Raw genomic sequence first — 56,526 nt, 5'->3', positions numbered from 1 at the left:
TACGGTAGCCCCACATCGCGTCGAGCGTGTTCGCGAGCCGGAACAGCACGGCGCCCGCTCCGCCCGCCAGCAGGAACCAGAACAGGGTGCCGAATACCGCATCGTTGCCGTTCTCCAGCAGCGACTCGGCCCCGGCCTTGGCCAGGTCGGCTTCCTGGGCTTGGCCGGTATCGCGGCTGACGATCCACGAGGTGCGCGTGCGCGCCGTGGCCAGGTCTCCCGCGCGCAATGCGTCGACGATCGGCATCGTATGGTCGCGCAGGCTGCGCAGGCCGATGCAGGCATATAGCAGTACCGCATGCAGCCAGAGGCCGGCGTATTCCGTAGCCAGCCAGGCCAAGGCGGTGAGGGGCAGCACGGCGAGGGTCCAGGCCAGCAGACCACGCGGAAAGCGCAGCTTGCCGCGGTTCAGCCGATGCTCGAGGGCGTTCGCCAGCCGCCCGAAGCCCACCAGCGGATGCCAGCAGCGCGGTTCGCCCAGCAGCAGGTCAAGCACGACGCCCGCGACCAGCAGGACGGCGAGCTGCGCCAGCGACAGTCCGCTCAGCATGCGGCCCCTTTCAGCACGAGTGGCAGGCCGGCGGCCACGAATACGGCGCGCTGCGCGCGCGCCGCCACCCCCTGGTTCAGCCGGCCCGCCTCGTCGGCGAAGCAGCGCGACACCGCGCCCCAGGGTACGATGCCCATGCCGACTTCATTCGAGACGAACACGATCTCGCCTTCGACACCGGCGTCGAGCAGGTCGAGCAGGGCCGCGCGCTCCTGGTGGAAGCGCTCCGGCAGCGCTACCTCGCCCACGTCCGGCCAGCTGCGGCCGTCGCAAAACATCAGGTTGCTGAGCCACAGGGTCAGGCAATCGACCAGCACCAGCCGCTGGGGCGCGCAGTGTGTGCGCAGCGCCGCGGCCAGGGCCAGTTCTTCTTCGACGGTTTTCCATGCGGCTGGGCGGCGGTCGCGATGGTGCGCAATGCGCGCCGCCATCTCCGCATCGCCCGCGCGCGAGGTGGCGACGTACACGACCTCCTTGCCGGATTCTGTCGCCAGCCGCTCGGCATAGGCGCTCTTGCCCGAGCGCGCGCCGCCCAGCACCAGGGTGGCGCTCACGGCGCGTCTCCGCCGAACGCGGCGGCGATGGCTGGCGGGTTGGAGGGAAAGTAGGCGTGGAAGTAGGAGGCGGTGAGCGATCCGATGCGGTACACGGCTTCGCCCTGGGCGCCGTTGCCGGTCTTGATGGTGTGGGACTCGGCCGGCACCGGCGTATCCAGCAGCGAGTAGTGAAAGGTGTGGCCGCGTACCGGCCCCTGTTCTGTCGGCCGGGCATGGGCGCCGAGGCCGGCCAGGCGCGCCTGCATGCGCACTTCGCCCGGCAGCAGCCCGGCCATCGGCCAGCGCTGGCCCTCCTTGTCGGTCAGGCCATCGGCGATCGCCATCATGCCGCCGCATTCGGCCAGGATCGGTACGCCGCGCGCATGCGCCTCACGGATCGAGGCTTGCCACTGGCCGGCTTTACTCAAGGCCGCGCAGTGCAGCTCCGGATACCCGCCGGGCAGGAACACGCCGTCCGCGTCATGCGGCACCGGCTCGTCTGCCAGCGGCGAAAAGTAGCGCAGGCTTACGCCCATCTTCTGCAGCAGGTCGAGGTTGGCCGGGTAGAGGAAGCAGAAGGCGGCGTCGCGGGCGATGGCGATGGTGCGGCCGTCGAGCAGGCGGTCGACTTCCTGCCATTCGGGCGCCGACTGGGGCATCAGGGGCAAGGCATTCCAGGCATCCTCGTTGAAGTGCAGCCCGTCCGCCAGCCGGTCGAGCAGCGCCTCCAGGCCGTCCACTTCGCCGGGCAGGACCAGGCCAAGATGCCGCTCCGGCAGCGGCCTGTCCTGGCGCGCCAGCCAGCCGACCAGCGGGATATCGCGCAGCGAAGACGCCACCATGGCGGCATGGCCCTCGCTCGCGATGCGGTTGGCCACCACACCGGCCAGCTGTACGGGGCCGTAGTCGCGCAATCCGCGCGCCACCGCGCCGACGGTCTGTGCCATCGCCGAGGCGTCGATCACCGCCAGCACCGGCACGCCGAACTCGCGCGCCAGGTCGGCGGTCGAGGGTGTGCCGTCGTACAGGCCCATCACGCCCTCGATCAGGATCGCATCGCATTCACGCGCGGCGTCATGCAGGCGCCGCCGGCATTCCTCGACGCCGACCATCCACAGGTCGAGTGTATGGACCGGCGCGCCGGAGGCACGTTCGAGCAGCATCGGGTCGATGAAGTCCGGCCCGCACTTGAATACCCGCACGCGCAGGCCCTGGCGCAGCAGTTTGCGCGCCAGCGCGGCGGTGACGCTGGTCTTGCCCTGGCTTGACGCCATCGCCGCCACCAGCACGGCGCGCGCACCCGCATCGCGGTTCATCACCACTCCGTCCCGGCCTGGGCCACGATGCCCGCCTTGAAGGCGTGCTTGACCACGTTCATTTCGGTGACCGTGTCGGCCACCGCCACCAGTTCCGGCGGCGCCGCGCGTCCGGTGACCACCACGTGCTGCATGACCGGGCGGTCGAGCAGGTCGGCGATCACGGTGTGCACGTCCAGGTAGCGGTATTTGAGGGCGATGTTCAGTTCGTCCAGCACCACCATGCTGTAGCTCGGGTCGTTCAGGAAGCGTCTGGCCTGCTCCCAGGCTTCGCTGGCCTTGGCGATGTCGCGCTCGCGGTCCTGGGTCTCCCAGGTATAGCCTTCGCCCATCGCATGGAAGCTGACCTCCTCCGGAAAGCGGCGCAGGAATTTTTCCTCGCCGGTGGACATGGCGCCTTTGATGAACTGGACCACGCCCACCTTCATGCCGTGGCCGAGGGCGCGCATCACCATCCCGAAGGCGCTCGAGCTCTTGCCCTTGCCGTTGCCGGTATTGACGATGATGATGCCGATCTGCTTGTCGGCGGCCGCGATCTTGGCGTCGATGACGGCCTTCTTGCGTTCCATGCGCTGGCGGTGGCGCTCGTTCAATGCCTCGATGTCGTCCTGGTTCATGGTGTGGCCTCGAAGGGTAGGAAAATGCGGCGGCCGCCGTGCTCGATCATGTCGATCGGGTGGCCGAGGTAGTCGCCCAGCAGCGCCGGCTGCATGGTGTCCTCGACTGGGCCGGCCTGCCAGCGGCCGTCGCCATTCAAGAGCAGCGCGTGGGTCGAGATGCGGTAAGCCAGGTTCAGGTCGTGGCCGATCATGACCACGGTCTTGCCCTGCTCGCGGCACAGTTTGGCCAGCAGGGCCATGACGCTGACCTGGTGCGCCAGGTCGAGCGCATTGGCCGGTTCGTCCAGCAGCAGGAGCTGGGTTTCCTGGGCCAGCAGCGCGGCGATCGCCACGCGCTGGCGCTCGCCGCCGGAGAGCGTGCGGACGTCCCGGCCGGCCAGCTCGCTCACCTCCATGTCCGCCAGCGCGCGCATCGCCACCTGGTGGTCGTCGCTGCCTTCCCAGTAACGCTCGGCGTGGTAGGGATGGCGCGCCGACAGCACGGTTTCGATCACGCTGTACGAAAACGCATCGTGGCGCGACTGGGCCAGGAAGGCCCGCTGGCGCGCCAGCTCTTCCGGCGCCCAGGCATCTAAGGGGCGGCCGCCGACCAGCACGGCGCCACCGTCGGGACGGTGCAGGCCGGCCAGGGTACGCAGCAGCGTGCTCTTGCCGGCGCCGTTGCGGCCGATGATGCTCCAGCATTCGCCGGGACGGGCGGCCCAGTCGAGCTGGCGCACCAGGGTGCGGCTGCCGACTTTCAGGTCGAGGAATTCGGTCCGGATCATCTCATTTCCTCAGGCGGTGCAGCTGGTAGAGGAACACCGGCGCGCCGATGATCGCAGTGATCGCGCCGACCGGCAGCTGCTGGGGCGCGATGATGGTGCGCGCGAGCGTATCGCACAGCACCAGGAAGCTGCCGCCGGCCAGCACCGCCGCCGGGATCAGGACCCGGTGGTCCGGGCCGAAGGCAAAGCGGCAGGCATGCGGCACGATCAGCCCGACGAAACCGACCGAGCCGGCGCTGGTGACGGCGCTGGCGGTCAGTACGCCGGACACGAAGAACAGGCCCTTGCGCAGCCGGCCGACGCGCACGCCCAGTGTGGCGGCGGCCTCCGCGTGCAGCGCGACCACGTTCATGGCGCGCGCGCTGCGCAGGGCGTACAGCAGGGCCGCGCCGAGCACCACCCAGGGCGCCAGGCGCAGCGGGGCGCCGGCGAGGTCGCCAATCATCCAGAAGATCATGCTGCGCAGGCGCCCTTCCGGCGCGATCGACAGCATCAGGGTCACCAGGGCCATGCAGGCCGAGGACAGGATCACGCCGGTCAGCAGCAGCATCGAGGTGCCGCTTTCAAGCGCGAGCCCGCCGCGCAGGTCGCGCCGCGCCAGCAGGTAGAGCAGCATCGACACCCCGACCGCGCCGGCCAGCGCGGCGAGGTCGACCACGACCGCGGTTGCCATCAGGAGCAGGGCGAGGAGGGCGCCGACCGAGGCCCCCGCCGAGATGCCGAGCACGTAGGGATCGGCCAGCGGGTTGCGCAGCAGCGCCTGCATCATCACGCCCGCCAGAGCCAGTGCGCCGCCGGTGACGAAAGCCGTCAGCGCGCGGCTGGCGCGCAGCTCGAGCAGCGAGGCGGCCAGCGTGCCGGCTTCGCCGTGCGCCAGCTGGCGCAGCGCGTCCGGCATCTCGGCCAGCGGCACGGCGATCGAGCCCGTCATGCCGGCGAACAGCAGGCTGGCGACGGCGCACAGCAGCAGCACGCCGATGACGAGCGTGGCGCGCTGGCGCTGCGGGTGAAGTGGGTGATGCATGCGTCTCCTCGTAGGCTTCAGCGGATGCCGTAGCGCAGGGCGGCGAACCAGGTGCGTCCGCTGGTGCCGTAATTACGCGCCAGCTCGTACCGCTTGTCCGCGACGTTGTCGAGGCGGAGCAGCACCGACACATCTGGCGTCAGCTGCCAGGTAGTGTACAGGTTGAGCAGGCCGTAGCCACCCAGGCGGTTACGGTTGGCGGCGTCGTCGAAGCGCTCGCCCGACAACTGCAGTTCGGCGCCGGCCTTGAGCCTGCCCCAGCTGCTGTCGGCGTTGAAGCTGGCGTGCTTCTTCGCGCGGCGCGCCAGCTGCTTGCCGGTGGTCTCGTCGGTCGGATCCTGCCAGTCCAGGCTGCCGCGCAGGTTGACGCCGGCGACGCGCGCCTGAGCCGCCAGCGTGAGGCCTTCCAGCTTGGCTTCGTTGACGTTGTAGGCGCAGCTGCCGGCGCGGCCCGGGCATGGGGTGGCGGAGACAATCATGTCGGTCAGGCGGTTGCGGAAGTACGTGGCGTCGAACTGGACGCTGCCGGCGTCGTAGCGCAGGCCGGCTTCGACGTTGCGGCCTTTTTCCGGGCGGTTGGTCGGCAGGCCGTAGCCGGGGTAGTACAGCTCGTTGAAGGTCGGTGCGCGGAAGCTCGAGCCGATGCTGGCGGTAGCGCGCAGCCCGTTGCCGAAGTTGTAGCCATAACCGGCGGCGCCGGTGTTCCTGTTGCCGTAGACCGAGCGGTCGTGTCGCGCGCTGACATCGAACAGGTGGCTGTCGCGCTTGGCCGAATAGCTGGCCGCGTAGGAATTGGTGCTGCGGCTGCGCGACAGGTCGGCGGTGGAGCTGGATTCGACTTCTTCCTTGCGGTGGCTGTAGAGCAGCTGCAGGGTGTCGGGGCCGAGCGCGATGCTGTTCTGCCAGGTCAGCTCATCCTGCTGCGTGTCGATCTGGCTGGCGCCGGATGCCGCGGCGCTGGTGAAGCTGCCCAGCTTGTCGTCGGAACGCGCAAACTGCAGGGTAGAGCGCCAGTTGGCCGTGAATTGGCTGGCCACGTAGACCGCCGCGGTGTTCAGGTCCTGCTTGTTGTTGACATCGTAGGGCCCGCTGCCGCTGTCGTACTGCGCGCGCAGGTCGCTGTGCAGGAATTGCACGCCGATTTCGTGTTTAGCGGTCAGCGCATACGACAGCTGCCCGTTGGCGTTGCGACGGCGGTAGCCGTCTTCGTCCGGATTGAAACCGAAGGCGCCCGGGCGAGTGGCCGAGAAGCCGTCCGACTCTTCGTGGCCGGCGCTGAAGGCGTAGCGCAAGGCATTGGCCGCGCCATGCACGCTGGCGTCAAGCTGGCGCGTGGCGTTGCTGCCCACGCCCGCCGAGCCGCTGACGACCGGTGCGCCTTCGCCCTTGCGGGTGAAGATCTGGATCACGCCGCCGATCGCGTCGGCGCCATACAGGGTGCTGAGCGGGCCGTAGACGACTTCGATGCGCTCGATGGCGCCGAGCGGCACCGCGTTCCACGAGGCGACACCGCTGGTGGAGGAGCCGATGCGCACGCCGTCGAGCAGCACCACGACCTGGTTGCTGTTGGCGCCGCGCAGGAACACGCTGGTGGAGGCGCCGGCGCTGCCGTTGCGGGTGATCTCGATGCCGCGCTGGCGGCGCAGCACGTCGGCGACGGAGCCGGCGCCGGAACGCGCGATCTCGTCGGCGTGGATGACGGTGGTATCGGCGATCACGTCGACCGCGCGCTGCGGCATGCGGTTGGCGGTGACGACCACGGTGTCGGCGGTCTGGGCGAAGGCAGGGGTAGCGAAAGCCAGTGCGAGCGCGGATGCGAGCGAGCGCGCGGCCGCTTGCCGTGTTACAGGAAAGTTCATGAATAGTTCACATCAAAGACAACCAGCCGACGTCCCCGTAGGCCAGATTGAACAGAAGCGCGCGAATGGCACGCTTCCACCTTTTGGCCGGTATCCGGGCTGGCAAGTTTGGCCGTCCGACCTTCCCATGCGTTCGCACAGTGGTCATGGAAGACGGTTTGCCGCGCTTGAGCGATCATGCGCGGTACTTGCTTACCGTTGCGGGGGCAGCACACGTTGGCCTTGTTGAAGGGCTTCGTGTTTCCCGTTTAACTGCGGTCGTGAACACGACCGCGAGCACCAAAACGCCGCCATTATACGCACGGACGTCGCGTGTTGTCAGTCTTTCAGCACGATGACTTCGCCGTAGGCGATGCGGTGGGCGCTGGAGGCGGCGCGTAACGCGGCCTGTTCGATGCTGCCGCCTTTGCCCAGTGCGGACAGCAGGCGGATGGTGCCGGCGTGGCAGATGACGAGGGCCGCAGGCTGCTGCAGCTCCTGGCGGAATGCGGCGACGCGGCGCGCCACCTCGAGCACGTTCTCGCCTCCGCCGGGACGGTAGTGCAGCAGGTCGGCAGCCCAGGCGTCGATTTCGGCGCGCGGGATCGCATCCCATGACTGCATCTCCCAGGCGCCGAAGTCCATCTCGGCCAGGCGCGCGTCGAAGGTGACCGGGACATCGAGTGCGGCCGCCAGCAGCGCGCAGCGTGCGAGCGGACTGGCGTAGACAGGCAGGCTGCCGGGCAGGCCGGCAGCGCGCAGGCTGGCGGCGACCCGGTCGATCGCTTCGATAGATGTCGAAACGTCGGTCCTGCCGTAGCAGATGCCGGGCGCGATGTCCGGTTGCGGGTGGCGCACAAGAGCCAGTTCCATTGGTTCAAGCCATGGCGCCATGGCCGAGCGTGGCCAGCACGGCGAGGTAGATCACGGCTTCGGCCAGCTGCTGCACGGCGCCGAGGCAATCGCCGGTATAGCCGCCGATGCGGCGGGCGAATTTGCGGGCCAGCCACCAGGTGGCGAAGGCACTCGCGAGAAGGGCCGCCAGCACCGCGCGCAGGTCAAGCACGCCCCAGGCCAGCAGGATGATCGCAGTGATCGCGACAGTGAACGACGCGATGCCAAATTCCGCCGTCGTCATGCGCTCCGCCAGTGGTTTGGCCTTGCCTTCCGCGCGCGCGTATTCCATGCGCCAGATGAGCGAGGTCGCGGCCAGCCGCGACAGCGGATGGGCGAGCAGCAGCGCGCCGATGGCACTTTGGGGCGGCAGCATCGCCAGCGTCGTGCACTTCGCGGCCAGGATACCCACGACGCCGATCGCGCCATAGGCGCCGACACGCGAATCCTTCATGATCTCGAGCACCCGCTCGCGCGTCATGCCGCCGCCGAGTCCATCGCAGGTGTCGGCGAAGCCGTCTTCGTGGAAGGCGCCGGTGGCGTAGATGGTCGCTGCGGTCGAGAGCACTGCCGCGACCGCGGCGGGGAAGACGAGTGCCGCCGCAGCATACACGCCGGCGCCGATCGCGCCGACCACGAGGCCGACCAGCGGGAAGTAGCGCGAGGCGTGGTGCAGCCACTCCTGCTCGAAGCCGACCCAGCGCGGGATCGGCAGGCGCGTGAAGAACTGGACCGCAATGAAGAACAGGCGCAGCTGTTGCATCGTCTTATTGCGCGCTGGTGCTGACCTGCGCGGAGGCGAAGGTCGCCATCTCGTTCAGGAAGTTAGCGGCCGCATGGAGAAGGGGCAGGGCAAGGGCGCTGCCGGTGCCTTCGCCGAGGCGCAAGCCGAGCTGCAGCAGCGGCTCGGCGCCGAGCGCTTCCAGCATCAGGCGGTGGCCGTTTTCGTTGGAGCAGTGGGCGAACACGCAGTAGTCGAGAATGGCCGGCTGCAGGCGCGCGGCAACGAGCAAGGCGCTGGTCACGATGAAGCCGTCGATCAGCAGCACCTTGCGCAGTTCCGCGGCCTTCAGCATGGCGCCGGCCATCATGGCGATCTCGAAGCCGCCGAAGGTCGCCAGCACGTCGAGCGGATCCGTGATGTCGGTGTGGCGGGCGACGGCGGCTGCGATGACCTGCTGCTTGCGCTGGATGCCTTCCGCGGAGAGGCCGGTGCCGGCGCCGACGCATTCCGACAGCGGCAGCCCGGTGAGCTTGTGCATGATCGCCGCGGCGGCGGTCGTGTTACCGATGCCCATTTCGCCGAAACCGACCACGGTGCCGGGCAGGTCGCGCACCAGGGCCATGCCCTGTTCGAGCGCTGTCTCCAGCTGGGCGCGGGTCATCGCGGCTTCGACAGCGAAGTTGCGCGTGCCCGGCGCCACCTTGCGGTCGAGCAGTCCGGGGCGCTCGCCGAAGACGTGATTCACGCCCGCATCGACGACGTGCAGCGCGCAGCCGTTCTGGCGTGCGAACACATTGATGGCGGCGCCGTCGGCGAGGAAGTTCTCCACCATCTGCCAGGTCACGTCCTGCGGATAGGCCGATACGCCCTCCGCGACCACGCCGTGATCACCCGCGAATACCAGGATGGCAGGATCCGCGATCCGGACCCGCGTCGTGCGCTGGATCAGGCCGAGCTGGGCCGCAAGTGTCTCCAGGCGGCCCAGGCTACCCAAGGGCTTCGTCTTGTTATTGATAGCGTCGAGCAGGGCCTGCGACAGAACCGCGTCAGCGGTCGGTGCAATGTAAGGGAGGTGCATTGCCGGAAAGATAAGGTGGAAAAAACGCGACGATAGCATAGTCGCAGGCGTTGTAAGTCGCGCCGGCGTTTGCTATAGTCTCGTTCCTCCGACGCCGACGCAGCTGATACAGCAGCGACAGCGAAGGAAAAGAGGGGCTTGACGATGAACGCAGAACACCGCATAATCTCGCTTCTCTGCTGCTGACGAACACAACGCTTCGCAGCGATAGTAAGAGACAGAATACGAAGTTCTTTAACAATCAACAGTCGATAAGTGTGGGCGTTTGATGAAGGTGCCACTGGCTTCGGTCAGTGATTACTTAAATTATCAAATGTTCACAAAAGTATTAAGCGTTGTCTCAGCAATGGGATGACGGTCAGTATCTTGAGTGAGCGACTCGGTAGCNTACTTCTTCCGGATTGGTGAAGTTTGACCGTGTGGTCAAGTTTCATGACAAGTCAAAGCCTGATGACCATAGCAAGTCGGTCCCACCCCTTCCCATCCCGAACAGGACCGTGAAACGACTTTGCGCCGATGATAGTGCTGCAACCAGTGTGAAAGTAGGTTATCGTCAGGCTAGTTATAAGAAAAACCCCACCGGTGAACCGGTGGGGTTTTTTGCTTTGGGCGCCAGATTTGTTATTTGCTCGAGAGCTCGACCATATAAGCTGCTGCCAGGCGCGCGAATTTCAATGCGTGAGCAGTTTGTGCGCCGGAGTTCTCCAAGGTGTCTTTCGCTGTGTGGATGTGCGGGTTGTCGCGCGCCAGCGTTGATTCGAAAGGCAGCGATGCGGGATAGCCCTGCGCATCCCAGCTGGCGTGGTCCGAGCAGGCGTAGCCGCACTTTTCGTAAGCGACTTTCAGCCCAGGGAGGTAGGCGGCTGCCAACTGGGCAAGGAACGCGTTCTGCTGGCTGTTCGTGTAGTCACTGATCAGGTAGATGTCATTGGCTGTGCCTTTGTAGTTGGTCATGTCGAGCTGGAGCACCCCCGCCACCTTCTGGCCCGCCTGCCTGAACTGGCGTGCGATCTCCTGCGATCCGCGCAATCCAACTTCTTCCGCTGCATAGGCGACCAGGTAGATGGTCCGGCGCGGCCGGTAGCCGCTCGCGATCAGGGCGCGCAGCGCTTCTGTTATGCTCGCGACGCCGGACGCATCATCGTCGGCGCCGGGCGCACGCGCCGTGTTGCTCATGCGAAAGCTAAGGATGGAATCGAGGTGGGCGCCGACCACGAGCTTTTCATCGGCCAGGTCGGTGCCGGCGATCGTCACGGTGACGGAGGGTTGCGGGTAGTCCTTGTGCACGACCTGCGCGACCGTGATGTTATCGCGACCCGCAGCCAGTTCGCGCCAGGTCGACGTCAGCCAGTTCGCTGCGTCCACGCCGGTCTGGCTCGCGTAGTAGCGGTTCGTGAATGCACTCAAGGCCAGGATCGTCGACTCGATGTTTGTTTCCTGCATACCGGCGAGCATCGGCTCGACCACCTCACGCTGGTCGATCGCGTAGGCCGGCGTTGACACGCTCGCGCGGCGCAGCGTCAAGGCGCTGCGCGCCTCCGCTTCACTGGCGTGGTACATGAAGCCGCCGCATTGTCCGAGGCGTTCGTGGATCGCACCCGAGACCGCGGGGAGCCGGCTTTCATCGATGACGACGGCGTGCACTTTTTCCGCGGCGCCGGCCGTGCGCACTTCGCGGCTGGCGATGGACACCGCGCCGGGAGCCGCGGTCTGTACCTGCCGGAAGGCGGCGTCGCCCACCGTGATCCAGGCCCGGCGTTTGGCCGGCGCGCCCGTCGTGTCGGCAAGGCTGAGACATAGGGTGAACAGCAGACAGAACTGAAGCAGACGGGATCTCATCATCGTTCCTTTTGGCAATGCGAGCAAAAATGCTAGCGCTGACACCGGACCTTCACTTGCAGTTTCTCAATGTTCCAGCATCCAAGGAACTCCTTCCTTAGCTGAACGGTAATCGTACGGTGATTCCTACGCTGGCTCGGAGTCTCCTCCTATACAGCGTCATTGTTTCGGCGCGCATGATCGGTCCATTGGTTCAGCGAAGCGAAGGAGGAATCATGAAATCGAAGGAAAAAAGCTTGGGTGGCGACAACCGTTCGGGCGGCATCCACAAGCCGAAAGGCGTGCCGGTTGCCGAGGGCAGCAGGCAGACACGGGCGCCCGGCGCCGTGATGCGCGGCGGCCCCGAATCACCTTTCCCGATGGCTAACACCGGGTCGCAACAATCGGATCTCGGCAGCAACCAGCGCGGCGGGATCGGCGGTTCGCAAGGCGGAGGATGGAGTGCACGCCAGCGCGGCCAGCGCATGCAGGCACAGGCCGAACAGGATCGCCTGGGCGAAGTCCAGCAGTCCGGCCAGGGCGGCATCGAGCAATACCAGCACTCCGGTTCCCAGCAATCGGATTCTGGCCACGGCGGCGCCAAGGGCTTGCAGGGACGGCCGGACCTGCCCGCTTCGGACTTCGGCAGCAAACGCAACAAGAAGAACCCCGGCAGCTGAACGCCGGCGCATGACATCGCAGCCCGGGTCTCCCGGGTTTTTTTACGCCTGCTGAGGGCCGCGACAAGCGCAGCTACCGTCTCCTGTCCGAATCTGGGGCACAATGCAGCTGTCGGCATTGCCATTTCAACCATGACAGGAGAAGCATGAACGAACAGGTCGCACGCAACGTCGTGCTTGTGCGCGCCATCGAATCCGCCGATGCGAATCATGAGGTGTTGAGCGACGACGATCGCAAGTATGCAAGCCGCAGCGCGAAGGAACTCGCGGCCTGGCAGGCTGCCGACAGCAAGACCGCCGTCACCCAGCATCACTTCCTGCAGCAGCGCTCCGAACAGATCATCAAGCGCCTCGGCGAGCGTTCGCCGGCTTTCGCCGCTTTCGCCAAACGCAGGCTGGGACTGGGCGCTGTGTGGCTGGCCCTGCCCTTCCTGGCCTTCGTCTCGGGCGCCGTCATCGACCGCATCGCCGATCCGCACCGTGTCGACCTGCTGTCCGCTCCCTTCCTCCTGATCATCGGCTGGAACCTGCTGGTTTACCTGGGCATGCTGGTGTGGGCGCTGGTGCCTGGCAAGCGCCACGGCTGGGCGGGCCCGAACCTGCTGCGCCGCCTGAGCGTCGGCAAGGCCGTGGTGCCGCGCAAGCTGCCGGCACCGATGGCCAAGGGCCTGACCGCCTTCATGGCCGAATGGGCCGCGTTGAGCGAACCCCTGACCCGCGCGCGCCTGAGTCGCACGATCCACCTCGCCGCCGCCTGCTTTGCGCTGGGCGCCATCGCGTCGCTGTACGCGCGCGGCCTGCTGAACCAGTACGTGGTCGGCTGGGAGAGCACCTTCCTCGACGGCCGCCAGGTCCACACCCTGCTGTCCTGGCTGTTCATGCCTGCGATGAACGCCTTCCCGTTTTTGCAGGGTTTCTCGCTGGCCGAGATCGAACAGCTGCGCTACGGCCGCACCGTCACCGCCGCGAGCGGCGCGCGCTGGGTGCACCTGTACGGCGCGACGCTGCTGCTGCTCGTGGTGCTGCCGCGCCTCGTGCTCGCCGGCCTTGCCACGTTGCGCGCGCGCCGCCTGGCGCGCCGCTTCCCCCTCGACCTCGACCAGCCCTATTACCGCAAGCTGGCCGACAGCATCGGCGCCGGCACGCCTGCGCTGCTGCGCGTGCTCCCCTACAGCTACACGCTCGACGAAGCGCGCGACCGTGGCCTGTGGGCGATCGCGGCCAGTGCGCTCGGCACGCAGGCGCGTGTCCAGCTGCGCCCGACGGCTCCCTATGGCATCGAGCCCAAGGAAGTCCTGCACGATACGGCGCTCGACGAGCCGGGCGTCACGGTCACCGCGGTCCTGTTCAGCCTAGCCGCCACGCCCGAGAAGGAAAACCATGGCGCCTTCCTCGACTACCTCGGAAAGCGCGTGCGCCGCGGCGTCGCGGTGCTGGTGGACGAGTCGCCGCTGGTCGAACGCATCGGCGAACAGCAGGGCAATGCCGCGCGCGTGGCCGAACGCACTGCGCTGTGGCGCCAGTTCTGCAGCTTCCACGGCACCTCGGCCACCTTCGTCAACCTGCTCCAGCCCGACAAGTATCCGATCGAACTCGGCGCCGGACTCACCCTGCCGGAGCTGCGATGAAGGAGGATGCAGTCAAGATCCAGTTCGCCCTGGTCTCGCACACCAACAACGGCAAGACCACGCTGGCGCGCACCCTGGTGGGCATGGACGTCGGCGAGGTGCGCGACGCCGCCCACGTGACGCAGTTCGCCGAAGCGCACCTGCTGCAGTCGAGCGAAGCGGGAGATACCCTCGTGCTGTGGGATACGCCAGGCTTCGGCGATTCGGTGCGGCTCCTCAAGCGCCTGGCGATGTCGGGCAATCCGATCGGCTGGTTCCTGCGCGAGGTGTTCGATCGCTACCGCGACCGCCCGTTCTGGCTCAGCCAGCAGGCGCTGCGCGCGGCCAAGGAAGAGGCGGACGTCATCCTCTACCTGGTCAACTCGTCCGAGTCGCCGCAGGACGCCGGCTACCTGCCGTCGGAGATGAAGATCCTCGAGTGGCTGGGCAAACCGGTGGCCGTACTGCTCAACCAGATGGGCCCACCGCGCCCGGGCAGCGAGGAATCGCAGGAACAGCAGCGCTGGCGCCAGCACCTGGCCCGGTTCCCGGTGGTGAAGGACGTGCTGCCGCTGGATGCCTTCGCCCGCTGCTGGGTGCATGAACACGTGTTCTACGAAGCGATCGGGCGCCTGATCGACGAGGACAAGCGGCCCGGCTATGCGCGCCTGCTGGAATCCTGGTCGGCTGCCAACCGCCAGCGTTACGCCAGCGCCCTGCGGGTCTCGGCCGAACAGCTGGCCGCCGCCGCGCGCGACGAGGAGCCGATCGCGGAAGAAGGGCGCAGCATGCTGCGCAGCGCGCTCAAGGCGGTTGGCCTGGGCAAGGACGAACAGCGCAGGCAGGAGCTCGCGATGGCGGCGCTGGTCGAGCGCCTGAATGCCCGCATCAACGGCGCCACCGCGCGCATGCTGGCCCTGTACCGGGTCGACCCGGGCGAGGCGCTGGCGATCAATGCGCGCGTACGCGACCACTTCGCGGTGCGCGCACCGGTGGACAAGGCGCAGGCCGGCCTGCTCGGGGCGGTGGTGTCGGGTGCGGCGACCGGACTGTCGGCCGACCTGATGGCGGGCGGCCTGACCATGGGAGCGGGCGCGCTGCTCGGCGCCCTGGTCGGCGGGCTGACGATGGCCGGTGCGGCCTGGGGCTTCAACCAGCGGCTGGATCGCAGCAAGCCGAGCGTGCAGTTCGCCGATCCCTTCCTCGAGTCGCTCCTGAGCAGCGCGGTGCTGCGCTACCTGGCGGTGGCGCACTTCGGCCGCGGGCGCGGCAACTGGGTGGAAGGCGAAGCGCCGGCTTTCTGGCAGGCGGAGGTGGAAAAGTCGCTGGCAGAACGCGCCGCCGCGCACGCGCAGCTGTGGCAGGCGGTGCGCGCCGCACCGGACGACGCCGCCGCTGCGAAGCTGGTGGAAGCGGTGCTCGTGCCTGTTACCGATGCCACGCTGGCCAGGCTGTATCCGGGCGTCGCGCTCGCCGTGCCCTCGCCTGTGCCACCACCGTCCAGGTGAACAAGACATGATGTGACACCTGTTCCATTCTGGAACAGCACAAGCCGTCCGGCCCCGTGCCAGGCGGTGGCATGCCAATTGCTCCTGCTGGAGTACAAGATTCATAACCAGCAGGAGACAACATGAAATACCCGATCCGCGTTCTTCTGGGCGCAGCTGCATTGTCCATCGCTTCCTTGTCCGCCGTCGCCCATGGCCCGGTCACGCCACAGGCGGTCGATACCCGCAGCCTGCCCCCGCTGGGCGACAAGTGGCGCGACGAGAACCCCTACCGCGGCCATCCGCAGGCTTTGAAAGTCGGCACCTCCGCATACAACCAGAACTGCGCGCGCTGCCATGGCCTGGAAGCCGTCTCGGGCGGCATTGCGCCGGACCTGCGCCAGCTCGACAAAGACTGCGTCACCCAGAAGAATGCGGCCAAAAAGGCTGCCTGCTTCAAGGAGATGGACGAATACTATCTCGCCAGCGTCCGTAAGGGCAAAGTGCGCAACGGCGCGGTGTACATGCCGCCCTTCGAGGGCGTGTTCAACCAGGAAGCGATGTGGGCCATCAAGACCTACCTCGACTCGCGCCGCGAAGCCAATTGATTCGGGAGGACCGGCATGAACCGACGTCGCTTTGTGCTGGCTTGCGCCGCCCTTGGCCTGTCCATGGCCGCCCCCGTATGGGCGGACTGGGACAAGCTGCGCGAGACCGGTACCCTCAAGGTGGCTGTGTACAACGAATTTGCGCCGTTCTCGGACAAGGGCGCCGGCATCGACGTCGACCTGGCGCAGGCGCTGGCAGCGAAGCTGGGCCTGAAGCTCAGCCTGATGCCCTTCCCGGCCGACGAGGAAGTCGCCGACGACCTGCGCAACATGGTCTGGAAGGGGCATTACCTCGGCTACGGGCCGGCCGACCTGATGATGCACGTCCCGGTCGACAACCGGCTCATGAACGATAATCCGCAAGTGCGCATCTTCGCACCCTACTACGTGGAGACCCTGCGGCTGGTGCGCAGCGCGCAGAGCATCCCGCAGTTCGAGGGGCTCGGCTCCCTGGGCGGCAAGCGCATCGGTGTCGAGAAGGTGTCGATCTCCGGCATGCTGATGCTGGGGGAAGGGGAGGGGCGTTTCCGTGACCATGTCCACATCTACCCGAGCGCCGGGGAGGCGCTGGCGGCGCTCAAGGAAGGCAAGCTGGATGCGGTGCTGGCCAAGCGGTCCGAGATCGAGGCTGCCATGCGTGGCGACCCGGCCTTCCCGCTAGAGGACCTGAACTTCCAGCGCATGCCGCGCGCCGGCTGGGCGGTGGGGATGGCGGTGCGCAAGAGTGACGAAGAACTGGCGCGCCGCCTGCAGGCTGCGCTGAACGAGATGTCGGCCAGCGGAGAGCTGTCGGTCCTGTTCGCAAAGCACGGCGTCCAGGTAGCGAAGCCGTGAAGGGGGGCCGCAACCGCTGGGTCGGCGCGGCTGGCCTGCTGCTGGCGGCCCAGGGCGCGGCGGTGCCGCTTGATGAGGGCGCGCCGGCAAAGGTCGAGATCGTCGGCGTGTCGCCCTTTTCGGACGCCGCCATCGCGGCTGACCGGCTGCCGTATGCGCTGCAGGTGCTCGACCGCGAGGCGCTGCGCGATGCGAAGGGCGGCAACCTGGTCGAGACCATGAAGCGCAAGCTGAACGGCGTGACCGTCAACGAGATCAACGGCAGTCCCTTCCAGGTCGACTTGAACTACCGCGGCTCTCGCGCCTCGCCCCTGCTCGGCACCTCGCAGGGCCTGTCGGTCTACCTGGACGGCGTGCGAATTAATGAAAGCTTCGGCGACGTGGTCAACTGGGACATGGTGCCCGAGGCGGCGCTGGCAAGGGTGGCGCTGGTGCCCGGCTCGAATCCCCTGTACGGCCTGAATACGCTGGGCGGCGCAATCGCGCTCGAAACCCGCTCCGGCTTGGAGGATCCCGGTTCCGAGCTGGCCCTCAACGTCGGCTCGCATGGACGCCGCCGTCTCGACCTAGCCCATGGCGCGCATGAAAATGGCTGGCATCGCTTCGTCGCCGCGACCCTGTTCGAGGAAGACGGCTGGCGCCGCCATTCGGCCGGCCACCTGACCAACGCCCTGGTCAAGCTCGGTCGCAAGGGCGTGGCCACCGACTGGAGCGCCACCCTGACCGGCGGCCGCAGCCGTCTGCTCGGCAACGGCCTGGTCCCGGAAGCTTTGCTCGCGGAAGACCGCCGCGCGGTCTATACCCATCCGGACCGCAGCGCCAACCAGGTAGTGCAGGCGGCGCTGCGGCTGACCCATCGCCCGCGGCCGGACACCGAACTCCAGGCCTCGGCCTACCTGCGCGACAGCCGGCGCGACACCGTGGGCGGCGATGTCGCCGACGTCTACGCGGACTACGTCGAAGACTGCGCGGGGAACGCCGACGACGACGAATGCGCGGGCGGGCGGCAGCTGCATCCGGCCAGCCTGAACACCACCTCGACCCGCCAGCGCGGCAGCGGCGCCAGCCTGAACCTGCACCGGAAGATCGAGTCACATGCCTTCGATGTCGGCCTCACCGCCGACCGCAGCCGCGTGCATTTCGCCCAGTTCGAGCAGGAAGCGTTGTTCACGTCCTCGCGTGGGGTCGAAGCCGACCCAGGCGAGGAAACGGAGCCGGCATCCTCGGTCAGCGGCAGCGCGCGCGCCGCCAGTGCCTATGCGGCGGCCATGCTGCGCATCGGGCGCGGCACCGACCTGACCATGTCGGCACGCTTCAACCGCGCGCGCATCGCCAACACGCTGGTGACCGAGGACGGCCCGAAGCCGCACGAATCCTTCACCTATACGCGCCTGAATCCCGCGCTGGGCATCGCCCATGCGCGCGGCGGCCTGACCTGGTTCGCCAACGCTGCGCAGAGCAACCGCGTGCCGACCGTGATCGAACTCGGTTGCGCCGACCCGGCCGAACCATGCCGCCTGCCGGTGGGCCTGCAGTCCGATCCCTATCTGAGGCAGGTGGTGTCGCGCACCGTGGAAGCGGGCGTGCGGGGCAAGGGTGTCGGCGCCACCGTGTTCCATACCGTGAACCGCGACGACATCCTGTTCGGCCGCGCCGGCGCCACCCGGGCCGGGTATTTTTCGAATTTCGCACGTACCGTGCACCGCGGCGCGGAGCTGAACTGGAGCTTCCGCAAGGGCGGGTTGTTCATGAAGGCCGACTACAGCTTTCTCGACGCCCGCTACGGCGCGGCTGGCGTGCTGTTCACGGGCGCCCGTTCGGTCCGGGTCGACGACGGCACCCGCATCGCGGGGCTGCCGCGCCATACCCTGAAACTGAACCTCGACTGGGAAGCACATCCGAACCTGGTGCTGGGCGCCGAGTTGCGGGCGCTGTCACGCATCGCGAGCCAGGGCAACGAGGATGGGCTGATCGACGATGACGGCGATGCGTTCGCCGACTGGGGCGTCGCCGGGCACGGGTTGCTCGACCTGCACGCCAGCTGGACCCCGGCGCCCGGCTGGCAGCTGTTCGCCCGCATCGGAAACGCCCTGGACCGGCGCCATGCGAGCTTCGGCGCGCTGGCGGTCGACCTGTTCCCCGGCGGCCGCCTGCTGCAGCCGCACCTGGCGCTCGCCGAGCCGGCGATCACGCGCTTCGTGGCGCCCGGCGCGCCGCGTACCGTGGCGGCCGGGCTCCGATACCGGTTTTAAAAGCGCGCTTCTAGAACTGATATTGGGCGCTGACGCCCAGTATCCAGTTGCGGCCCGGCGCCGCCTCGTAAAAGCGGCGGTTGGTGTCGCCCACGATCACCGAACCGACATAGGTGCGGTCGAACAGGTTGTTCAGGCGCGCGAACTGCTTCAAGCGCCATCCGCCCAGCTGCTGGCTGGCCTGCACCCGCGCATTGACGATCGCATAGCCCGGTGCCGGAATTGCCGTGTTGGCATCGTCCGCATACACGCGGCCGTTGGCGACCGTCTCCAGCGCCGCGCCATAGCGACCCGAGGTTTCCTTCCAGCCGAATTCACCGTACAGGCTGGTCTTCGGGATGCCCGGCAGGCGGCTGCCTTCCGCCACCGTGCCGAAACCTTCGTCATAGATGGCGCGCAGCACGCTCAGCGCCAGCTTCGCATTCCAGCCGCCGCCGAACTCGGCGTCGAGCGACAGTTCGCCGCCCTGGCGCAGGGTGGCGCTGGCATTGCGGTAGCTGGTGCGTCCGCCGGCGGAACTGTCCACCACCAGCTCGTCACTGGTCCGGACCTGGAACAGCGCGGCGTTCATGCGGACACCGGGGGCGAGCATGGCCTTCACGCCCGCCTCCAGGTGGGTGCCGATCGCCGGCGACAGGCGGAAGTTGAAACCGGCGCCGGTGCCGGAGTAGAACAGTTCGTTCAGGGTCGGCGTCTCGAAGCCGCGCGCCGCGCTGGCATACAGGTTCAGCGAAGGCGACACCTTGTATAGCACCCCCACCAGCGGCGTCGTGTGGCGGTAGTCGACGCTGCCGCTGTCGTTGCCGTTGGCGAGATAGTGGTCGGTGACGTCGAAGCTCACCCGGCTGCGGCGCAGGCCGCCGGCAAGCACCCATTGGCCGCGCTCCCACTCCAGCTGGGCATAGGGGTCGGCGCTGCGCACCTCGTCCTGCTCGTCGCGGCGCAGCCTGCCCTTCAGGCCGAAATCGTTGCCGACGAAATTCTCGAAACCCTGGCGCGCGTCAACCGAGCGCGCCAGCTCGAAACCGACGGTGGCGCGCAGGCTACCGCCGGCGAGGTCGCGCACCATGCGCCAGTTGGCGTCGATGCCGTGGAAATCGCGGTCGAAGTCGACCACGCCGCCCGAATGCGTCGGCGGGGCCTGGAAGGCGCGCGAGAAAGCCTGGTACTGGATCACGCGGCGGTTGCCGCCCCAGGCGGTCAGCTGCAGCCGGTCCGGTCCGAAGCGGCCTTCCCAGCTGACGCCGAGCTGCTGGTGGTCGATGCTCTTGCGGGTGTTGTAGCGCTCGGCCAGGGTGCGCGGGGGCGACTGGGTGTCGGTGGTGTCGATCTCGCCGGCACGCGGGTCGCGCTGGTAGGTCGCCCAGGTGACGCCGAGCGGATCCTGGGTATCGTCCTGGCGCAGGCCGCTGGCCGTGATCACCAGGCGGCTGGTGGCCGAGGTGTCGACCGTCAGCTTGGCATAGGCCTGGTCGCGGGTGGCGGCGCTGTGGTCGCGGTAGCCGTCGGTCTCGAAGCGCGAGGCGTCCAGCAGGTAGCCGAAGGCGCCGCTGCGGCCCTGGGCGTTGACGTCGAGCTTGCGCAGGCCGTCGCTGCCGGCCGCGAAGCCGCTCTCCACCGCCGGCGGACCTTTCGGGTTGCGCGTAAACAGCTGGACCACGCCGCCCGAGTGGTTGCCGTACAGGGCGGAGAAGGGGCCGCGCAGCACTTCGATGCGCTCGGCCATGTCGAGGTTGAAGGTGGCGGCCTGTCCCTGGCCGTCGGGCATGGTAGCCGGAATGCCGTCCGCCACCAGGCGCACGCCGCGCACGCCGAAGGCCGAGCGCGCGCCGAAGCCGCGCGAGGAAATCTGCAGGTCCTGCGCATAGTTCTGGCGGTCGCGCGCGACCAGGCCCGGCACCGCCGCCAGCGCCTCGGAGGCGTTGACGCGCGGCTGGGTGTCGCGGATCTGGGAGGCATCCACCACGTCGATGGCCGCCGGCAGGTCGAAACTCAGGTGGTCGGCGCGGGCGCCGGTGACCACCACGACGCTCATCGGGCCGCGTGGCGCCTCGTCAGGGGTGTCGGCGGCGGCGTACAGGGGCCAGCAGGCGCACACGGCGGCGATGGCGCGGCGACGGAATACATACGCGGGTTGCTTCATCAGGTCTCCATTCGTTCGATAGCACGCCTCTCGCGGGCGGCCGTGCTATCCCAATAAGCAATATACCTGCCAGCCCGAAAACGCGTGCGCACCCAAGTCGTCACCTCAGTGGCACGGTGCTTGCATTTAGACCGTTACCGCGCACTGTTTGCGCCCCATTCGAAAGGTCGACCATGCATTTTTCCCGCCTGTCCCTGGCCCTGGCCGCGGCCTTGTTCACTTCCCATGCCGCGGCGGCGCCGCTGGCCTATGTCCCCAACGAGAAGTCCGCCACCGTCAGCGTGATCGACACCGCCAGCGGCGCCGTGGTGCGCGATATCGCCGCCGGCAAGCGTCCGCGCGGCATCGCGGCCGATCCCGCCGGCCGCATCCTGTTCGTCACCGATGCCGCCGCCAGCGCGCTGCTGGCGCTGGATGCCGCGGCCGGCACGACGCTGGCCACGATCGCCCTCGGCAAGTCGCCCGAGGGCGTCAGCGCATCGAACGACGGCCGCTACGTGGCGGTCGCGGTGGAAGAGAGCCACAGCGTCACTTTGGTCGACGCCACCACCAGGGCCATCGTGGCCGACATCAAGGTGGAGGGAAAGAATCCGGAACACGCCGTGTTCAGCCCCGACGGGCGCTGGCTGCTGGTGAGCGCCGAGGATGCGGAACAGGTCGACGTGATCGACGTCGCCCAGCGCAAACAGGTGGGTTCGATCGCCGTCGGCCTGCGCCCGCGCGGCATCGGCTTCAGTCCCGACGGCAGCCGCGCCTACGTGGCCTGCGAACTGGCCAACGCGGTCTACGTGATCGACATGGCGGCGCGCCGCACCCTGGCGGCGATCCCGTCCGGGAAGAACACCGCCGGCATCGCCGTCCACCCGAGCGGGCGTCAGGTCTACGCCTCGAACGGCATCGACGGCACGGTGACGGTGATCGACACCGCCACCAACCAGGTGAGCGCCACCATCGCGGTCGGCAAGCGGCCCTGGAACATGGCCGTGACGCCGGACGGGGCCCGCCTGTACGTCGCCAACGGCCGTTCCGACAGCGTCTCGGTGATCGATACCGCCACCGCGCGCAAGCTGGCCGACATTGCGGTCGGCCAGCTGCCCTGGGGTGTGCTGATCCGCTGAGCTGTTCAAGTTTGGAACAGGTGTACCAGAAACGGCCGCCGCCTCAAGGGGCGGGCGGCCCGCTACAGAAGGAACAGGGGAGCTGGCACGACCCTTGCGAATCAAACCGGGTGCCACACACACCGTTGCCACCAACGGACCATCAACACAACATAGAGGATGACATGAATCTCGCGGACATCAGCAAGCTCGGCGTCGCCAACCCCTTCAAGCAGCGCTACGACAACTACATCGGCGGCCGCTTCGTCGCCCCGGCCAAGGGCGAGTATTTCGCCAACGTGACCCCGATCACCGGCCAGCCCTTCTGCGAGGTGGCGCGTTCCACCGCCGAGGACGTCGAGGTGGCGCTGGACGCCGCCCACGCCGCCAAGGACGCCTGGGGCAAGACCTCGCCGGCCGAACGCGCCAACATCCTGAACCGCATCGCCGACCGCATCGAGCAGAATCTGAACCTGATCGCGACGGCCGAGACCATCGACAACGGCAAGCCGATCCGCGAGACCATGGCGGCCGACATCCCGCTGGCGATCGACCACTTCCGCTACTTCGCCGGCTGCATCCGCGCCCAGGAAGGCTCGATCGCCCCGATCGACCACGAGACCTATGCCTACCACTTCCACGAGCCGTTGGGCGTGGTCGGCCAGATCATCCCCTGGAACTTCCCGATCCTGATGGCGGTGTGGAAGCTGGCCCCGGCCCTGGCCGCCGGCAACTGCGTGGTGCTGAAACCGGCCGAGCAGACCCCGGCCTCGATCATGGTCCTGATGGAGCTGATCGGCGACCTGCTGCCGCCGGGCGTGGTCAACGTGGTCAACGGCTTCGGCCTGGAAGCCGGCAAGCCGCTGGCCTCGAGCAAGCGCATCGCCAAGATCGCCTTCACCGGCGAAACCGGCACCGGCCGCCTGATCATGCAGTATGCGGCGCAGAACCTGATCCCGGTGACCCTGGAACTGGGTGGCAAGTCGCCCAACATCTTCTTCGCCGACGTGATGGATGCCGACGACGCCTTCTTCGACAAGTGCCTGGAAGGCTTCGCCATGTTCGCGCTGAACCAGGGCGAGGTCTGCACCTGCCCCTCGCGCGTGCTGGTGCAGGAATCGATCTATGACGCCTTCATCGAGCGCGCGGTTAAGCGCGTGGCCGCGATCAAGCAGGGCAATCCGCTCGACGCCTCGACCATGATCGGCGCCCAGGCCTCGCAGGAGCAGCTGGAAAAGATCCTGTCCTACCTCGACATCGGCCGCCAGGAAGGCGCCCAGGTGCTGGCCGGCGGCGAACGCAACAACCAGGAAGGCGACCTCGCCGGCGGCTACTACGTGCGTCCGACCGTGTTCAAGGGTGAAAACAGCATGCGCATCTTCCAGGAAGAGATCTTCGGGCCGGTCGTGTCCGTGACCACCTTCAAGGACGAGGAAGACGCGCTGCGCATCGCCAACGACACCCTGTACGGCCTCGGCGCCGGCCTGTGGACGCGCGACAGCTCGCGCGCCTTCCGCGTCGGCCGCGCGATCCAGGCCGGCCGCGTGTGGACCAACTGCTACCACCTGTATCCGGCCCACGCGGCCTTCGGCGGCTACAAGCAGTCGGGCATCGGACGCGAGAACCACAAGATGATGCTCGACCACTACCAGCAGACCAAGAACCTCCTGGTCAGCTACAGCCCGAACGCCCTGGGCTTCTTCTAGGACGCGCCATGACCACCTCGATCGACCGCGTGTGCGCCACCCCGGCGGCGCTGGCTTTCATCGGCGAGCTGCGGGACCGGCATGGACCGCTGATGTTCTTTCAGTCCGGTGGCTGCTGCGACGGCAGCGCACCGATGTGCTTCCAGGCAGGGGAGTTCAATCTCAGCGACAGCGATGTCTACCTGGGTAACCTGGATGGCACCCCGTTCTACATGGGACTGGAGCAGTTCGGCTACTGGGAGCACACGCAGCTGCTGATCGATGTGGTCGAGGGCAACGGCGGCATGTTCTCGCTCGATAACGGGACCGGCCGCCGCTTTCTGACGCGTTCGCGCCTGTTTACAGACGAGGAATGCGCGCTGCTGCGCGAGCAGCCGTTACACCAACGATAACAACAAGGAGATGACAATGAAGAACAACCTGATGGTGATGGCAGCGCTGCTGGCTGCCGGAGCGGCGCATGCCGCCGACGTGACCACCGCGATGATCGACAACGACGCCAAGGACGAGAAGAGCGTCCTGTCGTTCGGCATGGGCACCAACGGCCAGCGCTATTCGAAACTCACCCAGATCAACACCAGCACTGTGGCGCGCCTGGTGCCGGCCTGGTCGTTCTCGTTCGGCGGCGAAAAGCAGCGCGGACAGGAATCCCAGCCCCTCATCCACAACGGCAAGATGTTCGTGACCGGCTCGTACTCGCGCATCTTCGCGATCGACCTCAAGACCGGCAGCAAGCTGTGGAAGTACGAGCACCGCCTGCCGGACGGGATCATGCCCTGCTGCGACGTGGTCAACCGCGGTGCCGCCCTGTACGGCAACCTGGTCATCTTCGGCACCCTCGACGCCCAGCTGGTGGCGCTGGACCAGAACACCGGTAAGGTGGTGTGGAAAGAGAAGGTCGACGACTACGCGGCCGGCTACTCGATGACGGCCGCGCCCCTGATCGCCAACGGCATGCTGCTCACCGGCGTGTCGGGCGGCGAGTTCGGCGTGGTCGGCCGGGTCGAGGCGCGCAACCCGCTCACCGGCGAGCTGCTGTGGATGCGCCCGACCGTGGAAGGCCACATGGGCTACCGCTACGACAAGGACGGCAAGGCGATCGACGCCGGCGTCAGCGGCACGGTCAACAAGACCTGGCCGGGCGAGCTGTGGAAGACCGGCGGCGCCTCCACCTGGATGGGCGGCACCTACGACGCCAGCACCGGGCTGGCCTACTTCGGCACCGGCAACCCGGCGCCCTGGAACAGCCACCTGCGCCCGGGCGACAACCTGTATTCCTCGTCCACGGTGGCGCTGGACGTGAAGACCGGCCAGATCAAGTGGGCATACCAGAATACGCCCAACGACTCCTGGGACTTCGACGGCGCCAACGAGTTCGTCACCTTCGACATGAACGGCAAGCGCTATGGCGGCAAGGCCGACCGCAACGGCTTCTTCTACGTGATCGACGCCAAGGACGGCAAGCTGCAGAACGCCTTCCCCTTCGTGCGCAAGATCACCTGGGCCAGCGGCGTCGACCTGAAGACCGGCCGTCCCAACTTCATTCCGGCCAATCGTCCGAGCGACCCGACCAAAGGCAAGGATGGCCAGAAGGGCACGACCGTGTTCGCGGCGCCAGCCTTCCTGGGCGCGAAGAACCAGATGCCGATGGCCTACAGCCAGCAGACCGGCCTGTTCTACGTACCCGCCAACGAGTGGGGCATGGACATCTGGAATGAGCCGATCTCGTACAAGAAGGGCGGCGCCTTCCTCGGCGCGGGCTTCACCATCAAGCCACTGTTCGACGACTACATCGGCGCGCTACGCGCCATCGATCCGAAGAGCGGCAAGATCGTGTGGGAAGTGAAGAACAACGCGCCGCTGTGGGGCGGGGTGATGACGACTGCCGGCGGCCTGGTCTTCTACGGCACGCCGGAAGGCTTCCTGAAGGCGCTCGACGCCAAGACCGGCAAGGAACTGTGGAAGTTCCAGACCGGTTCCGGCGTGGTGGCGCCGCCGGTCACCTGGGAAGACGGCGGCACGCAGTACGTCGCGGTGGTTTCGGGCTGGGGCGGCGCGGTGCCGCTGTGGGGTGGCGAAGTCGCGAAGAAGGTCAACTTCCTGGAGCAGGGCGGCTCGGTATGGGTGTTCAAGCTGCCCAGCAAAGGCTGAAGCTTGTGAGGGACGGTGCGCAGTCGGTCGGCTGCGCAGCCGTGCCATGTTTGCTGGCGGCTTCGGCCGCCAGCTTTTTTTTGCCGATGCGCTGCCGGTACCGGGCGGTCGATCAAAAACAGGACAGCGGGCAACGCAATTGATCCGATACGGATCAGCCTGGGGCTGAAAACCCTTGTATTCACTGGGTTAAAGGGCAGGCACGCTCCTTGCCATCGTAGTTGGGTGCATCGCCCGATGCGCTCAACCCCACAAGAAGAATGCTAGGAGACCTCATGAAAAAGATTTGTACCCTGGCCGCGCTGGCGGCTTGCGCCCAGCCCGCGCTGGCCGTCGACATCAAGGCCGGCGACTGGACCGTGTCCGTCGGCGGCATCGTCAACGCCTACGCCACCGTCGTCGACTGCAGCGGCGGACAGCCGGGCGGACTGGCGCTGGGCGGGCGCGCCCTGGGCTGCGGCGGCGACGACCGCCGCACCACCATCGGCAACGGCCTGCTGCCGAATGCGCTGACGGCAGGGGCTTCCTCGAACCAGGGCGGCTTCGATGTCAAGGCGCTGGTCGGCATCTATGCCGCCACCGCCACCGACAGCGCGATCGCGCAGAACAGCACGGTGGACGTGCGCCAGGCCTTCTTCACTGTCGGCCGCGCCGACCTGGGCGCCTTCAAGCTGGGACGCGACTACGGCATCTTCGGCAGCAACGCCATCCTCGGCGACATGACCCTGGTCGGCGCCGGCGCACCGGTGCAGGCGACCCAGCGCGGCCGCGTCACGCTCGGCCACATCGGCGCCGGCTACGCCTACCTCGGCACCTATGGCCAGATCGCTTACAGCACCCCGGCATCCGGCAGCGGCTTCGGCGTCGACATCGGCTTCATGAGCCCGGTCGCGGACACGCCGGTGATCGCCGGCGCGGCCTACTCGTCGACCTCGACCCCGCAGGTGCAGGCGCAGCTGCGCATGGGCCAGGGCGGCTTCAAGGCCTGGATCGGCGCCAAGGGCCAGCGTTTCGACTCGGTGGCCGCCAACCTCCCGGACCTGTCGATGCGCGCCGTGGAAATCGGTGCATCGCTGCAGGCCGGACCAGCCGGCTTCCTGGTGAACGCGCAGCGCGGCAAGGGCCTCGGCATCCTGTCCGACGGCGACCAGGGCGACGTGCGCAGCACCCACTACCTGGCCCAGGCCACCTTCAAGACCAGCGACGCCCTGAAGCTCGGCGTCAGCTACGGTCAAAGCCGCAACAACGCGGCCGCGCCCGGCACCGGCGGCCTGAAGTCGAACGCCAACCTGACCGTCGGCGCTTACTATGCGCTCAACAGTGCGATCACGCTGGTGGCGGAAGCGAGCCAGACCCGCTCCAAAGCCTTCGTCGGCGCGGAAGGCAAGATGAACGGCGTCTCGCTGGGCGGCATCATCTTCTTCTGACCCATGCGCGCCCTCAGGCTCCTCGTTCTGCTGCTGCTCCTGGCCGCCGGTGCGGCCGGCGCCGGCACGCTCACGAAACAGGAGCTGGCGCGCCGCTTCCCGGCGCCGCTGATGGTGGGCGACAAGGCGTCGGAGGTGCCGGCCTGGCCGCTGTTCAAGCAGAACGCCACGGCGACTGAGCTGGTAGGCTATGTCTTCGAATCGGTTGACCTGGCGCCGGTGCCCGGCTTCACCGGCGTGCCGCCGAACCTGCTGGTGGCGATCGATCCGAAGGGAACCTTCATCGACGTGGCGGTGCTGTCGCAGCACGAGCCGGTGTTCCTCGACGGGCTGGGCGAAGAACCGCTGCGCCAGTTCGTCGGCCAGTACAAGGGCGTCTCGCTGGGGCAGAACATCGACGTCGGCGGACAGGCCGGCGCGGAACGCGTGCGGCTGGACGGCGTGTCGAAGGCGACCGCCTCGGTGCGGATCGTCAACCAGAGCGTGCTCTCGGCCGCGCTCAAGGTGGCGCGGGCCAAGCTGGGATTCGCCCAGGGCCGCGATCCGGGCAACATCGCGCACATCCGCAACGATGTCTACGAACCGATGTCGCTGCGCGCGCTGCGCGATGCCGGCCTGATCAAGCATGTGCGGATCACCAACCGCGAAGCCGAACGGCTGTTCGCGGGCAGCGCAGGCGTCGGCCTCGATCCGGAAGCGCTGGCGCGGCCGGACGACACCTTCATCGACCTGTTTTTGGCATGGGGATCGGTGCCGACGGTCGGCCGTAACCTGCTGGACGAGAAAAGCTGGCGCCGCATGACAGGCAGGCTGGAGGCGGGCGACCACGCGCTGTTGGTAATGAGCGCGGGCCGCCACGGCATCCTGGCCGAGGATTTCGTGCGCGGCAGCGTGCCGCAGCGGATCGCCTTGCGCCAGGACGGCCTGCCGCTCGAGATGCGTGACCTGAACCTCGAGTTGTCCCTGCGCGAGCCGCTGCCGGTGACGGAAATCGTGGCGCTGCGCGTCATCGCCCAGGCCGGACTCGACCCGTCGCGTCCACTCGACTTCTCATTGCCGCTCACGCGCAGCAAGGGCATCGTCTACCCGGAGCGCATTACGCGCGAACTTCCGCTGCGCTATGCTCTGCCGGAGCGCCTGTACAGCAGGCCGGAGCCGGAGACGCCGGCCTGGCATGCCAGCTGGCGCAACCGGGCGCCGCAACTCGCGGTGCTGGGCTTCGCGCTGGCCCTGCTGACGGTGGCGCTGGCGATGCCGCGGCGCCTGGCGCGCAACGGCCGGCGCTTCGCATGGGCGCGCCGCATCTGGCTGCTGTTCACTATCGGCTTCATCGGCTATTACGCCCAGGCCCAGCTCTCGATCGTCAACCTGACCGGCGTGCTGCAGGCGCTGCGTGAGGGAAGGGGACTGGGCTTCCTGCTGTACGACCCGATGTCGCTGGCGCTTTGGGGCTTCGTGCTGGTGTCGCTGCTGCTGTGGGGGCGCGGCACCTTCTGCGGCTGGTTGTGTCCGTTCGGCGCGATGCAGGAACTGACGGGGCAACTGGGCCGGGCGCTGCGCCTGCCCCAGATACTGGTGCGGCGCCGCGTCGACCGCTGGCTCAGGCGCATCAAATACGTGGTGCTGGCGGCGATCGCCGCCGCCGCCCTCCTGTATCCGGCGCTGGCCGACCGACTGGTCGAGGTCGAGCCCTTCAAGACAGCCGTCACGCTGGGTTTCGTGCGTTCCTGGCCTTACGTGGCCTGGGCCGTGGGCCTGCTGGCGCTGAGCGTGGTGCTCTACAAGTTCTTCTGCCGTTACCTGTGTCCATTCGGCGCCGCGCTGGCACTGCTGGGCCGGGTGCGCAGGCTCGACTGGATCGCGCGCCGGACCGAGTGCGGCACGCCCTGCCAGACCTGCCGTCACCGCTGCGCCTACAACGCCATCGCCCCGAGCGGCAAGGTCGAGTACGACGAATGCTTCCAGTGCCTGGACTGCGTCGTCATTTACGAGAGCGATGCGCTGTGCGCGCCACGCATTCTCGAACGCAAGCGCGCACGCACGGTGCCCATCGTGCCGGTAACGGGAGCATGAACATGCAGCGTCGAAGCTTCATCGCGATTGGACTGGGATCGATCCTCACCTTGCCGGGCGCGGCGCTGGCGAGCGGGCGGCTGCACCGCGGCGCGGCGCTGGCGTTCGGCACCACGGTCTCGGTAACGGTACGTCACGCGGACGAGGGCGTCGCCAGGCAAGCGATCGACGCTGCCTTGGGCGCCGTCGCGCAGGTGCATCGCCTGATGAGCATCTACGATCCGGCCAGCGAGGTGTTCCGCCTGAACCGCGACGGCGTGCTGCCGCGCCCGCACCCGCAGCTGCTGGAAGTGTTGCGGCATGCGCGCGCCTTGTCGCAGCTGTCCCGCAGCGCCTTCGACATCACCGTGCAGCCGCTGTGGCAGACCTGTGCGCGGGCAGCCGAGCACGGCGCCGTGCCGATGCCTGAGGAGCGCGAGCGGGCCCGCCTGCTGGCCGGCTGGCAAGACGTGGAAGCCAACCACGATCGGGTGGTTCTACGCCGGCCCGGCATGCGCATCACCCTGAACGGGCTGGCGCAAGGCTTCGCCGCCGACCTGGCCTTGCGCGCGGTGCACCGCCATGGGGTCACGGACGCATTGCTCGATACGGGGGAGTTCGCGGTAAGCGGTGATGCCGGAGACCGTCCGTGGATGCTGGGCGTGCCCGATCCGCGCGCGCCGGCCGGCACCATCGCGGCCTTTGCCCCGGACGGGCGCTGCGTCGCGACCTCGGGCGATTATGAAGCCGCGTTCACGGCGGACCGGCGGCAACACCACATCTTCGATCCCGCGACCGGCGAGTCGCCGCCTGAACTGTCCAGCGTCACCGTGCTGGCGCCGACCGCGCTGGAAGCGGACGGCCTGTCGACCACCTTCATGGTGATGGGGGCGCGGCGTGCGCATGCGCTGGCGGCGCGCATGCCGGGCGTCGACCTGCTCACGATCGACAAACGCGGCCTCGCTTGGCGCTCGTCCGGCTTTCCTGGGGCGCGCTCATGACCCTATTTCAAATGCGGCAGCTTGCGGTAGATGGTGTTGCGCGACACGCCGAGCGCGCGCGCCGTGGCCGACACGTTGCCGCCGTTCGCCTCCAGCGACTTGGTGATGACGCTCAGCTCCATTGCTTCAAGGTTGGCGCCGCTCGCCACCATCTGTGCGGGATCAGTGACCGGCAGCTCCGTCATCGCGTCGATATCGTCGAGGAAGTCGTCGGGCATGTGTCGCAACTCGATTTCGTGTTCTTCGCCGGCCATGATGACGGCGGTGCGCAGCAGGTTGGTCAGCTGGCGGAAGTTGCCCGGCCATTTGTGGCGGCGGAACAGGCGCAGCACTTCATCCGACACCGTATAGGGGCCGCCGTCGGATTCGGTCGACAGGATCTTCTTGACCACGGTTTCGAGGTCGGTGCGCTCACGCAAGGGCGGCAGCTTGACCACCAGGCCGTTGAGGCGGTAATAGAGGTCTTCGCGGAACAGTCCCTGGGCAATGCGCTCGCGCAGGTTGTGGTTGGTGGCGCAGATCAGCTCCACGTTCACCGCGATCGACTTGCCGCTGCCCAGCGGCGTGACCATGCGTTCCTGCAGCACGCGCAGCAGGTGGGCCTGCAGGCTGACCGGCATGTCGCCGATCTCGTCGAGGAAGAGGGTACCCCCGTTCGCCTGCAGGATCTTGCCGGATGCGCCCTTCTTGCGCGCGCCGGTAAAGGCGCCTTCTTCGTAGCCGAACAGTTCGGACTCGATCAGGCTCTCGGGGATCGAAGCGCAGTTCACGGCAACGAAGGGCCCCATCGCGCGCGGCGAGTCGTTGTGGATGGCTTGGGCCAGCAGCTCCTTGCCGGTCCCGGTCTCGCCCATTATCAGGATCGGGATGTCGCGCCCCAGCACCCGGTTGACCTTGTCGATCACCTTTTCCAGTTGCGGGTCGCCCGTGTTCAGGTAGCGCAAGCCGGACAGTCGGCGCGGCCGGGACGGCGCCTGTGCCGGCACCGCCGGTTCGCCGGGCGGGGTGAGCGCATGCACGCCGCTGCTCAGGCGCAGCGCCGCGCGGCCGCGCACGCGCACGCCATTGTGCATGCACAGGTCGAGCAGGCCGGGCGCGGCGGTGCGGTAGTGGTCGAACAGGGCGGATATCGGAAGGCCGAAGAGCGAACTGAAGGTATGCGTCTGCAAGGCCGGGTAAGAAAGGCCGAGCTGGAACAAGCCGTTGCGGTTGGCGGCGAGGAAGCGCCCGCCCTGGCTGAAGGCGACGATCCCCTCCATCAGCGTTCCGATGAATTCGGGGCGCGCATGGAAGCGCAGGACGATCGCGTGTTCGAACATGGCTGCGAACAGCTGATTCTCGATCATCAAGGCCGACATCCGCACCAGGGCCATGGTGTGCTTGTGGTAGCTGCGGCGGTCGCCGCTGACGTCGAGCACGCCGACCACCTTGCCCTGGTGGTCGGTGATGGGCGCCGCGGAGCAGGTGAGGAAGTGGTTCGACGCGAGATAGTGCTGGTCCGCGTGCACCAGCGAAGGTGCTTGTTCCGCAATGGCGGTGCCGATCGCATTCGTACCCATGCGGTCTTCGGACCAGCCGACACCTAGAGCGAGTGCCACGCGGTTGGCTTTTTCGACGAAGTCGGCGTCGCCCAGGGAATGGAGGATGATGCCTTGCGCATCGGTCAGCAAGACCATGTTGTGCGTGTTGATGATCTGCTGGTAGAGAGTTTCCATCGCTGGGAGCGCATGTGCGTGCAGCAGGTGATTCTGCTCCAGCAGAGAGGACATCTCGCTGCGTGCTAGGGGCATGAAGTCCGGACGTGCGCCAGGACAGAGCCCGTATCCCTGCGACCGTAGATGCGAGGTTTCAATGACCTGCGCGTCGTTGTCCCAGTGCGTGGTTCGGACGGAGGCCGTCGCCACTGACTCCCCTGTTGAGTCTCGATGCATCATTCCATGTCTCCTTTCGGCCCCGTGTCGGGACTCTTGTGCTGGAACTGGTGTTCCATAATGTAGCACTTGTGTCAGTACAGAACAAAAATGGCAACGGTTCAGCTCCGAGTCGCCCCGGCTAACAATGGCTGGTGCACAACGTATGCAAATGTGATGCCAGAGGGTCGGCAAGGCAACGGAACAGCCTTGCCAGACAGCGTAAATGTTTGCTATAGTTCGCGTCCGCTTCGGTTTGGGCAAAAAAACGTTAACGTAATCAAGTGGTTACGCGAACAAGCTCAACAGAAAAATCTGGAATCGAAGCGAACGAGGGGTTGACGAGTTAAGCGAAACACTGCATAATCTCGTTCCTCTGCTGCTGACGAACACAACGCTTCGCACGGTGCAGCAAGGTAGTACAGAATACCGATCTTTAACAATCAACAGTCGATAAGTGTGGGCGTTTGATGAAGGTGCCACTGACTTCGGTCAGTGATTACTTAAATTATCAAATGTTCACAAAAGTATTAAGCGTTGTCCCAGCAATGGGATGACGGTCAGTATCTTGAGTGAGCGACTCCGCAGAAATGCGGATGGCAGCAATGCCAACAAACAGAGATTGAACTGAAGAGTTTGATCCTGGCTCAGATTGAACGCTGGCGGCATGCTTTACACATGCAAGTCGAACGGCAGCGCGGGGCAACCTGGCGGCGAGTGGCNTCACGCCAGTGGCATTGCCGGGTAGCTAAGTTCGGAAGAGATAACCGCTGAAAGCATCTAAGCGGGAAACTTGCCTTGAGATGAGATTTCCCGGAGCCTTGAGCTCCTTGAAGGGTCGTTCGAGACCAGGACGTTGATAGGCTGGGTGTGGAAGTGCAGTAATGCATTAAGCTAACCAGTACTAATTGCCCGTACGGCTTGTCCCTATAACCTTGGTAGGCTATAGATCAAGTCAAGAATACAGCTGCAGTTTGTTGATACTGCTACCCCAAGAATAAGAAAAACGATACTTCTTCCGGATTGGTGAAGTTTGACCATGTGGTCAAGTTTCACGACAAGTCAAAGCCTGATGACCATAGCAAGTCGGTCCCACCCCTTCCCATCCCGAACAGGACCGTGAAACGACTTTGCGCCGATGATAGTGCTGCAACCAGTGTGAAAGTAGGTTATCGTCAGGCTAGTTATATGCGAAAGCCCGCTCAGTTAATTCTGAGCGGGCTTTTTGCTTTTGTGCATTTGCATTCAAATCTAGCTCGTGTCCAGCGACCGAAAATAAAAAGCGGGGCCTTAGCCCCGCTGGTAAGGAATGATAAAGCGCTTACACGCCCCAGAGCACATCGGTATGCTGGTCTCGGGCGGAACGCAGCATTTCGAGCAGGGGATAGGCGCGCGTCGAGAAAGTGACGACCTCGATCGGCTCGTGCTCGTTGTCTTCGGTTTCTCCGTGATGCGCATGGACGTCGCGCTCGACCTGTTCCGAGATCTGATGCTTGCGGCTCTCGTCAATCTCGCCCTCGAGCAGCGCGACCGCGCGCGGTGCTTCTTCCGCGGTGATGACACCGCGTTCCGTATCCTTGTGCAGAAGGTCGAGAATGCGCTTGGCATGCTCTTGGTACATCAGGACCTCAGGGTACGATTTGCATTTGAATGTAATCAGCATAGCTATGCCCATTGATTGATTTGTTAGTGACTAAACGATAACACGACTTGGCAATACGTTCATCCCGCGCACGCACTCATGCCTGTGGCCGACGCAGCATCCAGGAAAAGCCGAGCACCGTCACCACGCCGAGGACGGCGAACGAAGTCGCGACAATCAGCTTGTCGGAAGTCGCTTCGACCAGCGCCGACAGCGCCCACGCCAGGCCGCCCCAGGCCAGGCTGTTGATCAGTTCCAGGATCGTGGTCATGACGTCGCTCTTTCCGCGCGCCTGGAAGTCGCTGCGCAAGCCTGGCCGCCCGCACCAGTGCACGATCAAGGCCGCGGTGCACACGGCGCCGGTGACACAACAGGCCACCACCAGGCCGGCGAGCGGATCGCGCACCAGCAGCCAGGCCAGCGGCACCAGCACCACTGCCAGCGAAGGCAGCACAGCGGCGGCGAGCTTGGCCAGCCTGACGGTGCGCTGCGGCGCCGGCGACATGCGCAGCAGATCGGGCGCATCTTCCGCCGACACCACGATCCAGGCCAGCGAAGCCGTGAGGGAACTGCACAGCAGGGTAAGCCCGACGCCGAGCATGGTCAGTCGCAGCTCGCCACGTTTGAAAATTACGAAGAACAAGGGCAGCAGGTAGATCAGCTGCAGCGCTACCTGCGAGATCAGGTGCGGATCGCGCAGGATCAGCCGCCATTCCTTGAACAGCACGGTCGCCACCAGGCCGCGCCCGAAGCGGTAGCGCACCCCTTTCGCCGGCCGGCGCGCAGCCCGCGACGACGATGCGGCCTGCTGCAGCCCATGGACGAAGAAGCGGTGTGTGCGGCCCGCGGTGAAGGCAAATGCGGCCAGGGCCAGCGCCACGACGCCCAGCACCGGCAGCGGTTCGCCCAGCAGCGCACGGCCAGGCAGCCACACCGGGCTGCCCATGCCGAGCGGCCCGTCCGAGGCGAAGGCCTGCGCGAACGCCTGCATGGCCCGCGCTTCCATGCGGGAGGCGAAGTGCGAGAACACCTGCGACAGGATGAAGATCATGGCCCCGGCCAGCGCGCCGATGATCTGTGCCACGACGCGCGTGCGGCGCGCACCGATGGTCCGCACCAGGCCGAGCGTCAGCAGTATCGCCGCGCAGGCGATCACGGTCGCGCAGCCCAGCAGCACCGGGTAAGCCGCCAGCCAGCCGGGATGGCCGAGCAGGGCGCCCATGTGCGCGAACGGCGCGAGGAAAAGCAGATAGGGCGCCACCGTCCCGACGGCCACCGTGGCCAGACGCACGGTGAAGATGCTGCGCGAGGGCAGGGGGGAGGAAAGCAGCAGATCGAGGTCGCCGCGCTCGAACAGCACCATCACGCTCGACTTGAGCGCGCTGGAGAGCATCAGGGTCATGAGGCCGAAGAGCAAGGCGGTGACCGCCACCGCGATGCGCGGATCGGACGTGTCGATGCCTGCGATGCGCGACACCACGAACCAGGCCACCCCATGCAGGGCCAGCCAGCCGAGCGCGATGGTGGCCAGTCCCGCCGTGCCGGGCCGGCGCTGCGCCTTGCCCGGCTTGCCGGTGCCGGCGCCGTACCACATCAGCCGCAGCTCGTGCCGGAACAGCCAAGGGACGCTTCCGGGAACGGCGCTCATGGCTGCGCGGTCAGCTGCAGGAATACGTCTTCGAGGCTCGCGCCGCTGGTGCGCTCGCGCAGCTCGTCCAGCGTGCCTTCCGCGATCAGGCGGCCCTGCTGGATGATGCCGATGCGCTGCGCCAGGCGCTCCGCCACTTCCAGGATGTGGGTGGTGAGGATGACGGTGCCGCCCTTGGCGACGTGCGACAGCAGCAGGTCCTTCACCTGGCGCGCGGCGGCCGCATCGAGGCCGGTCAGCGGCTCGTCCAGGATCAGGAGCTCGGGGTCGTGGATCAGGGCGCCGGCCAGCGCCAGTTTCTGTTTCATCCCGCGCGAAAAACCTTCGGTGAGTTCGTGCGCGTGCGGGCTCAAATCCAGCCAGTCGAGCAGCTCGCGCGCACGCGGTTCGGCAGCGGCCGCATCGACGCCCCACAGCCCGGCCACGAACTCGAGGTACTCGGTCGGCTTGAGCTTCCCGTACAACATCGGATCGTCCGGCAGGTAGGCCAGTTTGCGCTTGGCCTCGAGCGGCGCCTGCGCCAGGTCGATGCCGAGCACCTCGATGCGGCCGGCGTCCGGCGCGACCAGGCCGGTCACCATCCGCAGGGTCGTGGTCTTGCCGGCGCCGTTGGGGCCGAGCAGGGCGTACAGTTCGCCGCGCCGCACCAGCAGGTCGAGGCCGTCGACCGCCGGGCGGCCGAAGGATTTGCGCAAGCCGGTCGTGCGCAGGGCAGGGGAGAAGTCGGTCGTCATTGCGGCGCGAAGGAAGTCAGGAACTGGGCGGTGTGCTCGGGCGGCATGGCGCCCGGCTTGCCCACCACGATCACCTGGTACATGCGCGTGCCCTTGGCCACGAAGCGCCCCACCAGGCGCACCGGGCCGCCACTGCCCTTGCCGACCGCGTCGACGTCGAGCGTCTCCCCAATAGGCGCGCTGGCCCCGATATTGCGCAGCAGCGCGGCGCGCATCGCGGGCAGGGTGGCCTGGGCCATCGCCGCATCGGGCGCGACGGCGGTGCCCACCGCGAAGGTCGTGCCTTCCACCTCGGCCGCGGTCATGGTCATGTCGACCTTGATGCCGCCCAGGTCGATGGGGCGGGTGTGGCTCGAGGGCTTGGCCGGGAACAGCACGCGGAAGCTGCCGTCGCTGCTGGTGTAGTCGCGCCAGTTGTAGGTGGGCGAGCAGCCCGCCAGCACCAGGGCTGCCAGGGAAGCGGAGAAGAGTCGTTGGATGTGCATGCCACGATGGTAGCAGGAGGCGGACGCAACGCAACCACTACCTGCCACGCATGTTCAGAGCTCGCGCAGCGCGCGCCGGTACTGGATCGCCTGGGCGATGTGCTCGGCCGCCACCTGCTCGCTGTCCGCCAGGTCGGCCACCGTGCGCGCCACCTTGAGCACACGGTGATAGGCGCGCGCCGACCAGTGCAACTGCTGCATGGCCGCGCGCAGCAGGCGCTCGCCGGCCGCATCCGGACGGCAGTAGCGGTCGATCTCGCGCGGCTCCAGGCGCTGGTTCGGCTTGCCCTGGCGCGCCAGCTGCAGCGCGTGGGCGCGCGAAACGCGCTCGGCAATCGCGCCGCTGGTTTCGCCATCGGCCTGGGCGCCGATGCTCTCGGCCGGCATGGCGGCCACCGTGAGCTGGATGTCGATGCGGTCGAGCAGCGGACCGGAGATGCGGTCCTGGTAGCGCTGCGCGACTTCCGGCGTGCAGCGGCATTTGCCGGACGCGTGCCCGAGCCAGCCGCAGGGACAAGGATTCATCGCCGCCACCAGCTGGAATCTGGCCGGGAAGTCGGCCTGGTGGGCGGCGCGCGAGATCGTGATGCGGCCCGATTCGAGCGGCTCGCGCAGGACCTCGAGCACGCGCCGGTCGAACTCCGGCAGCTCGTCGAGGAACAGCACCCCATGGTGGGCCAGCGAGACTTCGCCGGGACGCGGCAGGTTGCCGCCGCCGACCAGCGCCACGCCGGAACTCGTATGGTGCGGACTGCGGAACGGCCGGCGGCGCCAGCGCTGCGGCGAAAAGCTGCCGGCGATCGACTGCACCGCGGCCGATTCCAGCGCCTCGTCTTCGCTCATCGGCGGCAGCAGGCCGGGAAAGCGCGCCGCCAGCATGCTCTTGCCCGCACCGGGCGGCCCGATCAGGAGCACCGAGTGCGTCCCGGCCGCCGCCACCTCCAGCGCGCGCTTCGCCATTTGCTGGCCCTTCACTTCGGCGAAGTCCGGGTAGTCGAGCGCTGCCGGCAATGCCTGGCCCTGGTGGCGCGCCAGCCGCGCATTGCCTGCACCGCGAGCGAAGTGGGCGCACACCTCGAGCAGCGTGCGCGCCGGGTAGATGGCGGCGTCGCTCACCAGGGAAGCCTCGTCGGCATTCGCCAGCGGCAGGATGAAGGCGCGCGCGCCGCCGCGCTCTCCATCGCCATGGCGGTGCATGGCGAAGGTCATCGCCAGCGCGCCGCGGATCGGCCGCAGCTCGCCCGACAGCGACAGCTCGCCGGCGAACTCGTAGCGCTCCAGGTCCTCGCCCGGGATCTGCTGCGAAGCCGCCAGGATGCCGAGCGCGATCGGCAGGTCGAAGCGCCCCGACTCCTTGGGCAGGTCGGCCGGCGCCAGGTTGACCGTGATGCGGCGCGGCGGGATAGTGAAGCCGGAGTTCTGCAAGGCGGCGCGCACGCGGTCCTTGGCCTCGCGCACTTCGGCATCGGGCAGGCCGACGATGGTCATGCCCGGCAGCCCGTTGGCAAGGTGGACTTCGACGTTCACTGCGGGCGCTTGCATGCCCGCCAATGCGCGGCTTTTCAAGACAGCCAGACTCATCGTTCGCTCCCTGCAGGAGGTCAAAGCGTCCTATCGTACGGCGTCGCGATAGACGGCCCTTGAGAGCGAACAGGCGGACGGAGCTTTGCTTTCATGCAGTCTGGGTGATGCCGCATGCCACCTGCATACATATCGCAAAAACACGTCGTTCATTCCCGGAATCCGGCAGCTGGTCGCAAAAAGCCTGGCATTCCGCTTAGTTATCTGTACATTATCCTGCGGCAACACTACCTCATCCGCCGGTGGCGGGGTATGGCACAAGATAATCAACGGGACCTGGAGAACACAGATGTTATCGATCAAGCAGCTCAACAAGACGTACGCGAATGGTGTGAAAGCCATCAACGATGTCAGCCTGGAGATCCCGAACGGGATGTTCGGGCTGCTCGGGCCGAACGGCGCCGGCAAATCCTCGCTGATGCGCACCATCGCCACTCTCCAGGACCCCGACAGCGGCAGCATCCACTTCCATGGCCTGGACGTCCTGAAGGACAAGGAAGGCCTGCGCCGCCAGCTCGGCTACCTGCCGCAGGACTTCGGCGTGTACCAGAAGGTCAGCGCCGAGCGCCTGCTGAACCACTTTGCGGTCCTCAAGGGCCTGACCGGCAAGGGCGAACGCAAGGAAGCCGTCGAGGCCCTGCTGCAGCAGACCAACCTGTGGGAAGCGCGCAAGCGCGCCCTCGGCACCTACTCGGGCGGCATGCGCCAGCGCTTCGGCATCGCCCAGGCCCTGCTCGGCGCGCCGCGCCTGGTGATCGTCGACGAGCCCACCGCCGGCCTCGATCCGGATGAACGCAACCGCTTCCTCAACCTGCTGGCCAAGATCGGCGAGCAGGTGGTGGTCATCCTGTCGACCCATATCGTCGAGGACGTGACCGACCTGTGCCCGCGCATGGCGATGATCGCGCGCGGCACCGTGCTGCTGCAGGGCGAACCGCAGGCGGCGATCGATACGCTCAAGAGCCGCGTGTGGCGCCGCACCGTCAGCCAGGACGCCCTGGCGGACTACCAGAGCCGCTTAAACGTGCTGTCGACCCGCCTGGTGGCAGGGCGCCCGCAGATCAACGTGTTCTCCGAGGAGCAGCCGGACGACGGCTTCGTTAGCGTCGAACCCGATCTCGAGGACGTGTACTTCCTCCAGATCCGCAATGCCAGCCGTGCGGCGGAACGCGCCAGCGCGCCGGCCGCGGCGACCGCCGCACCTGCCGCTGTCGTGTAAGGAGCGGCCATGTTAAGGGAATTCTTCAAATTCGAACTGGCGACCCAGCTGCGCCAGCCGCTGCTGTGGGTGTGCGCGCTGATCTTCGGCGCGCTGGCCTTCGGCGCCAGCACCACCGATGCGATCCAGGTCGGCGGCAGCATCGGCAACGTCAACCGCAACGCACCGGTGGTGATCGCCCAGATGCTCGGCTCCTTCAGCCTGGTGTCGATGTTCGTGGTCACCATCTTCATCGCCGGCACCGTGCTGCGCGATAGCGAAGTGGGCATCTCGGACATGCTGTTCGCGACCCCGATGAAGAAGCGCGACTACCTGGTCGGCCGCTTCGCCGCGGGCCTGCTGGCCTGCCTGGTCATCTTCGCCGGCGTCGTCCTCGGCATGATGCTCGGGCCCCTGATGCCCTGGGTCGACGCCCAGCGCGTCGGTCCTTTCCCGGGCGCCGCCTTCCTGTGGGCCTTAGGGGTGATCGTGGTGCCGAACCTGCTCCTGATCGGCGCGCTCCTGATGCTGCTGGCCGCCACCACCCGTTCGATCATGCTGGTGTATGTCGGCGTGCTGGCCTTCTTCGTGCTGTGGATCGTCGCCGGACGCTTCACCTCGAACATCGACAACGAGTGGATCGCGGTCCTGTCCGACCCGTTCGGCCTGCGCGCCTTCTCGCGCGCCACGCGCTACTTCTCGACCGCCGAATCGAACGCCGGCCTGCCCGAGTTCGCCGGCTACATGCTGGCCAACCGCCTGCTGTGGAGCGCAGTCGCGCTGGTGCTGTTCGGCCTGACGCTCGCGCTCTTCAAGCCGCAGCGCGCCGGCACCGGCAAGCGCCTGTTCGGCAAGGCCAAGGCGGCAGCAGCAAGCGCCGCCGCGCCGGCGCCGCTGAAGCTGCCGCGCATCGAACCGCGCTTCAGCACGGCCACGCGCTGGATCCAGTGCTGGCACATCTTCAAGTTCGACGCCGCCGCCGTGTTCAAGAGCGTGCCCTTCCTGGTCATGCTGCTGTTCAGCGTGATGAACCTGGTGGGCAGCTCGACCCAGATGGGCGAGATCTTCGGCACCACCGTGTACCCGATGACCCACTTGATGGTCGAACTGCTGAACGGCAGCTTCACCTTCATGCTGATCATCATCGTTACCTTCTATGCGGGTGAGCTGATCTTCAAGGAGCGCCAGGCAAAGATCGCCGACGTCAGCGACGCCATGCCGATGCCGAACTGGGCGCCGCTGGTGGCCAAGAGCCTGGCCTTGACCGGCGTGGTGCTGGCCTTCCTGTTCACCGGCGTGCTGGCGGCGATGGTGATCCAGCTGATCAAGGGCGGCGCGCCGATCGAGGGCATGGTCTACGTCAAGAGCATCCTGATCGCCGGCCTGCCCTTCATCCTGATGGGTCTGTTGGCCGTGGTGCTGCAGGTCGTCACCAACAACAAGTTCGTCGGCTACCTCCTGATGATCCTGTTCATGGTGTCGCAGATCGTCGCCGGCATCCTGCACCTCGACCACAACCTGTACAACATCGCCGGCCTGCCGCGCACCCCGTATTCGGACATGAACGGCTTCGGCCACTTCATCGCCGGCTGGAGCTGGTTCGCGCTGTACTGGAGCCTGTTCATGGTGGCGGCGCTGATCGTGGCCCAGGCCTTCTGGGTACGTGGCCTGTCCTTCGCCTGGGGCACCCGCGTGCGCGAGGCGGGGCGGCGCCTGAGAGGCGCGCCTGGCGTGGCGCTGGCCTTGTTCGTCGCAGCGTTTGCGGCAACTGGCGGCTGGATCTTCTACAACACCAATACCCTGGCGAAGTACGAACCCGCGAACGTCGCGATGGACAAGCAGGCCGCGTACGAGAAGAACTACCGCAAGTACAAGGACCTGCCGCATGCGAAGGTGACGGACGTGCGCGCCGACGTGGACATCTATCCGGAAGAGCGCCGCCTGGCGATCCGCGGCAGCTACGTGCTGGAGAACCGCACCGGCAAGCCGGTCGACAGCCTGCCGCTGCAGGTCAATCCGGACGCCACGGTCACCTGGACCAGGCTGCCGCCGCACCAGGTGCTGGTGAGCGACAAGGAGGCCGGCTTCAGCATCCTGAAACTTAAGCAGCCGATGCAGCCGGGCGAGCGCATGCCGCTCGAATTCACGGTCGACGTACGCCGTCCAGGATTCAGCAACGGTGGCAGCCCCGATACCATCAACCTGAACGGCACGTTCTTCAACAACCGCCAGTTCTTCCCGCAGCTGGGCTACCAGGGCGACGCCGAACTGCGCGACCGCAATGAGCGCCGCAAGCGCGGCCTGGGCGAACCGGAACGCATGCCGAAGCTGGAAGACCAGGCGGCGCGCCGCAACTCGATGTTCGGGCCCGAAGCGGACTGGATCAGCTACGAGACCACGGTCTCGACCAGCGCCAACCAGACCGCGCTGGCGCCGGGCTACCTGCAGAAGTCCTGGAAGGCGAACGGCCGCAACTACTACCAGTACAAGATGGACCAGAAGATGATGCCGTTCTTCGCCTATCTGTCGGCCGACTGGCAGGTGAAGAAGGGTGAGTGGAAGGGCATCCCGATCGAGGTCTACCACGATCCGAAGCACGCCTACAACGTGGAGCGGATGGTGACCGCGACCCAGAAGTCGCTGGACTACTACACCACCCAGTTCACGCCCTACCAGCACAAGCAGGTGCGGATCCTGGAGTTCCCGAACTACGCGACTTTCGCCCAGTCCTTCGCCAACACCATTCCGTTCTCGGAATCGATCGGCTTCATCGCCGACTTGCGCGACAAGGACGCGATCGACTACGTGTTCTACGTGACGGCGCACGAAGTGGCGCACCAGTGGTGGGGCCACCAGGTGACGGCCGCCAACGTGCAGGGCGCGAGCATGCTGATCGAATCGCTGTCGCAGTACTCGGCGCTGATGGTGATGGAAAAGGAATACGGACGCCACCAGATGCGCCGCTTCCTGCGCTATGAACTGGACCGCTACCTGCGTTCGCGCGGCGGCGAGAAGATCGAGGAGCTGCCGCTGTACCGCGTGGAGAACCAGGACTATATCCACTACCGCAAGGGCAGCCTGGTGTTCTACCGCCTGCGCGACGAGATCGGCGAGGAAGCCCTGAACCGTGCGCTCAAGCGCTTCCTGCAGGACAAGGGCTACCAGGAGTCGCCGTTCACCACCTCCAGCGAGCTGCTCGCCTACATCCGCGCCGAGGCGCCGAAGGACAAGCAAGCCTTGATCACCGACCTGTTCGAAAAGATCGTCTTCTACGATAACCGCGTCACCGAGGCAAAAGCGGTCAAGCGCGCCGACGGGCAGTGGGACGTGAGCATGAAGCTGCACCTGGCGAAGATGGAAGCCGATGGCCATGGCAAGGAAACGCCGCGCGCCTACGACGAGCCGGTGGAGATCGGTATCTTCGCACGCGCCGCCGGCGCCAAGGAGAAGGACGAGCGCGTCCTGCTGCTGGAGAAGCGCGTGCTCACGGGCGACAACCCGGTGGTGACCGTGACGGTCAAGGAGAAGCCGTTCGAGGTCGGTGTCGATCCGTATAACAAGATGATCGACCGCGTCTCGCGCGACAACCGCAAGGAAGTCAGCGTCGACTAAGCCAGTCACTCGGGAACGGACGGCGGCGGGAAGGGAAGCCGCAGTTCGTTCCCGTATTTCCGCAAGCGGCGACATCGCTCGCGCTATCGCTCCGGTTTGTCCTTACATTGGCCTGGGATCGTTTTCCACCAGGGCCAATCATGCAGCTTCCTCTTCCTCACCTCGTCAATCTCGCCGTGCACATCGGCGCAGGCATCGTCGCGATCGGCCTCGGCCTGGCGATGCTGGCGGCCGCCAAGGGTACACCCGTTCACCGCAGGCGCGGACGCGTGTTCGTCCTGTTCACCTTGACCGTCTGTGCCACGGCGGTCATCGGCAACCTGTTCTTCCGCTTCGTTCCGCTGTTCGCCGTGCTGACCCTCTTGGTCACTTACCAGCTGCTGAGCGGCTGGCATGTGCTGTATACCCGGGCCGCGGGGCCGAACCGGGTCGACGCGCTGTTGTCGCTGTGCGCCATCGCCTGGGCGCTTGGCCTGCTGCCGGTGCTGCTGGCGAAAGGCGGCATGGCCGGCGCGGCGCCGGGCGTCGTGTACGCCACGCTCGGGACACTGGCCATGCTGCTCACGTACGACGCCGCGCGCTGGTGCTTTCCGCGCCGCTGGCACGCCGCGCTCTGGCGCCATGAGCACATCTACAAGATGGTGGCCTCGCTGTTCGGCATGCTGTCCGCCGCAACCGGCAACCTGGTCAGGGTAGGGCAGCCGTGGTCGCAGCTGCTGCCCTCGGTAATCGGGATGCTCACCATCGTGTTTCTGATCTGGCGCGAAGCGCGCGCCCAGCTCAGACGTCGCGCAGGGTCACCACCGGCATCGTCAGCGCGCGCTTGTCCTTGAAGAAGGCGATATTGAACAGGGCTGCCGCGCCGACCACGTCCTTGCCGATCCGGCGCAGCAGGGCGGCCGCCGCTTCGATGGTGCCGCCGGTGGCCAGCACGTCGTCGACGATCAGCACGCGCTGGCCCTTGATGCGTTCCGGCTGGATCTCGATGGTGGCGCTGCCGTATTCGCGCTGGTAGTCGATGCTGATCGCCTGGCCGGGCAGCTTGCCCGCCTTGCGCGCCATGGCGAAGCCGACCTTGTGTTCCAGGGCGAGGGCGCCAGCGATCATGAAGCCGCGCGCATCCATCGCCAGGATGAAGTCGAAGTGCAGCTCATCGGTCTTCGCGTGCAGGGTGTCGATGGCCAGGCGCCAGTGTTCGGGCTGGTCGAAGATGCAGCCGACGTCGATGAAGTTGACGCCCGGCTCCGGGTAATCCTGGAAGAATTCCAGCGGGACGCTGTTGAAATCGTTCATAAGAGGTGCTCGTGCGGAAAGCGAATGGGTGAACCGGCGATTATCCCTTGTTTCAGCCGCACTCGCCCACGTAATGGCACTCGTCGCAGCGGGTGCAGCCGTCGACCTTGCGCAGCGCCCGCGCGCCGCATTCCGGGCATTTGGCGCCGGTGACAGGCGGCAGGGCGCCGGAGCTGGTCGGTGGCTGCGGTTCGGCTTCGGGTGCGAAGCCGGCGCCGCGGGCGGCGAGCATGCGCGCCAGTTCCGGCACCGGCACCTGGTTGCCGAAGGCGTCGAGGAAGCCGCGCCGGATCAGCACGCGCTGCAGCATGAAGGCGATCGCCGCCACTTCCGAGTCGTGGTAGACCGGCACCTGGGTGCCGTCTTCGCGCGTGAGGTAGCCGCAGCGCACCGGGCCCTTTTCCCATACCACGTCGCGCATGTCGGCCAGCGCCCGTGCGATCGGCCCGCCGGCGCGCGCCACCATCGACAGCAGGCGCATCGAGGCAGTGATCCACTGTTGGCCGCCGGTGCGCTGGTTCGAAGGCATGAAGAACTCGAAGGGACGTTCGACCGTGACCGGGCGGCCTTCGTGGACGCCGTCGGCGCGGATGAAGCTCACCGTCAGGTAGGCGGTCTTGCGGCCTTCCTGGGTCGAGTATTCGATTTTCGAGGTCACCGATTCCAGCTCACCCAGCGGGCGGCGCTCGAAGCGCTTGCGCAGCGGATCCTCGTCCGGCCCTGCTGACTCGCGCCGCTCCGGCGATGTGGACAGCACGCTGCCCAGCACCGTGTTCGGGCGGTAGGTCGCGAGGCCTTTCAGGCCCGCATGCCAGGCCTGGCTGTACAGGTCGCGGAAATCCTCGAAGGGATAATCTTCCGGCACGTTGACCGTCTTCGAGATCGCGGTGTCGACGAAAGGCTGCACCGCCTGCACCATGCGTAGGTGGTCGAGCGCGCGCATCTCGAGTGCGGTGACGAAGGCCGGTGGCAGGTTCGCCATGTCATTGCCCATCTGGCGGTACAGGCGCCACGCGTGGTCCTCGACATCGTAGCTGCGCCAGCTACCGTCCGGCATGCGCTTCCTGCGCTGGTAGGTCCAGGAATAGGACGGTTCGATACCATTCGAAGCGTTATCGGCAAAGGCGAGCGAGATGGTGCCGGTCGGCGCGATCGACAGCAGGTGCGAGTTGCGGATGCCGTACTTGCGGATCGCGTCGCGCAGCCAGTCCGGCAGGCGTCCCACGAACTGGCCGTCCAGGTAGCGATCCGCATCGAACAGCGGGAACGGCCCCTTTTCGCGCGCCAGCTCGACCGAGGTGGCATAGGCCGCGTCGCGCAGGGTTTCGGCGATGCGCGCCGCCATGGCCCGGCCTTCATCTGAATCGTAGCGCAGCCCCAGCATCACGAGGGCGCTGCCCAGGCCCAGGAAGCCCAGGCCCACGCGGCGCTTGGCCTGCGATTCGGCGGCCTGCTGCGGCAGCGGCCATTCGGTCGCATCCAGCACCAGGTCCAGCATGCGCACGCCGACCGCCGCCACTTCGCACATGCGCTCGAAATCGAAGCTGGGGCTGGCGCCGAAGGGGTCAATCACAAAAGCGGTCAGGTTGACCGAGCCCAGGTCGCAGCAGCCATAGGCGGGCAGCGGCTGTTCGCCGCAGGGATTGGTGGCGCGCAGCTCTTCGGCGTACCAGAGGTTGTTCTCCGCATTCATGCGGTCGACGAAGAGCACGCCCGGCTCGGCGTGGTCGTAGGTCGAGGCGACGATCTTGTCCCACAGCGCGCGCGCCGCGACCTGCCGATAGACCCAGCTGCCGTCCTCGCGCAGGTAGGCGCCATCCTCTTCGCCGCCCGGCTCGGCGCGGTGCACCAGTTCGAACAGGGCGTCCGCTTCGACCGCGCGCATGAACTCGTCGGTGACGCCGACCGAGATGTTGAAGTTGGTGAGCCCGCCCGCGTCCTTGGCGGCGATGAAGCGTTCGATGTCGGGGTGGTCGATGCGCAGCACGCCCATCTGGGCGCCACGCCGCGCGCCGGCCGACTCCACTGTGCGGCAGGAGGCGTCGAACACTTCCATATAGGAGACCGGGCCGGAGGCGCGCGAGCGGGTGCCGCGGACCTTGCTGCCCATCGGGCGGATGGCGCTGAAGTCGTAGCCGACGCCGCCGCCGCGGCGCATGGTCTCGGCCGACTCAAGCAGGGCGGTGTAGATGCCCGGCAGGCCGTCTTCGCTGCCGGAGATGGAATCGCCCACGGGCTGGACGAAGCAGTTGATCAGGGTGGCCTGCAGGCCGAGGCCGGCGGCGGAGTTGATGCGCCCGGCGGGTACGAAGCCCTGTTCCTGGGCCCAGAGGAAGCGTTCCTCCAGTTCGGCGCGCCGGTCTTCGGGCTCGAGGGCGGCCAGGGCGCGCGCCACGCGCCGGCGCACGTCGAGGATGCTGCTTTCCTCGCCCTTGGCGTATTTCTCGCGCAGGACGTCGAGCGAGACTTCCTGCGGCGCCAGGGCGTCGGGCGATGTGTCGGGCGCATTCATGTGCATGAATGCCGCTGGCGGATCAGGGCTTGTCGAGGATGACGTGGGGCGCGGACGGGTCGGTGGCGCCCGGGAGCGGACCGCTGGCCGTAGCCGGGCTCGCTGTGGTCGCCGTGGCGCCGGAGCTGCCCTGGGCCGCCAGGCGTGCTTCCAGCTCCACCACGCGCAGTTCCAGCGCCTCGAGCTTGGCGCGGGTCTTGGCCAGCACCTGGGCCTGGATGTCGAACTCTTCGCGGGTGACCAGGTCGAGCTTCGAGAAACCCTGGGTCATCATCGCCTTGACGTTGCGCTCGATGTCCTTCGCCGGGGTGCTCTCCAGCGCCTGGTTGATCTTGCCCTGGATGTCATTGAAGAAGTTGTTCATGTCCATTTCCTATTCAGTCGGAGCGCTGCACCACGACGGTGCGTCGCCATCCGCTTTGGTGCGCGGCGCCGCTGCAAACGCGCGGCGCGCGGGTTTTCCTGGTTGTTCGAATCACAAATGGGGCGGATGGTTGAGAAAACAAGCACCCCGATCGCGGTTTTTCGGCTGGCACGCATCCTGCTAAAGAGTTGTCAGGCGTGTAGCAAACGAGATTGTAAACCGCAACGGCCTGCGCCACGGTTCAGCCGTTGAATATAAGGGGAATGTCATGAAGTGCAAAACAAGTGCAGCAGCAATGACCTGGGCCGTGCTGGCTTTTTCCAGCATCCCTGCCTTTGCGCAAGAAGCTGCTCCTGAGCATCAAGTCAGCTACAACGCCGCCATCACCAGCGACTACCGTTACCGCGGCCTGTCGCAAACCCGGTTTGACCCGGCGCTGCAGGGCGGCGCCGACTACGTGCATGGCCCATCCGGCCTGTACGTGGGCACCTGGCTGTCCACCATCAAATGGACCAAAGATCTCGGCGGCGACGGCAACATCGAATGGGACGTCTACGGCGGCAAGCGCGGCAACCTCGGCGAGTCGGTGACCTATGACGTCGGCGGCCTGTACTACTGGTACCCCGACAACGGCCTGAATCCGCGCGCCAACACCTTCGAGCTGTACGGACGCCTCGGCTTCGGCCCGGCCTACATCAAATACTCGCAATCGACCACCAACCTGTTCGGCACCGCCGACAGCAAGGGCAGCGGCTACCTGGACGTGGGTGCCGACGTGGACGTCGGCAGCGGCTTCATCCTGAACCTGCATGCCGGCCACCAGAAGGTCGCCCACAACAGCCAGTACTCGTATACCGACTACAAGGTCGGCGTGACCAAGGACTTCGGCGTGGCCACCCTGTCGCTGGCCTGGATCAAGGCGAATACCGAGGCCTACCTCAGCCCGCAGGGCAAGAACCTCGGCAAGTCGGGCGCCATCCTGACCCTGTCCAAAACTTTCTGACGCAAAGAGGCACCACCATGAAAATGATTACCGCCATCATCAAACCCTTCAAGCTGGACGAAGTCCGTGAAGCGCTGTCGGAGATCAACGTCCAGGGCATGACCGTCACCGAAGTGAAGGGTTTCGGCCGCCAGAAGGGCCACACCGAGCTGTATCGCGGCGCGGAATACGTGGTCGATTTCCTCCCGAAGATCAAGATCGAGGCCGCGGTCGACGACGCCGTGGTCGACCAGGTCATCGACGCCATCTCGGGCGCCGCCCGCACCGGCAAGATCGGTGACGGCAAGATTTTCGTGGCCGACCTCAACCAGGTCATCCGTATCCGTACCGGCGAGACCGGCAACGAAGCACTGTAAGGGGAACTGCATGAAGCTCACCACCAAACTCCTGGCCGGCGCACTCGCCGCCGGCCTGGCCCTGCCGGCCCTGGCCGCACCGACGATCAACAAGGGCGACACCGCCTGGATGTTCATCGCCACCATCCTGGTCATCATGATGTCGATCCCGGGCCTGGCCCTGTTCTACGGCGGCCTGGTGCGCGCCAAGAACATGCTGTCGGTGCTGATGCAGGTGTTCATGGTCTTCTCCCTGATCATCGTCCTGTGGTGCCTGTACGGCTACTCGCTGGCCTTCACCCAGGGCAATGCCTTCATCGGCAGCTTCGACCGCGTCTTCCTGAACGGCATCTACGATGCCGCGGCCGGCACCTTCAGCCAGGCCGCCACCTTCAGCAAGGAGACCATGATCCCCGAGTTCATCTTCGTCGCCTTCCAGGGCACCTTTGCCGCCATCACCTGCGGCCTGATCGTCGGCGCTTTTGCCGAGCGCGTGCGCTTCTCGGCGGTGCTGCTGTTCATGGTGCTGTGGTTCACCTTCGGCTACCTGCCGGTGGCCCACATGGTCTGGTTCTGGGCCGGCCCTGACGCGATCACCGACGCCGCCACCCTGGCCACCGTCACCTCGAACGCCGGCTTCCTGTGGCAGAAGGGCGCGCTCGACTTCGCGGGCGGCACCGTGGTGCACATCAATGCCGCCGTGGCGGGCCTGGTCGGCGCGTATGTCATCGGCAAGCGCCTCGGCCTGGGCCGTGAATCGATGGCTCCGCACTCGCTGACCATGACCATGATCGGCGCCTCGCTGCTGTGGGTGGGCTGGTTCGGCTTCAACGCCGGCTCGGCACTGGAAGCGGGCGACGTGGCCGCGCTGGCCTTCATCAACACCCTGCTGGCGACCGCTGCGGCCGCCGTGTCGTGGATGTTCGGCGAGTGGATCTTCAAGCGCAAGCCTTCGCTGCTGGGCGCGGTCTCGGGCGCGGTCTCCGGCCTGGTGGCGATCACCCCGGGTTGCGGCTTCGTCGGCCCGATGGGTGCACTGGTGATGGGCCTGCTGGCCGGCATCATCTGCCTGTGGGGCGTCACTGGCCTGAAGCGCCTGCTGGGCGCCGACGACTCGCTCGACGTGTTCGGCGTGCACGGCGTGGGGGGCATCCTGGGCGCGCTGCTGACCGGCGTGTTCGCCGCGCCGCAGCTGGGCGGGCAGGGCATCTGGGACTACATCGCCAACAAGGGCTCGCCGGACTACTCGATCGCGAACCAGGTCTGGGTGCAGGCGCAAGCCATCGGCATCACCATCGTGTGGTCGGCGGTGGTGGCCTTCGTCGCCTTCAAGCTGGTGGACGTGGTCATCGGCCTGCGCGTGCCGGCCGACCAGGAACGCGAAGGCCTGGACATCACCAGCCACGGGGAGTCGGCTTACCACGCGTAAGCGGGTGCTGTGCCAAGTCCTCCGGTGCGGGTGATAACGTAAGGGAGGCTTGATAGAACAGCGTCCAATAGCGTTAATATTGATCGTGGTCACCGCGTTTGGTGGCCACGATCTGTTGTCAGGTCCGCAAATATCGCCAGTGCTTAAATCGGCTGCTTCCCTACAAGATATCTAGTTTCAGGCCGCGAATTGCATTGATATGCCTCTCTGCTAGTTCGATCTTGATGATGTTCATTTTCGCTGAGCCTGGTGCCATGACAATCGCCCACTGGACCGATGAGGGGTAACCTCCCATGACGATGGCCGCAGCAAAAGGTGTGCCGTCCGCAACATTTTTCATGACGAACTGCTGAGAGTTACTTGGGTACTCTCGCCAAGCCATAGTCCCGGTAATTGTGATGCTTGCAATCGGACACAGGCCACCTTCAAATCTCAGGAATATTTGGTCGCGTTCGGTCTCGATTGTATGCGTCATCGGCCAGGGTGGCGTCTGCAAAAGGTCTGTGCCGTGTTTCGGCGCGCTCAGATGAGCGGAGGCAGGTGGGAGGCCAAACAATACATTTGTAGACCTCATGAAGATTGACTGCCGAAACTCTCCGAAGGTTTTGTATTTTTTGTGGAGCTTTCCTTTTGCTGTAAATAACGGCAACTCATCCGGGGTCGAGAATTTTTCTGGACCGCCTACAGCTTGGGTGTAGGTGTAGTGTGTCTCCCAGATCAAGAGGATCTGGCGCTGGATTTGAACTGCTTCGCTTGGCAAGCCCCTGAGGCTGCAGCCCTCCCCAAAAAACGTTTCGACCGGTTCTTTCCAAGGCTCGAGCGTATAAAGCTCAACACCCCGCGCAGTCGCCTTTTTACGCGCACCCTCTGTGAACCCCGATGTTGAAACGATCGCACGCGAGGTCAGCTGGGGCATATCTCCCAACTTAGCACAGAGCCCTTCAACGGTAACAACGTCGATTGGCCCCTTTTCATGCTTAACCTCGTACGCAAGGTAGCCTTCTAGCTTGCCTGGCTCGACCTCGACCGTCACGGTAACGTCGACGTCCCGCTGCTTACCCGCTGCCGTATCCATCACCATGTCGCCGACGATTACTTCCACCGCGGATGCAGACGCACGGACACAGCACAAGCCTACCAAGTGCTGGACAAACATGGGAGTTAACATAGGTAACCTTAAAATTTGGTGGTACTAAATTATAGGTTCGTCAACGTCGAGCGCCGTGGCGCTGTAGTGGCGCAACTTGAATTGTGAGAAAAATGATACCGGTAAGGCAAGCATGCAGATAATTGAATCCTTGACGCAATTTATTGTGGACCTGGAGGCCTTCGAGACCCAGCTAAAAAACAGTTCACTGACGCTTAGTGCATGCGGGAAAGTGCGTCACTCTGTACGTGGTCGAATGCACGACTGCGGGATGGATATTGCGCATTTTGGTAGCACATTTTGTGATGCTCACACTAAGGCTACTGCTTGGGCTGTCGACGACATTGAGATCTTCAACCAAACGCGCGAGAACTGGCAACTGAGGTTTGAGCTCTTGCGCAGCAAACAAGACTCGCTTGCTGCCCGCCGTGAGGAAGAGGGCCGCCGTGGTCTTACCGTAGCCTATAAAGCGATTTTGTTCTTCATTCGAGCTTTCCAAGATAGTGCCTACGCTGTATTAGTTGAGCTGACCGGTGGCAAAGCCCCTGCATACCCGAGCATGAGCAGGTGCCTCGGTAAGCAGAAAAATGGTCCGTCGTTCCAGGTCATTTCTGGAATTGAGGGATACGAGGAATGGTTTTTCCGGATGAGGGACTGGCGCAACAGAATAAAGAGCGGCGTGGGCTTCGGAATGGTAGGGCCACAGTCCAATGTCGGGGTCGCATTCGTGCATATCACCGACGAAAATTCGCTTACGTTCACCAGCGATACGATCCATATGCGGGACCTAATTGAAGGAGTTAGGTTCTCGAGTCAACTTCTCACGAGTATCGTGAACTTGGTGGCTCTCGAGACGACGGCTGCCAAAGTGTAGAGCCAGCCTGCGAAGCGTGATCGCGAAAAGAGGTAACTACTGATCAACTCATAAATATGCTCTATGTAGCCCCAGGCACGCTCAGCCTACAGTCTCCGGGAATGAATTTTGGTACCACTAAGCATGGGACAAAGAGTGTCGGCTGCCAGTCGCTCGGTTATGGCGTTCAGAAGGAAAGCGGACACAGCTCGACTGTATGAAGGTGACAACTTTTAGGTTTTCAGCAACCAAGCGGACTTTAAATAAGGATATTCGTCCCTACATGAGGCTACCGATATAATTCGAATAAGCCATTACTAGGACGTCCATACCATGGTTCCGCACCTCGCCACCGCCCTGACCGGTCCCCTCCTTGACCTGGAAAAGAAGATTCTCGAAGCCACGCCTGCCATCGAGCGCTGGTTCCGCTTGGAGTGGCAGGAGCATACGCCGCCGTTCTACTGCTCGGTCGATCTGCGCAATGCCGGCTACAAGCTGGCGCCGGTCGATACCAATCTGTTCCCGGGCGGCTTCAACAACCTGTCCACCGAGATGCTGCCGCTGGCGGTGCAGGCGGCCATGGCTGCGATCGACAAGTACTGCCCGGATGCGCGCAATCTCCTGATGATCCCGGAAGTCCACACGCGCAACCCGATGTACCTGCAGAACGTGGCGCGCCTGATGCAGATCTTCCGCCAGACCGGCCTGCACGTGCGCCTCGGCTCGCTGTCGCCGGACGTCACCCAGCCGACCCCGCTGGCCCTGCCGGACGGGAACATGCTGGTGGTGGAGCCGCTGGTGCGCTCGCCCAATGGCCGCCGCGTCGGCCTGGCCGATTTCGATCCCTGCACCATCCTCTTGAATAACGACCTGTCCGCCGGCATCCCCTCGATCCTGGAGAACATCCACGAGCAGTCGCTGCTGCCACCGCTGCACGCCGGCTGGGCGCTGCGCCGCAAGAGCAACCACTTCAAGGCCTTCGACGAAGTCGCCAAGAAGTTCGGCAAGCTGATCGAGATCGATCCCTGGCTGGTCAATCCGCTGCACAGCAAGGTCGGCGAGATCGACCTGCAGGAAGATGTCGGCACCGAGCAGCTGGCCGATGCGGTCTCGGCGCTGCTCTCGAAGATCAAGAAGAAGTACAAGGAATACGGCATGAAGGAGCAGAAGCCCTTCGTGATCGTCAAGCCGGACGCCGGCACCTACGGCATGGGCGTCATGACCGTGAAGGATGCCAGCGAGGTGAAGGACCTGAGCCGCGCCCAGCGCAACAAGATGACGGTCATCAAGGATGGCGTGGCGATCAACGACATGATCGTGCAGGAAGGCGTGCCTACTTTCGAGTCCATCAACGACGCCGTGGCCGAGCCGGTGGTGTACATGATCGACCGCTACGTGGTCGGCGGCTTCTACCGCGTGCACGCCGAGCGCGGCATCGACCAGAACCTGAACGCACCGGGCTCGCAATACGTGCCGCTGGCCTTCGCCCAGCAGCACGCCGTGCCGGACCTCAAGGCCAAGCCGGGCACGGCGGCGCCGAACCGCTTCTACGTGTACGGCGTGGTGGCGCGCCTCGGGTTGCTGGCGGCGTCGCTGGAACTGGAACGTACCGATCCGAATCCGGAAGTGTACTGATCTGAAAAGGGTGCCTAGGCACCCTTTTGCACCATGTACATGAAGTGCGAGCGCAGCGGCGGCGCCACGGCCGCCAGCAGGTCGGAGGCCATCCACGGCGCCCGCGCGAGCAGGCGGTGGATGGGCGGCGCCAGCATCAGCGTGCGGTAGCGGCTGCGTTCCCCCGGCCACCAGGCCTGCAGCTCGGCGCGCGTCACCTTGCGCACGTTGCGGTTGCGCGGGTTGTCGTAGCGGAAATCGAACACCAGCACCCAGCCGCCCGGCCGCAGCGCGCGCCACATCTGGGCCGCCAGCTCGCGCCGCAGGGCGTCGTCGAGGATCGAGGAAAACACGGTCTGCGCACTCACCAGGTCCTGGCCGCGCAGCCCCATCGCATCCAGCGTGCCGAGGCGCCAGCTGACTTCGGCGGCGGTGTAATGGCGCGCGTAGTCGAGCCTGTCTTGCTGCAGTTCGGTGCCGGTGAGGCGATCCGGATCGGCGCCCCAGTCGATCAGCTGGCGCAGGAAGCCGCCGGTGCCGCAGCCGACGTCGAGCACTTTCAGGGCGGACAGGTCGCCGCCCACGGTCTCGGAGAGGAGGGCGGCGAAGGCGCGCGAGCGCGCCGCCACCTGCTGCAGGATTTCGGGCCGGTGCCAGGCGTAGCGGTCGAGCGCCGCGCCTCCATGCCAGCGCCGGTATACCTCCTTGATGCGGTCCTGTTCCGCCTGTTTGTCAGTGTGCGCGTCCATGCTTCCATGGTCGCAGGGGCCGCCGCCGCGGAGCTTGAGGCGGCTCATAGGCTTAGGCTGCGAACGCACAACTTGCACCCCAGAATTTTTGCTCTGCACCGCCGCTGTGCATAAAGCAGGGCCCGTCCGCGAGAATTCGCGTTTCCGGCTAAAATCAGGGCATTCCCCGCAATGGATACCCCATGAAGATCGCTTTCCTCGCCGACCCGCTCTCCACGTTCAAGATTTACAAGGATTCGACCTTCGCCATGATGCGCGAAGCCGCGAAGCGCGGCCACGCCGTCTACGCCTTCGAGCAGCGCGACATGGTGCTGGAAGAGGGCGTCGTCAGCGCGGTCGTCACCCGCATCCACCTCACCGGCGAGGCCGACGGGTGGTACCGCGCCGACCGGCCCGAGAGCGTGCAGCTGTCCTTCTTCGACGCCGTCATCGAGCGCAAGGACCCGCCCTTCGACATGGAATACGTGTACGGCACCTACCTGCTGGAACTGGCCGAGCGCCAGGGTGCGCGCGTGTTCAACCGTCCGGGCGCGATTCGCGACCACAACGAGAAGCTGACCATCGGCCAATTCAGCCAGTACACCTCGCCGACCCTCGTCACCTCGGACGCGGCGCGCCTGCGCGCCTTCCACGAAAAACACGGTGACGTGATCTTCAAGCCGCTGGACGGCATGGGCGGCGCCGGCATCTTCCGCGTCAAGGACGACGGCATGAACCTGGGCTCCGTGATCGAGTCGCTGACGGCCAATGGCAAGCACACGATCATGGCCCAGAAGTACATCCCGGCGATCAAGCAGGGCGACAAGCGCGTACTGGTGATCAATGGCCAGCCGGTGCCCTTCACCCTGGCGCGCATCCCGCAGGGCAATGAAGTGCGCGGCAACCTGGCCGCCGGCGGCCTGGGCGTGGCCATGCCGATCACCGAGCGCGAACGCGCGATCGCCGAGGCCATCGGGCCGGAACTGGCGGCGCGCGGCTTATTGCTGGTAGGATTGGATGTGATCGGCGATTTCCTGACTGAAGTGAACGTCACCAGCCCGACCTGCTTCCAGGAGATCACCGACCAGACCGGATTCGACGTGGCCGCGATGTTCATCGACGCGGTCGAACTGAAAGCGAACGAGAAACACTGACATGGTAGGTATCCTGCTGATGACCCACGCACCGCTGGGCCAGGCATTCATCGCCGCGGTGGCCCACGTATTCCGTGGCCCGACCGAGCGTTTCGAGGCGATCGACGTGACCGCCGACCAGGACCTGGCGCAGGTGAACTGCCTCGCCAAGGAGGCGATCGCGCGCCTGGACGACGGCGACGGCGTGCTGGTCATCACCGACATCAAGGGCGGCACCCCGTCCAACTGCTGCAATTCGCTGGCCGACGCCGGCCACGTGGAAGTCATCGCCGGCATCAGCCTGCCGATGCTGCTGCGTGCGATCACCTACCGCCGCGACACCCTCGACGTGGTCGTGGAGATGGCCCTGGCCGGCGCGCAGAACGGCGCGGTACGGGTCGACAACCGGATCCGCGTCGGATCGAACTGAACACACCTAACGATATTCCGGCCACGGGCAAACACCAGACAATAAGCGAGAACATGATTCAACAGGAACTGGAAATCATCAACAAGCTGGGCCTGCACGCCCGCGCCTCCGCCAAGTTCACCCAGCTGGCCGCCAAGTTCAAGAGCGACGTCTGGCTCACCCGTAACGGACGCCGCATCAATGCCAAGTCGATCATGGGCGTGATGATGCTCGCCGCCGGCAAGGGCGCGAAAGTGCTGCTCGAGGCCGATGGCGAGGATGAAGAGGCCTGCATCGCCGCCCTGACGGGCCTGATCAACGACAAGTTCGGCGAAGGCGAGTAATGCCGCGCGAAGCGGCAGCTCCCCGCCATACGGGACCCTCGATGGCATCGTTCACGCTCCACGGCATTCCGGTTTCGCGCGGCATCTCGATCGGCCGCGCGCACCTGCTCACGCCCGCGGCGCTCGACGTCAAGCACTACCTGGTTCCGGAAGAGCAGGTCGAGGCCGAGGTCAAGCGCCTGCAGCACGCCATCGCCGAGGTGCACCGCGGCCTGCAGGCCCTGTGGACCGAGCTGCCCAAGGACGCCCCGACCGAGCTGGGCGCCTTCATCGACGTGCACGCGCTGATCCTGTCCGACCCGATGATCTCGGAAGCGCCGCTCGACATCATCCGCACGCGCC

47 protein-coding genes, 2 rRNA genes, 1 pseudogene, 1 riboswitch and 1 other annotated feature (2 of these 52 cut by a window edge) are annotated in these 56,526 nt (G+C 66.1%); of the genes and pseudogenes, 27 read left to right on the top strand and 23 right to left on the bottom strand.

Translation table 11 applies throughout. The features are described from left to right. The 10 genes from cbiB to cobT form a co-directional block, all read right to left on the bottom strand. Positions 1-550, bottom strand: partial view of an adenosylcobinamide-phosphate synthase CbiB gene (gene cbiB, locus GV068_RS06700; protein WP_159696594.1) — the 5' portion only. The gene continues 386 nt to the left of window position 1, outside the view; 550 of the gene's 936 nt are visible here — the first part of the coding sequence; its start codon is at positions 548-550; its stop codon lies off the left edge, out of view. Then, positions 544-1,104: a bifunctional adenosylcobinamide kinase/adenosylcobinamide-phosphate guanylyltransferase gene (gene cobU / locus GV068_RS06695; protein WP_159696593.1), complete on the bottom strand. Its 561-nt coding sequence runs from the start codon at positions 1,102-1,104 to the stop codon at positions 544-546. Before cobU ends, cbiB begins: the two co-directional genes overlap by 7 nt. After that, complete coding sequence (locus GV068_RS06690) at positions 1,101-2,402, bottom strand: cobyrinate a,c-diamide synthase (RefSeq protein ID WP_159696592.1); 1,302 nt, start codon at positions 2,400-2,402, stop codon at positions 1,101-1,103. The genes cobU and GV068_RS06690 overlap by 4 nt, the downstream gene beginning before the upstream one ends. Continuing rightward, the gene (gene cobO / locus GV068_RS06685) at positions 2,402-3,019 is read right to left on the bottom strand and encodes a cob(I)yrinic acid a,c-diamide adenosyltransferase (protein ID WP_159696591.1); all 618 of its coding nucleotides are present in this window, start codon (positions 3,017-3,019) and stop codon (positions 2,402-2,404) included. The genes GV068_RS06690 and cobO overlap by 1 nt, the downstream gene beginning before the upstream one ends. Continuing rightward, the gene (locus GV068_RS06680) at positions 3,016-3,789 is read right to left on the bottom strand and encodes an ABC transporter ATP-binding protein (RefSeq protein ID WP_159696590.1); all 774 of its coding nucleotides are present in this window, start codon (positions 3,787-3,789) and stop codon (positions 3,016-3,018) included. The genes cobO and GV068_RS06680 overlap by 4 nt, the downstream gene beginning before the upstream one ends. Position 3,790: 1 nt before the next feature. Continuing rightward, positions 3,791-4,813, bottom strand: a complete 1,023-nt coding sequence (locus tag GV068_RS06675; protein WP_159696589.1) for an iron ABC transporter permease — start codon at positions 4,811-4,813, stop codon at positions 3,791-3,793. A gap of 17 nt (positions 4,814-4,830) precedes the next feature. Then, entirely contained in the window at positions 4,831-6,672 is a 1,842-nt protein-coding gene (locus tag GV068_RS06670) for a TonB-dependent receptor domain-containing protein (RefSeq protein ID WP_159696588.1), read from the bottom strand. 67 nt (positions 6,673-6,739) lie between these two features. Further along, positions 6,740-6,971, bottom strand: a riboswitch (cobalamin riboswitch). A gap of 19 nt (positions 6,972-6,990) precedes the next feature. After that, entirely contained in the window at positions 6,991-7,524 is a 534-nt protein-coding gene (locus GV068_RS06665) for a histidine phosphatase family protein (protein ID WP_159696587.1), read from the bottom strand. Between the two features lie 4 nt (positions 7,525-7,528). After that, positions 7,529-8,308 carry an adenosylcobinamide-GDP ribazoletransferase gene (locus GV068_RS06660; RefSeq protein WP_159696586.1) on the bottom strand — a complete coding sequence of 260 codons (780 nt, stop codon included), beginning with the start codon at positions 8,306-8,308 and terminating at the stop codon, positions 7,529-7,531. Between the two features lie 4 nt (positions 8,309-8,312). Further along, complete coding sequence (cobT, locus tag GV068_RS06655; protein WP_159696585.1) at positions 8,313-9,347, bottom strand: nicotinate-nucleotide--dimethylbenzimidazole phosphoribosyltransferase; 1,035 nt, start codon at positions 9,345-9,347, stop codon at positions 8,313-8,315. 446 nt (positions 9,348-9,793) lie between these two features. Between cobT and rrf (GV068_RS06650) the strand changes: the two genes are divergently transcribed. After that, positions 9,794-9,906: ribosomal RNA gene (gene rrf, locus GV068_RS06650) — 5S ribosomal RNA — on the top strand. A 62-nt stretch (positions 9,907-9,968) separates the two neighbouring features. Here the strand turns inward: rrf (GV068_RS06650) and GV068_RS06645 are convergent. Beyond that, entirely contained in the window at positions 9,969-11,186 is a 1,218-nt protein-coding gene (locus GV068_RS06645; protein ID WP_229463812.1) for a M20/M25/M40 family metallo-hydrolase, read from the bottom strand. A 215-nt stretch (positions 11,187-11,401) separates the two neighbouring features. Between GV068_RS06645 and GV068_RS06640 the strand changes: the two genes are divergently transcribed. From GV068_RS06640 to GV068_RS06615, 6 genes are all read left to right on the top strand, one after another. After that, positions 11,402-11,845 carry a hypothetical protein gene (locus GV068_RS06640; RefSeq protein WP_159696584.1) on the top strand — a complete coding sequence of 148 codons (444 nt, stop codon included), beginning with the start codon at positions 11,402-11,404 and terminating at the stop codon, positions 11,843-11,845. A 146-nt stretch (positions 11,846-11,991) separates the two neighbouring features. After that, positions 11,992-13,473 (top strand): DUF2868 domain-containing protein, encoded by a 1,482-nt coding sequence (locus GV068_RS06635; protein ID WP_159696583.1) that lies wholly within the window; start codon positions 11,992-11,994, stop codon positions 13,471-13,473. Then, on the top strand, positions 13,470-14,960 hold the full coding sequence (locus tag GV068_RS06630; RefSeq protein ID WP_159696582.1) for a DUF3482 domain-containing protein: 1,491 nt from the start codon (positions 13,470-13,472) through the stop codon (positions 14,958-14,960). The genes GV068_RS06635 and GV068_RS06630 overlap by 4 nt, the downstream gene beginning before the upstream one ends. Positions 14,961-15,082: 122 nt before the next feature. Continuing rightward, the gene (gene pedF, locus GV068_RS06625; RefSeq protein ID WP_159696581.1) at positions 15,083-15,547 is read left to right on the top strand and encodes a cytochrome c-550 PedF; all 465 of its coding nucleotides are present in this window, start codon (positions 15,083-15,085) and stop codon (positions 15,545-15,547) included. Between the two features lie 15 nt (positions 15,548-15,562). Further along, positions 15,563-16,381, top strand: coding sequence for an ABC transporter substrate-binding protein (locus GV068_RS06620; protein WP_159696580.1), 819 nt, complete (start codon positions 15,563-15,565; stop codon positions 16,379-16,381). Beyond that, positions 16,378-18,633: a TonB-dependent receptor gene (locus GV068_RS06615; RefSeq protein ID WP_159696579.1), complete on the top strand. Its 2,256-nt coding sequence runs from the start codon at positions 16,378-16,380 to the stop codon at positions 18,631-18,633. The genes GV068_RS06620 and GV068_RS06615 overlap by 4 nt, the downstream gene beginning before the upstream one ends. Positions 18,634-18,643: 10 nt before the next feature. Here the strand turns inward: GV068_RS06615 and GV068_RS06610 are convergent, their stop codons facing one another. Continuing rightward, on the bottom strand, positions 18,644-20,776 hold the full coding sequence (locus GV068_RS06610) for a TonB-dependent receptor (RefSeq protein WP_159696578.1): 2,133 nt from the start codon (positions 20,774-20,776) through the stop codon (positions 18,644-18,646). 173 nt (positions 20,777-20,949) lie between these two features. On the opposite strand from GV068_RS06610, the gene GV068_RS06605 reads away from it, so the two are divergent. From GV068_RS06605 to GV068_RS06575, 7 genes are all read left to right on the top strand, one after another. Next, positions 20,950-21,894 (top strand): beta-propeller fold lactonase family protein, encoded by a 945-nt coding sequence (locus tag GV068_RS06605; protein WP_159696577.1) that lies wholly within the window; start codon positions 20,950-20,952, stop codon positions 21,892-21,894. A 164-nt stretch (positions 21,895-22,058) separates the two neighbouring features. Then, entirely contained in the window at positions 22,059-23,579 is a 1,521-nt protein-coding gene (adh, locus tag GV068_RS06600) for an aldehyde dehydrogenase (protein ID WP_159696576.1), read from the top strand. 8 nt (positions 23,580-23,587) lie between these two features. Then, positions 23,588-23,971: a DUF779 domain-containing protein gene (locus tag GV068_RS06595; RefSeq protein ID WP_159696575.1), complete on the top strand. Its 384-nt coding sequence runs from the start codon at positions 23,588-23,590 to the stop codon at positions 23,969-23,971. Between the two features lie 10 nt (positions 23,972-23,981). Further along, a complete protein-coding gene (locus GV068_RS06590) occupies positions 23,982-25,730 on the top strand; it encodes a PQQ-dependent methanol/ethanol family dehydrogenase (RefSeq protein WP_373888408.1) in 1,749 nt (582 codons plus the stop codon). Between the two features lie 275 nt (positions 25,731-26,005). After that, entirely contained in the window at positions 26,006-27,157 is a 1,152-nt protein-coding gene (locus GV068_RS06585; protein WP_159696573.1) for a porin, read from the top strand. 3 nt (positions 27,158-27,160) lie between these two features. After that, entirely contained in the window at positions 27,161-29,230 is a 2,070-nt protein-coding gene (locus GV068_RS06580; RefSeq protein WP_159696572.1) for a 4Fe-4S binding protein, read from the top strand. A gap of 2 nt (positions 29,231-29,232) precedes the next feature. After that, entirely contained in the window at positions 29,233-30,210 is a 978-nt protein-coding gene (locus tag GV068_RS06575) for an FAD:protein FMN transferase (RefSeq protein WP_159696571.1), read from the top strand. A 2-nt stretch (positions 30,211-30,212) separates the two neighbouring features. Here GV068_RS06575 and GV068_RS06570 read toward each other — a convergent pair whose 3' ends face one another. Next, the gene (locus tag GV068_RS06570; RefSeq protein WP_229463810.1) at positions 30,213-32,000 is read right to left on the bottom strand and encodes a sigma-54-dependent Fis family transcriptional regulator; all 1,788 of its coding nucleotides are present in this window, start codon (positions 31,998-32,000) and stop codon (positions 30,213-30,215) included. 770 nt (positions 32,001-32,770) lie between these two features. Next, positions 32,771-33,036, top strand: a sequence feature (23S ribosomal RNA rRNA prediction is too short). A 152-nt stretch (positions 33,037-33,188) separates the two neighbouring features. On the opposite strand from GV068_RS06570, the gene rrf (GV068_RS06565) reads away from it, so the two are divergent. Further along, positions 33,189-33,301, top strand: a 5S ribosomal RNA gene (rrf, locus tag GV068_RS06565). A 140-nt stretch (positions 33,302-33,441) separates the two neighbouring features. Here the strand turns inward: rrf (GV068_RS06565) and GV068_RS06560 are convergent. The 5 genes from GV068_RS06560 to GV068_RS06540 all read right to left on the bottom strand — a co-directional run bounded on the left by GV068_RS06560 (position 33,442) and on the right by GV068_RS06540 (position 38,210). Beyond that, positions 33,442-33,783 carry a DUF1840 domain-containing protein gene (locus GV068_RS06560; RefSeq protein ID WP_159696570.1) on the bottom strand — a complete coding sequence of 114 codons (342 nt, stop codon included), beginning with the start codon at positions 33,781-33,783 and terminating at the stop codon, positions 33,442-33,444. Between the two features lie 76 nt (positions 33,784-33,859). Continuing rightward, on the bottom strand, positions 33,860-35,410 hold the full coding sequence (locus GV068_RS06555; protein ID WP_159696569.1) for a hypothetical protein: 1,551 nt from the start codon (positions 35,408-35,410) through the stop codon (positions 33,860-33,862). Further along, the gene (locus tag GV068_RS06550; protein WP_159696568.1) at positions 35,407-36,144 is read right to left on the bottom strand and encodes an ABC transporter ATP-binding protein; all 738 of its coding nucleotides are present in this window, start codon (positions 36,142-36,144) and stop codon (positions 35,407-35,409) included. Before GV068_RS06550 ends, GV068_RS06555 begins: the two co-directional genes overlap by 4 nt. Beyond that, positions 36,141-36,629, bottom strand: coding sequence for a hypothetical protein (locus GV068_RS06545; RefSeq protein ID WP_201303249.1), 489 nt, complete (start codon positions 36,627-36,629; stop codon positions 36,141-36,143). The genes GV068_RS06550 and GV068_RS06545 overlap by 4 nt, the downstream gene beginning before the upstream one ends. A gap of 54 nt (positions 36,630-36,683) precedes the next feature. Further along, complete coding sequence (locus GV068_RS06540; RefSeq protein ID WP_159696567.1) at positions 36,684-38,210, bottom strand: YifB family Mg chelatase-like AAA ATPase; 1,527 nt, start codon at positions 38,208-38,210, stop codon at positions 36,684-36,686. A gap of 289 nt (positions 38,211-38,499) precedes the next feature. On the opposite strand from GV068_RS06540, the gene GV068_RS06535 reads away from it, so the two are divergent. From GV068_RS06535 to GV068_RS06525, 3 genes are all read left to right on the top strand, one after another. Next, positions 38,500-39,429, top strand: coding sequence for an ABC transporter ATP-binding protein (locus tag GV068_RS06535; RefSeq protein WP_159696566.1), 930 nt, complete (start codon positions 38,500-38,502; stop codon positions 39,427-39,429). 9 nt (positions 39,430-39,438) lie between these two features. Then, the gene (locus GV068_RS06530; RefSeq protein WP_159696565.1) at positions 39,439-43,020 is read left to right on the top strand and encodes a M1 family aminopeptidase; all 3,582 of its coding nucleotides are present in this window, start codon (positions 39,439-39,441) and stop codon (positions 43,018-43,020) included. Positions 43,021-43,160: 140 nt separating this feature from the next. Further along, positions 43,161-43,853, top strand: coding sequence for a hypothetical protein (locus GV068_RS06525; protein WP_159696564.1), 693 nt, complete (start codon positions 43,161-43,163; stop codon positions 43,851-43,853). Here the strand turns inward: GV068_RS06525 and GV068_RS06520 are convergent. The 3 genes and pseudogenes from GV068_RS06520 to GV068_RS06510 all read right to left on the bottom strand — a co-directional run. Then, positions 43,801-44,313 (bottom strand): adenine phosphoribosyltransferase, encoded by a 513-nt coding sequence (locus GV068_RS06520; protein ID WP_159696563.1) that lies wholly within the window; start codon positions 44,311-44,313, stop codon positions 43,801-43,803. The genes GV068_RS06525 and GV068_RS06520 overlap by 53 nt on opposite strands. Positions 44,314-44,365: 52 nt before the next feature. Continuing rightward, positions 44,366-46,825, bottom strand: coding sequence for an adenosylcobalamin-dependent ribonucleoside-diphosphate reductase (locus GV068_RS06515; RefSeq protein WP_159696562.1), 2,460 nt, complete (start codon positions 46,823-46,825; stop codon positions 44,366-44,368). A 139-nt stretch (positions 46,826-46,964) separates the two neighbouring features. After that, positions 46,965-47,195: pseudogene (locus tag GV068_RS06510) on the bottom strand (accessory factor UbiK family protein); the annotation flags it as partial. A 262-nt stretch (positions 47,196-47,457) separates the two neighbouring features. On the opposite strand from GV068_RS06510, the gene GV068_RS06505 reads away from it, so the two are divergent. From GV068_RS06505 to amt, 3 genes are read left to right on the top strand one after another with little or no spacing between them, the layout of a single operon-like run. Then, positions 47,458-48,192 carry a TorF family putative porin gene (locus GV068_RS06505; RefSeq protein WP_159696561.1) on the top strand — a complete coding sequence of 245 codons (735 nt, stop codon included), beginning with the start codon at positions 47,458-47,460 and terminating at the stop codon, positions 48,190-48,192. Between the two features lie 17 nt (positions 48,193-48,209). Then, entirely contained in the window at positions 48,210-48,548 is a 339-nt protein-coding gene (gene glnK / locus GV068_RS06500) for a P-II family nitrogen regulator (RefSeq protein ID WP_036247637.1), read from the top strand. 10 nt (positions 48,549-48,558) lie between these two features. Next, positions 48,559-49,956 (top strand): ammonium transporter, encoded by a 1,398-nt coding sequence (gene amt, locus GV068_RS06495; RefSeq protein WP_159696560.1) that lies wholly within the window; start codon positions 48,559-48,561, stop codon positions 49,954-49,956. Positions 49,957-50,116: 160 nt separating this feature from the next. Here amt and GV068_RS06490 read toward each other — a convergent pair whose 3' ends face one another. Next, the gene (locus GV068_RS06490) at positions 50,117-51,058 is read right to left on the bottom strand and encodes a restriction endonuclease (protein WP_159696559.1); all 942 of its coding nucleotides are present in this window, start codon (positions 51,056-51,058) and stop codon (positions 50,117-50,119) included. 178 nt (positions 51,059-51,236) lie between these two features. Here GV068_RS06490 and GV068_RS06485 point away from each other — a divergent pair, with 178 nt between their 5' ends. Together GV068_RS06485 and gshA are read left to right on the top strand one after the other, a co-directional pair. Continuing rightward, complete coding sequence (locus tag GV068_RS06485) at positions 51,237-51,977, top strand: hypothetical protein (protein WP_159696558.1); 741 nt, start codon at positions 51,237-51,239, stop codon at positions 51,975-51,977. Positions 51,978-52,289: 312 nt separating this feature from the next. Continuing rightward, positions 52,290-53,591: a glutamate--cysteine ligase gene (gene gshA, locus GV068_RS06480; protein WP_159696557.1), complete on the top strand. Its 1,302-nt coding sequence runs from the start codon at positions 52,290-52,292 to the stop codon at positions 53,589-53,591. A gap of 14 nt (positions 53,592-53,605) precedes the next feature. On the opposite strand, the gene GV068_RS06475 is transcribed toward gshA, so the two are convergent. Next, a complete protein-coding gene (locus GV068_RS06475) occupies positions 53,606-54,319 on the bottom strand; it encodes a class I SAM-dependent methyltransferase (protein ID WP_229463806.1) in 714 nt (237 codons plus the stop codon). A gap of 182 nt (positions 54,320-54,501) precedes the next feature. Between GV068_RS06475 and gshB the strand changes: the two genes are divergently transcribed. The 4 genes in view from gshB to ptsP are tightly spaced (at most 53 nt apart) and all read left to right on the top strand, a layout consistent with a single transcriptional unit that may run on beyond the window. Continuing rightward, positions 54,502-55,452 (top strand): glutathione synthase, encoded by a 951-nt coding sequence (gene gshB / locus GV068_RS06470; protein ID WP_159696555.1) that lies wholly within the window; start codon positions 54,502-54,504, stop codon positions 55,450-55,452. Between the two features lies 1 nt (position 55,453). Continuing rightward, positions 55,454-55,861 carry a PTS sugar transporter subunit IIA gene (locus GV068_RS06465; RefSeq protein ID WP_159696554.1) on the top strand — a complete coding sequence of 136 codons (408 nt, stop codon included), beginning with the start codon at positions 55,454-55,456 and terminating at the stop codon, positions 55,859-55,861. Positions 55,862-55,914: 53 nt separating this feature from the next. Beyond that, complete coding sequence (locus GV068_RS06460) at positions 55,915-56,184, top strand: HPr family phosphocarrier protein (protein WP_159696553.1); 270 nt, start codon at positions 55,915-55,917, stop codon at positions 56,182-56,184. A gap of 41 nt (positions 56,185-56,225) precedes the next feature. Continuing rightward, positions 56,226-56,526: the 5' portion of a phosphoenolpyruvate--protein phosphotransferase gene (ptsP, locus tag GV068_RS06455; protein WP_159696552.1), read on the top strand. Its footprint extends 1,469 nt past the window's final position; only the first 301 of its 1,770 coding nucleotides appear in the window; the start codon lies at positions 56,226-56,228; the stop codon falls past the right edge of the window.

The sequence above is a fragment of the Massilia sp. 9I genome, assembly GCF_902506415.1.
GTDB lineage: Bacteria > Pseudomonadota > Gammaproteobacteria > Burkholderiales > Burkholderiaceae_D > Telluria.
The sequence above is the reverse complement of the archived record's forward strand: the minus strand, read 5'-3'. Positions and strand labels throughout refer to the sequence as shown.

Excerpts from the sequence above, each read along its gene's own strand:
- GV068_RS06690 (WP_159696592.1), bottom strand. The coding sequence starts at position 2,402 with ATGAACCGCGATGCGGGTGCGCGCGCCGTGCTGGTGGCGGCGATGGCG.
- cobO (WP_159696591.1), bottom strand. The coding sequence starts at position 3,019 with ATGAACCAGGACGACATCGAGGCATTGAACGAGCGCCACCGCCAGCGC.
- GV068_RS06680 (WP_159696590.1), bottom strand. The coding sequence starts at position 3,789 with ATGATCCGGACCGAATTCCTCGACCTGAAAGTCGGCAGCCGCACCCTG.
- GV068_RS06675 (WP_159696589.1), bottom strand. The coding sequence starts at position 4,813 with ATGCATCACCCACTTCACCCGCAGCGCCAGCGCGCCACGCTCGTCATC.
- GV068_RS06670 (WP_159696588.1), bottom strand. The coding sequence starts at position 6,672 with ATGAACTTTCCTGTAACACGGCAAGCGGCCGCGCGCTCGCTCGCATCC.
- GV068_RS06665 (WP_159696587.1), bottom strand. The coding sequence starts at position 7,524 with ATGGAACTGGCTCTTGTGCGCCACCCGCAACCGGACATCGCGCCCGGC.
- GV068_RS06660 (WP_159696586.1), bottom strand. The coding sequence starts at position 8,308 with ATGCAACAGCTGCGCCTGTTCTTCATTGCGGTCCAGTTCTTCACGCGC.
- cobT (WP_159696585.1), bottom strand. The coding sequence starts at position 9,347 with ATGCACCTCCCTTACATTGCACCGACCGCTGACGCGGTTCTGTCGCAG.
- GV068_RS06645 (WP_229463812.1), bottom strand. The coding sequence starts at position 11,186 with ATGAGATCCCGTCTGCTTCAGTTCTGTCTGCTGTTCACCCTATGTCTC.
- GV068_RS06640 (WP_159696584.1), top strand. The coding sequence starts at position 11,402 with ATGAAATCGAAGGAAAAAAGCTTGGGTGGCGACAACCGTTCGGGCGGC.
- GV068_RS06635 (WP_159696583.1), top strand. The coding sequence starts at position 11,992 with ATGAACGAACAGGTCGCACGCAACGTCGTGCTTGTGCGCGCCATCGAA.
- GV068_RS06630 (WP_159696582.1), top strand. The coding sequence starts at position 13,470 with ATGAAGGAGGATGCAGTCAAGATCCAGTTCGCCCTGGTCTCGCACACC.
- pedF (WP_159696581.1), top strand. The coding sequence starts at position 15,083 with ATGAAATACCCGATCCGCGTTCTTCTGGGCGCAGCTGCATTGTCCATC.
- GV068_RS06620 (WP_159696580.1), top strand. The coding sequence starts at position 15,563 with ATGAACCGACGTCGCTTTGTGCTGGCTTGCGCCGCCCTTGGCCTGTCC.
- GV068_RS06610 (WP_159696578.1), bottom strand. The coding sequence starts at position 20,776 with ATGAAGCAACCCGCGTATGTATTCCGTCGCCGCGCCATCGCCGCCGTG.
- GV068_RS06605 (WP_159696577.1), top strand. The coding sequence starts at position 20,950 with ATGCATTTTTCCCGCCTGTCCCTGGCCCTGGCCGCGGCCTTGTTCACT.
- adh (WP_159696576.1), top strand. The coding sequence starts at position 22,059 with ATGAATCTCGCGGACATCAGCAAGCTCGGCGTCGCCAACCCCTTCAAG.
- GV068_RS06595 (WP_159696575.1), top strand. The coding sequence starts at position 23,588 with ATGACCACCTCGATCGACCGCGTGTGCGCCACCCCGGCGGCGCTGGCT.
- GV068_RS06590 (WP_373888408.1), top strand. The coding sequence starts at position 23,982 with ATGACAATGAAGAACAACCTGATGGTGATGGCAGCGCTGCTGGCTGCC.
- GV068_RS06585 (WP_159696573.1), top strand. The coding sequence starts at position 26,006 with ATGAAAAAGATTTGTACCCTGGCCGCGCTGGCGGCTTGCGCCCAGCCC.
- GV068_RS06580 (WP_159696572.1), top strand. The coding sequence starts at position 27,161 with ATGCGCGCCCTCAGGCTCCTCGTTCTGCTGCTGCTCCTGGCCGCCGGT.
- GV068_RS06575 (WP_159696571.1), top strand. The coding sequence starts at position 29,233 with ATGCAGCGTCGAAGCTTCATCGCGATTGGACTGGGATCGATCCTCACC.
- GV068_RS06570 (WP_229463810.1), bottom strand. The coding sequence starts at position 32,000 with ATGCCCCTAGCACGCAGCGAGATGTCCTCTCTGCTGGAGCAGAATCAC.
- GV068_RS06560 (WP_159696570.1), bottom strand. The coding sequence starts at position 33,783 with ATGCTGATTACATTCAAATGCAAATCGTACCCTGAGGTCCTGATGTAC.
- GV068_RS06555 (WP_159696569.1), bottom strand. The coding sequence starts at position 35,410 with ATGAGCGCCGTTCCCGGAAGCGTCCCTTGGCTGTTCCGGCACGAGCTG.
- GV068_RS06550 (WP_159696568.1), bottom strand. The coding sequence starts at position 36,144 with ATGACGACCGACTTCTCCCCTGCCCTGCGCACGACCGGCTTGCGCAAA.
- GV068_RS06545 (WP_201303249.1), bottom strand. The coding sequence starts at position 36,629 with ATGCACATCCAACGACTCTTCTCCGCTTCCCTGGCAGCCCTGGTGCTG.
- GV068_RS06540 (WP_159696567.1), bottom strand. The coding sequence starts at position 38,210 with ATGAGTCTGGCTGTCTTGAAAAGCCGCGCATTGGCGGGCATGCAAGCG.
- GV068_RS06535 (WP_159696566.1), top strand. The coding sequence starts at position 38,500 with ATGTTATCGATCAAGCAGCTCAACAAGACGTACGCGAATGGTGTGAAA.
- GV068_RS06530 (WP_159696565.1), top strand. The coding sequence starts at position 39,439 with ATGTTAAGGGAATTCTTCAAATTCGAACTGGCGACCCAGCTGCGCCAG.
- GV068_RS06525 (WP_159696564.1), top strand. The coding sequence starts at position 43,161 with ATGCAGCTTCCTCTTCCTCACCTCGTCAATCTCGCCGTGCACATCGGC.
- GV068_RS06520 (WP_159696563.1), bottom strand. The coding sequence starts at position 44,313 with ATGAACGATTTCAACAGCGTCCCGCTGGAATTCTTCCAGGATTACCCG.
- GV068_RS06515 (WP_159696562.1), bottom strand. The coding sequence starts at position 46,825 with ATGAATGCGCCCGACACATCGCCCGACGCCCTGGCGCCGCAGGAAGTC.
- GV068_RS06505 (WP_159696561.1), top strand. The coding sequence starts at position 47,458 with ATGAAGTGCAAAACAAGTGCAGCAGCAATGACCTGGGCCGTGCTGGCT.
- glnK (WP_036247637.1), top strand. The coding sequence starts at position 48,210 with ATGAAAATGATTACCGCCATCATCAAACCCTTCAAGCTGGACGAAGTC.
- amt (WP_159696560.1), top strand. The coding sequence starts at position 48,559 with ATGAAGCTCACCACCAAACTCCTGGCCGGCGCACTCGCCGCCGGCCTG.
- GV068_RS06485 (WP_159696558.1), top strand. The coding sequence starts at position 51,237 with ATGCAGATAATTGAATCCTTGACGCAATTTATTGTGGACCTGGAGGCC.
- gshA (WP_159696557.1), top strand. The coding sequence starts at position 52,290 with ATGGTTCCGCACCTCGCCACCGCCCTGACCGGTCCCCTCCTTGACCTG.
- GV068_RS06475 (WP_229463806.1), bottom strand. The coding sequence starts at position 54,319 with ATGGACGCGCACACTGACAAACAGGCGGAACAGGACCGCATCAAGGAG.
- gshB (WP_159696555.1), top strand. The coding sequence starts at position 54,502 with ATGAAGATCGCTTTCCTCGCCGACCCGCTCTCCACGTTCAAGATTTAC.
- GV068_RS06465 (WP_159696554.1), top strand. The coding sequence starts at position 55,454 with ATGGTAGGTATCCTGCTGATGACCCACGCACCGCTGGGCCAGGCATTC.
- GV068_RS06460 (WP_159696553.1), top strand. The coding sequence starts at position 55,915 with ATGATTCAACAGGAACTGGAAATCATCAACAAGCTGGGCCTGCACGCC.